At 30.8% G+C, this 57,671-nt stretch carries 57 protein-coding genes (2 of these 57 running past the window's edge); 33 read left to right on the top strand and 24 right to left on the bottom strand.

Going from position 1 to position 57,671, the window contains the following annotated elements; translation table 11 throughout:
- Positions 1-696, bottom strand: the 5' end (the start) of a protein-coding gene (locus tag EV195_RS07655; protein ID WP_132794344.1) for an ABC-F family ATP-binding cassette domain-containing protein. The gene continues 936 nt to the left of window position 1, outside the view; the window shows 696 of its 1,632 coding nt (coding positions 1-696); it begins with the start codon at positions 694-696; its stop codon lies off the left edge, out of view.
- Positions 697-763: 67 nt separating this feature from the next.
- Positions 764-925, bottom strand: coding sequence for a hypothetical protein (locus EV195_RS16665; RefSeq protein WP_165915703.1), 162 nt, complete (start codon positions 923-925; stop codon positions 764-766).
- A 316-nt stretch (positions 926-1,241) separates the two neighbouring features.
- Between EV195_RS16665 and hisG the strand changes: the two genes are divergently transcribed.
- From hisG to hisIE, 10 genes are all read left to right on the top strand, one after another.
- Complete coding sequence (hisG, locus tag EV195_RS07650; RefSeq protein WP_132794343.1) at positions 1,242-2,099, top strand: ATP phosphoribosyltransferase; 858 nt, start codon at positions 1,242-1,244, stop codon at positions 2,097-2,099.
- 101 nt (positions 2,100-2,200) lie between these two features.
- Positions 2,201-3,487: a histidinol dehydrogenase gene (gene hisD / locus EV195_RS07645; RefSeq protein ID WP_132794342.1), complete on the top strand. Its 1,287-nt coding sequence runs from the start codon at positions 2,201-2,203 to the stop codon at positions 3,485-3,487.
- 75 nt (positions 3,488-3,562) lie between these two features.
- Positions 3,563-4,591: a histidinol-phosphate transaminase gene (hisC, locus tag EV195_RS07640; RefSeq protein ID WP_132794341.1), complete on the top strand. Its 1,029-nt coding sequence runs from the start codon at positions 3,563-3,565 to the stop codon at positions 4,589-4,591.
- 113 nt (positions 4,592-4,704) lie between these two features.
- A complete protein-coding gene (gene hisB, locus EV195_RS07635; RefSeq protein ID WP_132794340.1) occupies positions 4,705-5,841 on the top strand; it encodes a bifunctional histidinol-phosphatase/imidazoleglycerol-phosphate dehydratase HisB in 1,137 nt (378 codons plus the stop codon).
- A 107-nt stretch (positions 5,842-5,948) separates the two neighbouring features.
- Entirely contained in the window at positions 5,949-6,536 is a 588-nt protein-coding gene (gene hisH, locus EV195_RS07630; RefSeq protein WP_132794339.1) for an imidazole glycerol phosphate synthase subunit HisH, read from the top strand.
- A gap of 27 nt (positions 6,537-6,563) precedes the next feature.
- Entirely contained in the window at positions 6,564-6,932 is a 369-nt protein-coding gene (locus EV195_RS07625) for a four helix bundle protein (protein WP_132794338.1), read from the top strand.
- 41 nt (positions 6,933-6,973) lie between these two features.
- A complete protein-coding gene (hisA, locus tag EV195_RS07620) occupies positions 6,974-7,696 on the top strand; it encodes a 1-(5-phosphoribosyl)-5-[(5-phosphoribosylamino)methylideneamino]imidazole-4-carboxamide isomerase (RefSeq protein ID WP_132794337.1) in 723 nt (240 codons plus the stop codon).
- A gap of 93 nt (positions 7,697-7,789) precedes the next feature.
- Positions 7,790-8,545, top strand: a complete 756-nt coding sequence (gene hisF / locus EV195_RS07615; protein ID WP_132794336.1) for an imidazole glycerol phosphate synthase subunit HisF — start codon at positions 7,790-7,792, stop codon at positions 8,543-8,545.
- Between the two features lie 185 nt (positions 8,546-8,730).
- Positions 8,731-9,069, top strand: coding sequence for a cyclic-phosphate processing receiver domain-containing protein (locus EV195_RS07610; RefSeq protein WP_132794335.1), 339 nt, complete (start codon positions 8,731-8,733; stop codon positions 9,067-9,069).
- Positions 9,066-9,653 (top strand): bifunctional phosphoribosyl-AMP cyclohydrolase/phosphoribosyl-ATP diphosphatase HisIE, encoded by a 588-nt coding sequence (hisIE, locus tag EV195_RS07605; protein ID WP_132794334.1) that lies wholly within the window; start codon positions 9,066-9,068, stop codon positions 9,651-9,653. The genes EV195_RS07610 and hisIE overlap by 4 nt, the downstream gene beginning before the upstream one ends.
- Before the next feature lie 214 nt (positions 9,654-9,867).
- Here the strand turns inward: hisIE and EV195_RS07600 are convergent, their stop codons facing one another.
- Positions 9,868-11,085 carry an NADH:flavin oxidoreductase/NADH oxidase family protein gene (locus tag EV195_RS07600; protein ID WP_132794333.1) on the bottom strand — a complete coding sequence of 406 codons (1,218 nt, stop codon included), beginning with the start codon at positions 11,083-11,085 and terminating at the stop codon, positions 9,868-9,870.
- A 144-nt stretch (positions 11,086-11,229) separates the two neighbouring features.
- Here EV195_RS07600 and EV195_RS07595 point away from each other — a divergent pair, with 144 nt between their 5' ends.
- The gene (locus tag EV195_RS07595; protein ID WP_132794332.1) at positions 11,230-12,459 is read left to right on the top strand and encodes a class I SAM-dependent rRNA methyltransferase; all 1,230 of its coding nucleotides are present in this window, start codon (positions 11,230-11,232) and stop codon (positions 12,457-12,459) included.
- 44 nt (positions 12,460-12,503) lie between these two features.
- Here EV195_RS07595 and EV195_RS07590 read toward each other — a convergent pair whose 3' ends face one another.
- On the bottom strand, positions 12,504-13,193 hold the full coding sequence (locus EV195_RS07590) for a pseudouridine synthase (RefSeq protein ID WP_132794331.1): 690 nt from the start codon (positions 13,191-13,193) through the stop codon (positions 12,504-12,506).
- 88 nt (positions 13,194-13,281) lie between these two features.
- Here EV195_RS07590 and EV195_RS07585 point away from each other — a divergent pair, with 88 nt between their 5' ends.
- Positions 13,282-14,202, top strand: a complete 921-nt coding sequence (locus EV195_RS07585; RefSeq protein ID WP_132794330.1) for an EamA family transporter — start codon at positions 13,282-13,284, stop codon at positions 14,200-14,202.
- A 209-nt stretch (positions 14,203-14,411) separates the two neighbouring features.
- Here the strand turns inward: EV195_RS07585 and EV195_RS07580 are convergent, their stop codons facing one another.
- Positions 14,412-15,233: a DUF1853 family protein gene (locus tag EV195_RS07580; protein WP_132794329.1), complete on the bottom strand. Its 822-nt coding sequence runs from the start codon at positions 15,231-15,233 to the stop codon at positions 14,412-14,414.
- 82 nt (positions 15,234-15,315) lie between these two features.
- Here EV195_RS07580 and EV195_RS07575 point away from each other — a divergent pair, with 82 nt between their 5' ends.
- Positions 15,316-16,455 (top strand): vWA domain-containing protein, encoded by a 1,140-nt coding sequence (locus EV195_RS07575; protein WP_132794328.1) that lies wholly within the window; start codon positions 15,316-15,318, stop codon positions 16,453-16,455.
- 3 nt (positions 16,456-16,458) lie between these two features.
- Complete coding sequence (locus EV195_RS07570) at positions 16,459-17,922, top strand: AAA family ATPase (RefSeq protein WP_132794327.1); 1,464 nt, start codon at positions 16,459-16,461, stop codon at positions 17,920-17,922.
- Between the two features lie 200 nt (positions 17,923-18,122).
- On the opposite strand, the gene EV195_RS07565 is transcribed toward EV195_RS07570, so the two are convergent.
- From EV195_RS07565 to EV195_RS07525, 9 genes are all read right to left on the bottom strand, one after another.
- The gene (locus EV195_RS07565) at positions 18,123-19,298 is read right to left on the bottom strand and encodes a vWA domain-containing protein (RefSeq protein ID WP_132794326.1); all 1,176 of its coding nucleotides are present in this window, start codon (positions 19,296-19,298) and stop codon (positions 18,123-18,125) included.
- Between the two features lie 146 nt (positions 19,299-19,444).
- Positions 19,445-20,350 carry a tRNA (adenosine(37)-N6)-dimethylallyltransferase MiaA gene (gene miaA, locus EV195_RS07560; RefSeq protein WP_132794325.1) on the bottom strand — a complete coding sequence of 302 codons (906 nt, stop codon included), beginning with the start codon at positions 20,348-20,350 and terminating at the stop codon, positions 19,445-19,447.
- 3 nt (positions 20,351-20,353) lie between these two features.
- Positions 20,354-21,178, bottom strand: coding sequence for an ion transporter (locus EV195_RS07555; protein ID WP_132794324.1), 825 nt, complete (start codon positions 21,176-21,178; stop codon positions 20,354-20,356).
- A gap of 23 nt (positions 21,179-21,201) precedes the next feature.
- Positions 21,202-22,299: an exonuclease domain-containing protein gene (locus EV195_RS07550; RefSeq protein ID WP_132794323.1), complete on the bottom strand. Its 1,098-nt coding sequence runs from the start codon at positions 22,297-22,299 to the stop codon at positions 21,202-21,204.
- Between the two features lie 74 nt (positions 22,300-22,373).
- Positions 22,374-23,042 carry a YggS family pyridoxal phosphate-dependent enzyme gene (locus EV195_RS07545; protein ID WP_132794322.1) on the bottom strand — a complete coding sequence of 223 codons (669 nt, stop codon included), beginning with the start codon at positions 23,040-23,042 and terminating at the stop codon, positions 22,374-22,376.
- Entirely contained in the window at positions 23,042-24,283 is a 1,242-nt protein-coding gene (locus EV195_RS07540) for a DUF1015 domain-containing protein (RefSeq protein ID WP_132794321.1), read from the bottom strand. The genes EV195_RS07545 and EV195_RS07540 overlap by 1 nt, the downstream gene beginning before the upstream one ends.
- A gap of 3 nt (positions 24,284-24,286) precedes the next feature.
- Complete coding sequence (locus EV195_RS07535) at positions 24,287-25,231, bottom strand: NAD(P)-dependent oxidoreductase (protein ID WP_132794320.1); 945 nt, start codon at positions 25,229-25,231, stop codon at positions 24,287-24,289.
- A 104-nt stretch (positions 25,232-25,335) separates the two neighbouring features.
- Positions 25,336-26,400 (bottom strand): 3-phosphoserine/phosphohydroxythreonine transaminase, encoded by a 1,065-nt coding sequence (serC, locus tag EV195_RS07530; RefSeq protein WP_132794319.1) that lies wholly within the window; start codon positions 26,398-26,400, stop codon positions 25,336-25,338.
- A gap of 10 nt (positions 26,401-26,410) precedes the next feature.
- Positions 26,411-27,472, bottom strand: a complete 1,062-nt coding sequence (locus EV195_RS07525) for an acyl-CoA reductase (RefSeq protein WP_132794318.1) — start codon at positions 27,470-27,472, stop codon at positions 26,411-26,413.
- A gap of 71 nt (positions 27,473-27,543) precedes the next feature.
- Here EV195_RS07525 and EV195_RS07520 point away from each other — a divergent pair, with 71 nt between their 5' ends.
- A complete protein-coding gene (locus EV195_RS07520) occupies positions 27,544-27,894 on the top strand; it encodes a 4Fe-4S dicluster domain-containing protein (protein ID WP_132794317.1) in 351 nt (116 codons plus the stop codon).
- Between the two features lie 49 nt (positions 27,895-27,943).
- Here the strand turns inward: EV195_RS07520 and EV195_RS07515 are convergent, their stop codons facing one another.
- The 5 genes from EV195_RS07515 to EV195_RS07495 form a co-directional block, all read right to left on the bottom strand.
- Positions 27,944-28,687 carry a class I SAM-dependent DNA methyltransferase gene (locus tag EV195_RS07515; RefSeq protein WP_165915702.1) on the bottom strand — a complete coding sequence of 248 codons (744 nt, stop codon included), beginning with the start codon at positions 28,685-28,687 and terminating at the stop codon, positions 27,944-27,946.
- Between the two features lie 68 nt (positions 28,688-28,755).
- Positions 28,756-31,572, bottom strand: coding sequence for a TonB-dependent receptor (locus tag EV195_RS07510; protein WP_132794315.1), 2,817 nt, complete (start codon positions 31,570-31,572; stop codon positions 28,756-28,758).
- A 120-nt stretch (positions 31,573-31,692) separates the two neighbouring features.
- Entirely contained in the window at positions 31,693-34,632 is a 2,940-nt protein-coding gene (locus EV195_RS07505) for a TonB-dependent receptor (protein ID WP_132794314.1), read from the bottom strand.
- 13 nt (positions 34,633-34,645) lie between these two features.
- Positions 34,646-35,659, bottom strand: coding sequence for a FecR family protein (locus EV195_RS07500; protein WP_132794313.1), 1,014 nt, complete (start codon positions 35,657-35,659; stop codon positions 34,646-34,648).
- 79 nt (positions 35,660-35,738) lie between these two features.
- Positions 35,739-36,305 carry an RNA polymerase sigma factor gene (locus EV195_RS07495; RefSeq protein ID WP_132794312.1) on the bottom strand — a complete coding sequence of 189 codons (567 nt, stop codon included), beginning with the start codon at positions 36,303-36,305 and terminating at the stop codon, positions 35,739-35,741.
- 139 nt (positions 36,306-36,444) lie between these two features.
- On the opposite strand from EV195_RS07495, the gene ychF reads away from it, so the two are divergent.
- Together ychF and EV195_RS07485 are read left to right on the top strand one after the other, a co-directional pair.
- The gene (gene ychF / locus EV195_RS07490) at positions 36,445-37,536 is read left to right on the top strand and encodes a redox-regulated ATPase YchF (protein WP_132794311.1); all 1,092 of its coding nucleotides are present in this window, start codon (positions 36,445-36,447) and stop codon (positions 37,534-37,536) included.
- An 87-nt stretch (positions 37,537-37,623) separates the two neighbouring features.
- Positions 37,624-38,298 carry a DUF2461 domain-containing protein gene (locus EV195_RS07485; RefSeq protein WP_132794310.1) on the top strand — a complete coding sequence of 225 codons (675 nt, stop codon included), beginning with the start codon at positions 37,624-37,626 and terminating at the stop codon, positions 38,296-38,298.
- Here the strand turns inward: EV195_RS07485 and EV195_RS07480 are convergent.
- Positions 38,264-39,625: an MATE family efflux transporter gene (locus EV195_RS07480; protein ID WP_132794309.1), complete on the bottom strand. Its 1,362-nt coding sequence runs from the start codon at positions 39,623-39,625 to the stop codon at positions 38,264-38,266. The genes EV195_RS07485 and EV195_RS07480 overlap by 35 nt on opposite strands.
- A 60-nt stretch (positions 39,626-39,685) precedes the next feature.
- Between EV195_RS07480 and EV195_RS07475 the strand changes: the two genes are divergently transcribed.
- The 4 genes from EV195_RS07475 to EV195_RS07460 all read left to right on the top strand — a co-directional run bounded on the left by EV195_RS07475 (position 39,686) and on the right by EV195_RS07460 (position 43,244).
- Complete coding sequence (locus tag EV195_RS07475; RefSeq protein WP_132794308.1) at positions 39,686-40,084, top strand: acyl-CoA thioesterase; 399 nt, start codon at positions 39,686-39,688, stop codon at positions 40,082-40,084.
- Between the two features lie 38 nt (positions 40,085-40,122).
- Entirely contained in the window at positions 40,123-41,235 is a 1,113-nt protein-coding gene (locus EV195_RS07470; RefSeq protein ID WP_132794307.1) for a DEAD/DEAH box helicase, read from the top strand.
- A 14-nt stretch (positions 41,236-41,249) separates the two neighbouring features.
- Positions 41,250-41,876, top strand: coding sequence for a trimeric intracellular cation channel family protein (locus EV195_RS07465; protein WP_132794306.1), 627 nt, complete (start codon positions 41,250-41,252; stop codon positions 41,874-41,876).
- 291 nt (positions 41,877-42,167) lie between these two features.
- Positions 42,168-43,244 (top strand): energy transducer TonB, encoded by a 1,077-nt coding sequence (locus tag EV195_RS07460; protein WP_165915701.1) that lies wholly within the window; start codon positions 42,168-42,170, stop codon positions 43,242-43,244.
- Positions 43,245-43,314: 70 nt separating this feature from the next.
- Here the strand turns inward: EV195_RS07460 and EV195_RS07455 are convergent, their stop codons facing one another.
- The 4 genes from EV195_RS07455 to EV195_RS07440 are packed head-to-tail and all read right to left on the bottom strand — an operon-like array spanning position 43,315 to position 48,400.
- Positions 43,315-44,715, bottom strand: a complete 1,401-nt coding sequence (locus EV195_RS07455) for a TolC family protein (protein WP_207899778.1) — start codon at positions 44,713-44,715, stop codon at positions 43,315-43,317.
- Entirely contained in the window at positions 44,715-46,073 is a 1,359-nt protein-coding gene (locus tag EV195_RS07450; protein ID WP_132794304.1) for an HlyD family secretion protein, read from the bottom strand. Before EV195_RS07450 ends, EV195_RS07455 begins: the two co-directional genes overlap by 1 nt.
- A 1-nt stretch (position 46,074) precedes the next feature.
- Positions 46,075-47,730 (bottom strand): peptidase domain-containing ABC transporter, encoded by a 1,656-nt coding sequence (locus EV195_RS07445; RefSeq protein WP_132794303.1) that lies wholly within the window; start codon positions 47,728-47,730, stop codon positions 46,075-46,077.
- Positions 47,723-48,400 carry a TetR/AcrR family transcriptional regulator gene (locus EV195_RS07440; RefSeq protein ID WP_132794302.1) on the bottom strand — a complete coding sequence of 226 codons (678 nt, stop codon included), beginning with the start codon at positions 48,398-48,400 and terminating at the stop codon, positions 47,723-47,725. Before EV195_RS07440 ends, EV195_RS07445 begins: the two co-directional genes overlap by 8 nt.
- 129 nt (positions 48,401-48,529) lie before the next feature.
- Here EV195_RS07440 and EV195_RS07435 point away from each other — a divergent pair, with 129 nt between their 5' ends.
- The 12 genes in view from EV195_RS07435 to EV195_RS07385 are tightly spaced (at most 6 nt apart) and all read left to right on the top strand, a layout consistent with a single transcriptional unit that may run on beyond the window.
- Complete coding sequence (locus tag EV195_RS07435) at positions 48,530-49,183, top strand: TetR family transcriptional regulator C-terminal domain-containing protein (RefSeq protein ID WP_132794301.1); 654 nt, start codon at positions 48,530-48,532, stop codon at positions 49,181-49,183.
- Positions 49,180-50,490 (top strand): ABC1 kinase family protein, encoded by a 1,311-nt coding sequence (locus EV195_RS07430; RefSeq protein WP_132794300.1) that lies wholly within the window; start codon positions 49,180-49,182, stop codon positions 50,488-50,490. Before EV195_RS07435 ends, EV195_RS07430 begins: the two co-directional genes overlap by 4 nt.
- Positions 50,490-51,119 carry a flavin reductase family protein gene (locus EV195_RS07425; protein ID WP_132794299.1) on the top strand — a complete coding sequence of 210 codons (630 nt, stop codon included), beginning with the start codon at positions 50,490-50,492 and terminating at the stop codon, positions 51,117-51,119. The genes EV195_RS07430 and EV195_RS07425 overlap by 1 nt, the downstream gene beginning before the upstream one ends.
- Positions 51,120-51,122: 3 nt before the next feature.
- Positions 51,123-52,544 (top strand): SDR family oxidoreductase, encoded by a 1,422-nt coding sequence (locus tag EV195_RS07420; RefSeq protein WP_132794298.1) that lies wholly within the window; start codon positions 51,123-51,125, stop codon positions 52,542-52,544.
- Complete coding sequence (locus EV195_RS07415; protein ID WP_132794297.1) at positions 52,541-52,684, top strand: DUF2256 domain-containing protein; 144 nt, start codon at positions 52,541-52,543, stop codon at positions 52,682-52,684. The genes EV195_RS07420 and EV195_RS07415 overlap by 4 nt, the downstream gene beginning before the upstream one ends.
- Positions 52,660-53,673, top strand: coding sequence for a deoxyribodipyrimidine photo-lyase (locus EV195_RS07410; protein WP_317128215.1), 1,014 nt, complete (start codon positions 52,660-52,662; stop codon positions 53,671-53,673). The genes EV195_RS07415 and EV195_RS07410 overlap by 25 nt, the downstream gene beginning before the upstream one ends.
- Positions 53,643-53,963, top strand: coding sequence for an FAD-binding domain-containing protein (locus EV195_RS16930; RefSeq protein ID WP_317128218.1), 321 nt, complete (start codon positions 53,643-53,645; stop codon positions 53,961-53,963). Before EV195_RS07410 ends, EV195_RS16930 begins: the two co-directional genes overlap by 31 nt.
- Positions 53,964-55,487 carry a cryptochrome/photolyase family protein gene (locus EV195_RS07405; protein ID WP_132794296.1) on the top strand — a complete coding sequence of 508 codons (1,524 nt, stop codon included), beginning with the start codon at positions 53,964-53,966 and terminating at the stop codon, positions 55,485-55,487.
- Positions 55,477-56,967, top strand: coding sequence for a cryptochrome/deoxyribodipyrimidine photo-lyase family protein (locus EV195_RS07400; RefSeq protein WP_132794295.1), 1,491 nt, complete (start codon positions 55,477-55,479; stop codon positions 56,965-56,967). Before EV195_RS07405 ends, EV195_RS07400 begins: the two co-directional genes overlap by 11 nt.
- Entirely contained in the window at positions 56,964-57,389 is a 426-nt protein-coding gene (locus EV195_RS07395) for a hypothetical protein (protein ID WP_132794294.1), read from the top strand. The genes EV195_RS07400 and EV195_RS07395 overlap by 4 nt, the downstream gene beginning before the upstream one ends.
- Entirely contained in the window at positions 57,379-57,645 is a 267-nt protein-coding gene (locus EV195_RS07390) for a TIGR03643 family protein (protein WP_132794293.1), read from the top strand. Before EV195_RS07395 ends, EV195_RS07390 begins: the two co-directional genes overlap by 11 nt.
- A 6-nt stretch (positions 57,646-57,651) precedes the next feature.
- A protein-coding gene (locus EV195_RS07385; RefSeq protein WP_132794292.1) for an SDR family NAD(P)-dependent oxidoreductase crosses the window boundary here: on the top strand, positions 57,652-57,671 show its beginning. It continues 661 nt past the right edge of the window; the window shows 20 of its 681 coding nt (coding positions 1-20); it begins with the start codon at positions 57,652-57,654; its stop codon lies beyond the right edge, outside the window.

The following is a 57,671-nucleotide window of genomic DNA, read 5'->3' as shown; positions in this document are numbered from 1 at the left end:
TTCGATAGTTCTATTGGTGATATTATCAATAAATGCTTTATCATGGGAAATTACAACAACAGCTTTAGCTTTGTTTAATAGGAAGTTTTCTAGCCAAATTACAGATTCAATATCTACGTGGTTAGTAGGCTCATCCAATAAAATTAAATCAGGTTTTTGTAGTAAAATTTTAGCTAATTCGATTCGCATACGCCAACCTCCACTAAATTCAGAAGTTGCTCTGTTAAAATCCTCTTGTATAAAACCTAACCCTTTTAATGCTTTTTCAACTTCAGCTTCATAATTTATTTCTTCTAAAGCATAATATTTTTCACCCAAATCAGAAACACGCTCTATGATTTTCATATACGCTTCCGATTCATAATCAGTTCTAGTTTCTAATTGCTTATTTAATTCATCCATTTCAGCCTTCATTTCAAACACAGCTTGAAACGCCTTGGATGCTTCTTCTTTTACAGTGCAATCGTCTTCTATTAATAAATGTTGTGGTAAATAAGCAATTACGGTGTCTTTTGGAGAGCGTACAGCACCTTTAGTAGGAGCAGTTAAACCAGCTATTATTTTCATCATAGTTGATTTTCCTGCTCCATTTTTTCCCATTAAAGCGATTTTATCATTTTCGTTTATAACGAATGATACATCGCTAAATAATGCGTTTCCATTAAATTCAACTGTTAACTGATCTACTGATATCATGACGATTTAATTATAAAACCGCGAAAATAATGATTTTGAGTATTCAGTTTAACTTAAAATGAAAAGTTTAGTAGAAAAAACAATAGTTGTTAATACATCTGTCTGTTCTATCTCCAGTGATAAGAAAGCAGTCTCTATGGCTAAAGCATCTTGGACGTGCTCCTCCGCTAATAGATTGTTGTTCTTTTTTGTTTAATGAAGTTCCTAGTGCTAAAATGTTTTTTTTCATTTTTAAATGGTTTGAGGTTAAGCAAACAAGTTAAGTAAAATAAACTAATTTTAAAATTGATAATATTTTTGAATAAAATTTGGAAATTAAAACTAATATCACTTAAATTTGCAATCGTAAAATTATTACAATGACATTTATTCAATTACATCATCATCATTTTCATATTTGCACTCAGGCGAATTGATAATGATATGTACGTAATAAAAAACATAAAATTTAAAATCCGTTTGAGTAAATCAAACGGATTTTTTAATTCTATATAACTCAGAATTAATTCCAAAGGTTTACTCAAACAACAACACAAATACTAAAAATGAGTAAACTAAGATTAGCAGTTCAAAAATCAGGAAGATTAAACGAAGATTCCTTACAACTTTTAAAAGCAATTGGAATTTCAATTGATAATGGAAAAGACCAGTTAAAAGCTTCTGCACGTAATTTTCCTCTTGAAGTTTTCTTTTTAAGAAATGGAGATATTCCACAATATTTAAGAGATGGAGTGGTTGATATTGCCATAATTGGTGAGAATTTAATCATCGAAAAAGGCAATAACATTGAAGTAGTAGAAAAATTAGGATTTTCTAAATGTAGAGTTTCTATAGCTGTTCCTAAAACCTCTAATGCTAAATGTTTAGCAGATTTAGCAGGAAAAAAAATTGCAACTTCTTATCCTAAAACAGTAGAAAAATTTTTAGAAAAAGCAGGTGTTGATGCCAATTTGCACATTATTAATGGTTCTGTAGAAATCGCTCCAAATATTGGTTTAGCAGATGCTATTTGTGATATTGTTTCAAGTGGAAGTACTTTGTTTAAAAACAATTTAAAAGAGATTGAAGTTTTATTAAAATCGGAAGCTGTTTTAGTAAAATCACCTCAAATCTCTGAAGCCAACCAAGCAATTTTAGATAAAATTCAATTCCGATTGCAATCAGTTTTAGCAGGTAGAATGAACAAGTATGTGCTACTTAATGCCCCAAACAATAAAGTAGATGATATCATTAGAATTTTACCAGGAATTAAAAGTCCAACTATTTTACCTTTAGCACAAGAAGGTTGGAGTTCAGTTCACTCGGTTATTAATAAAAATGATTTTTGGGATGTAATTGATGAACTTCGTGCAGCTGGTGCAGAAGGAATTTTGGTTTGTCCAATTGAAAACATGATTCAGTAAAAATTATAACGTCATTCCGAAAGAAGAATGAGTGAAGGAATCTAATTTTTGAGATCGAGATTGCTTCTTTTCAATCGCAATGACAAAAAAGGAATATTAGAATGAAAGTTTATACAAACCCGGATAAAAGTACCTGGAATGAGCTTTGTAGAAGAGCACAGTTTGATAAGTCAGAACTAAACGAAATAGTTACAGCTATTTTAGAAAATGTAAAGGGGAATAAAGACGAGGCTTTATATGCATTTGCTGAAAAGTTTGATAACGCTAAATTAGTAAGCCTTGAAGTTTCTAATGAAGAAATTGAAGAGGCAAAAACTCAAGTTTCAGAAGAGTTGAAGAAGGCTATTGAACAAGCTAGAAATAATATTGATGTTTTTCACACTTCTCAGAAAGAAGAGCCAAAAATAATTGAAACAACAAAAGGTGTTCAATGCTGGAGAAAATCTGTGGGAATTGAAAAAGTTGGTTTATACATTCCTGGAGGAACAGCGCCATTATTTTCAACAATTTTGATGTTAGCGGTTCCTGCAAAAGTTGCTAGTTGTAATGAGATTGTATTATGTACACCGCCTAATAAGGAAGGAAAAGTAAATCCTGTAATTTTATATACAGCAAATCTTGTTGGAGTTACTAAAATATTTAAAGTTGGAGGAGCGCAAGCAATTGGAGCTATGACTTTTGGAACAGAAACGATTCCTCAAGTGTATAAAATTTTCGGACCAGGAAATCAGTTTGTTACTAAGGCTAAGGAATTAGTTCAAGAATATGGAGTTGCTATTGATATGCCAGCTGGACCAAGTGAAGTTTTGGTGATTGCTGATGAAACTTCAAACCCAAGTTTTGTAGCTGCTGATTTATTATCGCAAGCAGAGCACGGAACAGATAGTCAGGTGATTTTAGTATCAAACAACAAGGGAATTATTGGGGAAATTGAAAATGAATTAGAAAAACAAGTAAATGAATTGCCAAGAAAAGATATCGCTCAAAAAGCATTAGAAAACAGTAGAACTGTCTATTTTGATTCGATTGAAGAAGGAATTGATTTTAGTAATGAGTATGCTCCGGAACACTTAATTATAGCTTCTGAAAAAGCTGACGATTTCATAGAAAAGATAACAAATGCCGGTTCTGTTTTCTTAGGAAACTATAGTTGTGAAAGTGCTGGAGATTATGCTTCAGGAACCAATCATACGTTACCAACCTATGGTTATGCTAAAAATTATAGTGGTGTATCTTTAGATAGTTTTGTAAAGAAAATTACATTCCAAAAATTATCAAAAGAAGGAATTCAAAATATCGGAAATACTATTGAGTTAATGGCGGAAGCTGAAGGTTTACAAGCTCACAAAAATGCAGTTACATTACGTTTAAAATCATTACAATTGTGATTTCGACTACGCTCAATCACCAAAAAGGTAGCTGAGCGGAGTCGAAGCTACAGTTCTAAAAAAATAAGTTTAGAAATGTTTAGTTTAGAAAAAATAGTTAGAAAAAATATATGGAATTTAACTCCGTATTCTTCTGCAAGAGATGAGTTTAAAGGAACTGCAGATGTGTTTTTAGATGCAAATGAAAATCCTTATGGAAACTTAAATCGTTATCCAGATCCGCAGCAAATCAAAATCAAAGAGAAATTAGCGAAGATTAAAAATGTAAGTACGGATCAAATTTTTATTGGAAATGGAAGTGATGAAGTTATCGATTTAGCATTTCGTATTTTTTGTGAACCTGGAGTTGATAAAGCTTTAACGTTTTCTCCAACCTACGGAATGTATGATGTTTCTGCTGATATCAATAATATTGAGTTGATTAAACAACCGTTAATCAACGATTTTCAGATTAATTTAAATCAATTACAACCATATTTAGATGATCCTTTAGTAAAGATAATCTTTGTATGTTCTCCTAATAATCCTACAGGAAATACTTTAAATACAGATGATGTTGAGTATATTATCGAGAATTTTGAAGGTGTTGTTATTATTGATGAAGCGTATATCGATTTTAGTTCTAAAAAATCCTTTATTGAAAAGATTAATGAGTATCCTAATTTAATTGTTAGTCAAACCTTCAGTAAAGCTTGGGGATTAGCAGGTGTTAGAGTAGGAGTAGCATATACAAACAATGCAATTTTAGATTTGTATAATAGAGTTAAACCTCCTTATAATGTGAGTGTTTTAAATCAAGATGCAGTTCTAGAATCATTACATAATTTCTCAGATGTACAAAAAAACATTGACATTATTTTAGAAGAAAGAAGCAGGTTAAAGCAACGCTTGGCAAGTATTAAAAAAGTAAATAAAATTTACCCTTCAGATGCCAATTTCTTATTGGTAAATGTAGATGATGCAGATAAAACGTATAATTACCTCATAGAAAGAAAGGTAATTATTAGAAACCGAAATAAGGTGATTAATAATTGTATCAGAATTACAGTTGGGACTCCTGAAGAAAATGAGAGATTAATTGAAGCACTAAAAAATATAAGTTAAATGTCAGGTCGAGCGAAGTCGAGACCTAATTTACTTCTCGACTACGCTCGAAGTGACAGTAATAATTAAAACAAAATCCTGAATCAAGTTCAGGAATGATTAACAAGTAAATCATGAAAAAAGTATTATTTATAGATAGAGATGGAACTTTAGTTTTAGAACCACCTGTAGATTATCAGTTAGATAGTTTAGAAAAGTTAGAATTTTATCCAAAAGTATTCCAATACATGGCTAAAATTGCCGAAGAATTAGATTTTGAGTTGGTTATGGTTACCAATCAAGATGGTTTAGGAACCGATTCTTTTCCAGAAGATACATTTTGGCCTGCTCAAAATAAAGTTATTGATGCTTTTGCTAAAGAAGGTGTTGTTTTTTCTGAAGTGTTTATTGATAGAACTTTTGCTGCTGAAAACGCACCAACTCGTAAGCCAAGAACAGGTTTGTTAACGCAATATTTTTCGGAGGAGTATGATTTAGAAAACTCTTTTGTACTAGGAGATCGCATTACAGATATGGAATTAGCAAAGAATTTAGGAGCAAAGGGGATTTATTTGTCTGAGAATCCAGAATTAGGCGCAGATGAAATAGAAGCTTCCAAACAAGAAATCATTGATTGTATTGCATTAACAAGTACAGATTGGAAAGAGATTTATGAGTTTTTAAAGTTAGAAGATCGTGTTGCTGAGATTACCAGAAATACTAATGAAACTAAGATTTATATTAAGTTGAATTTAGATGGTTCAGGTAAAAACGATATTAGTACTGGATTAAAATTCTTTGACCACATGTTAGACCAAATTGGTCGCCACGGAGCAATGGATTTAACCATAAAAGTTGATGGTGATTTAGAAGTTGATGAACACCACACTATTGAAGATACAATGATTGCTTTAGGAGAAGTTTTTTATAAAGCAGTAGGTAATAAGTTAGGTATTGAGCGATATGGATTCTGTTTACCAATGGATGATTGTTTAGCACAAGTTGCGGTTGATTTTGGTGGTAGAAATTGGTTAGAATGGGATGCAGAGTTTAAGAGAGAGAAAATTGGAGATATGCCAACAGAAATGTTCTTCCACTTATTCAAATCATTTACAGACGGGGCTAAATGTAACTTAAATGTAAAAGCAGAAGGAGTTAATGAGCACCACAAAATCGAAGGAATATTTAAAGCATTTGCTAAAGCTATAAAAATGGCTGTAAAACGTGATGCCAATAAAATGTTTTTACCATCAACTAAAGGTGTCCTTTAAATTATAGTCGTCATTCCGAGGAGCGAAAGAGACGAAGGAATCTTTTAAAAAGTAAGATTACTTCATTCCATAAGTTTCATTCGTAATGACGTTAAATTAAAACAAAAATGAAATTAGTCATTATAGATTACGGAGCGGGAAACATAAAAAGCATACAATTTGCCTTTAAAAGGCTAGGTGTAGATGCAGTGTTGACCAATAACGTAGAAGAAATACAAAATGCTGATAAAGTTATTTTTCCAGGTGTGGGAGAAGCAAGTTCAGCAATGAATAAATTAAGAGAAAGTGTCTTGGATAAAGTTATTCCAACATTAAAACAACCTGTGTTAGGTATTTGTTTGGGTATGCAATTAATGTGTACTTCATCAGAAGAAGGAAATACAGAGGGATTAGGAATTTTTGATGTAGAAATTAAACGTTTTTCTAAGGAGTTAAAAGTTCCTCAAATGGGATGGAACACAATTTCAAATTTAAAGTCAGATTTATTCAAAGGAATTAAAGAAAACGAATACATGTATTTGGTACATAGTTATTTTGCTGAGAATTGTAAATATGCAATCGCAACAACGGATTATGGAATAAACTATGCAACAGCTTTACATAAAGATAATTTTTATGGAACTCAGTTTCACCCAGAAAAAAGTGGTGTTGAAGGGGAGAAAATTCTTAGGAATTTTCTTGATATTAGAAGTTAAAAGTTATAATTTAAAAATACAATTGCTATGAAAAATCAAATTATTAATAGAACAAAGGTTTTTGCCTTGAATTGTTGGAAGTTTTGTTTTAAAATACCCAAGTCACGAGAATACAATGCTTATGTAAATCAATTGATAAGAAGCTCTAGTTCAGTTGGTGCAAATTACAGAGCTTCTCAACGAGCAAAATCAACAGCAGATTTTATTAATATATTAAAAATAGTAGAAGAAGAGATAGATGAGAGTATATATTGGTTAGAGATTTTTGAAGAAATACTTCCAGAATATAAAGAAGAAGTGGAAATATTAAAAAAGGAAGCTTCAGAATTATTAGCAATTATGGTTTCGTCAATAAATACAACTAAAAGAAATCAGCTAAAACAAAAAGTTAAATAATAGTTTTTCTAAAATTTAACTTCTAAAATTTAATATTGAATATGAGAATAATACCTGCAATTGACATTATTGAAGGAAAATGTGTTCGTTTAACAAAAGGGGATTACAACACAAAGAAAATTTACAACGAAAATCCGTTAGAAGTTGCTAAACAATTTGAAGATGCTGGTATTGAGTATTTACATGTAGTTGATTTAGATGGGGCAAAGTCTAAACACATTGTAAATCATAAAGTATTAGAGCAAATTGCTTCGAAAACCAATTTAAAAATAGATTTTGGAGGTGGTTTAAAATCTGATGAAGATGCTAAAATTGCATTTGAAAGTGGAGCAAACCAAATAACTGGAGGAAGTATTGCTGTAAAGAATCCAGATGTTTTTATCAATTGGTTGAAAAATTATGGTTCTGAGAGAATCATTTTGGGAGCAGATTGTAAAAACAGAAAAGTAGCTACTCATGGTTGGATGGAAACTTCTGTGGTTGATGTTGTTGAGTTTATTGTCGATTACGAAGAAATTGGAGCTGAGTATGTAATTTGTACAGATGTTGCTAAAGACGGAATGTTAGAAGGAACCTCAAATGAGTTGTATAAGGAAATTTTAGAAACAACTAAAGTTAAACTTATAGCGAGTGGTGGAGTTTCTAATTTACATGATTTATTTAAAGTACAAGAACTAGGTTGTGAAGGTGTTATTGTAGGGAAAGCTATTTACGAGAATAAAATCAGCTTAAAAGAACTTGAGCAATTTATTATTAATAAATAAAATATAATATGATGTCACCTCGAGCGCAGTCGAGAGGACATTTATCAAAGTTAAAAACAAGGTCTCGACTGCGCTCGACCTGACAAATAAGATATGTTAACAAAAAGAATCGTTCCTTGTTTGGATATTAAAAATGGAAGAACCGTAAAAGGAGTCAATTTTGTAAACTTAATAGATGCTGGTGATCCAGTGGTTTTAGCAAAGCAATATGCAGAATTGGGTGCAGATGAGCTAGTATTTTTAGATATAGCAGCTACATTAGAAAATAGAGGAACTACTTTAGATATGGTAGAAAAGGTTGCAGCACAAGTAAACATTCCGTTTACGGTTGGCGGCGGAATTTCTTCTGTAGAACACGTAGATGCTTTATTAAAATGTGGAGCAGATAAAGTTTCGATCAATTCATCAGCGGTTAAAAGACCAGAGTTAATAAATGAATTGTCACAAAAATTTGGAAGTCAATGTGTAGTTGTTGCCATTGATGCAAAACAAGTTGACGGAGAATGGAAAGTTCATTTGGCTGGAGGAACAATTCCAACTGAATTGAATTTATTTGATTGGGCTAAAGAAGTTGAACAAAGAGGAGCAGGGGAAATCCTATTCACATCAATGGATAATGATGGTACAAAAGCTGGATTTGCAAATAAAGCTTTGGCAAGACTATCGGATGAATTGAATATTCCAATTATTGCTTCTGGAGGAGCTGGATCTGTCCAACATTTCATTGATACATTCACAGAAGGAAAATCTGATGCTGCTCTAGCTGCAAGTGTTTTTCACTTCGGTGAAATTCCAATTCCAGAATTAAAACAAGCGTTAAAAGCGCAAAATATTCCAGTTAGGATTTAAAATAAATAAACGTCATTACGAAAATGGTGACTGAGCATTATTGAAAACAAAATAAATTTTGTTTGAAGATAGCTTACAGAGTAAGTCGAAGTTAGAATTTGAAGTAATCTAACTGTCGATTAACTGGTTGCTTCTCCCGATCCCGAAGCATCGGGACGGGATCGCAATGACAAATAAAAACAAAAATGAAAAAGAAATTGTTTTTAGATGATTTAAGAACCATAGATATGGTTTACGATGAATCTCAAGAAAAAGAATTTGATATTGTAAGAACGTATGAGGAATTTGTTTTATATGTTCAAAAAAACGGATTGCCTGATTTTATCAGTTTTGATAATGATTTGGGATTAGATAAAAACGGAGAAGTTGCTCTTGATGGTTATGCTGCTGCAAAATGGTTAGTATACGAATCAGGTTTAGATTTAAGAAGTTTACAATTCAAAGTACACTCTGCAAATCCAGTAGCTGCCGAACAAATAAAAGGATTATTAACGAATTATATTGATTTTTTAAATAAGTCATGAAAGTAGATTTCAACAAAAGTAACGACGGTTTAGTACCAGTTATTATTCAGAATAGTAAAACATTACAGGTTTTAATGTTAGGTTATATGAACGAAGAAGCGTTTGAAAAAACGCAAAAAGAACAAAAAGTAACCTTCTTTAGCAGAAGTAAAAATAGATTGTGGACAAAAGGTGAGGAGAGCCGTAATTTCTTGTTCGTAAAAGATATTCAAATTGATTGTGATAATGACACTATTCTAATAAAAGCTGAACCTAAAGGTCCAACCTGCCATAAAGGAACAACTTCTTGCTTTGCAGAAGAAACACCAAAAGGTTTTGTGTACGAATTAGAAAATATCATTCACGATAGAATCGATAATAATGTAGAGACTTCATATACCAATAAGTTGTTCAAGAGAGGAATAAATAAAGTTGCACAAAAAGTTGGAGAAGAAGCCGTAGAAGTCGTAATTGAAGCTAAAGACAATAACGACGACTTATTCACCAATGAAGCAGCTGATTTATTATATCACTACTTAATTTTGTTAAAAGCAAAAGGATTTACCTTTCAAGATATTGAAGCTGTTTTAAAAAGTAGACACTAATACTTTTTATTTATTTAATATTATATCAAAGAAAAAAGTAATGTAACCTCTAAAAATAAATGTTACAACAGCAAAAATAAATAATACAATATATCGGTGAATTCCTTTGTCTGTTTTTACTTGGATTATTTTTCTATAGATATTATCAATTATTGCAAAAACTATAGCAATGCAAGTAAAAGTTAAAAAAGTTAATAGTAACGTAATCATTGTTTTATTTCTTCGTCAACTTAAACTTCAATATTAAAAAGAGGTAGTTAAAAAATACAGACCAAGCGCTTAGTTTTAATTTAGGTAATTTACCTAAGCCTAGGCGCTTTATTTGTGCTTCATACCAAATAATATTCATCATTCCATCGATGCTTTTTACTCCAGATTTATTAATATCTGTTGGAAATGTATCACGACTTTCAGTGAGTATTTCATTAGCAATATTTGGAAATAAGCAAAACGGACGCGCAAGTCCAACAATATCTAATTTTTCAGAAGCAATAGCATTTTGCATTACTGAAACAGTTCTAAAACCTCCGGTTAGCATTAAAGGAGTTTTGGTTACTTTTCTAGCTTTTTCAATATAATCAATAAAATAAGCTTCTCGTTCTTTTGTGCTTTGTTTACGATTACCCATCATCATAGCAGGTGCTTCATAAGTTCCACCAGAAATTTCGATTAAATCAATTCCAGCTTCTGAAAGTAACTCAATAACTTTCATTGAATCTTCTTCGCTAAAACCTCCTTTTTGAAAATCTGCTGAGTTCAATTTAATTCCAATTGGAAAATCTGGTCCTACTTGTGCACGAATCTCCTTATAAATTTCTAAAACAAAACGAGCTCTTTTTTCAAAAGTACCTCCCCATTCATCTTTTCTTACATTCGTGTAAGGGGATAAAAACTGACTTACTAAATATCCATGTGCTCCATGAATTTGAACACCGTTAAAACCAGCTTCTTTTAAAATCTTTGCAGTATTACCAAATTGTTTGATAATGTCTTGAATTTCAAGGTCAGTTAATGCTTTTGGTATTTTTGTTGTAGCTTTTTTTCTACTTTTTGATTTTAAAGGTATAGCAGAAGGAGCTTTTAAAACGCTATTAATTTGATCCATTGCTTGTCGACCTGGATGATTAATTTGTACCCAAAGATGTGTATCAGTTCCTTTTACAGTAGCAGCCCATTCTTGTAATTTTTTAAAATGACGATGATCTTCAACTACCACATTCATTGGCTCCCCTAAAGCTTTGTTATCAATCATTACATTGCCAGTAATCAATAATCCAGCGCCACTTTTGGCCCATTCTTTATAAGAGTTTATCAAAACAGCTGTAGGTTCATGAGTTACATTTGATAAGTTTTCACTCATGGCAGATTTAGCAATTCTGTTGGCTAATACAGTTCCGTTTGGTAATGTAAGCGAGTCTTGTAGTTTAGTCATTCTAAAATTTGAAAGGGTTATGTTTTTGATAAGAGTTTAAAAGTACTCATAAGATTCAACTTTATAGAGTTTAAAATGAAAAAGTTTTGAGCATAGTTTTTATTGAATACGTACTTTTGTTGTTCATTTTAGTATAAATCATGTATGGAGTTTAGTGAACGAATTGTTTCAAGTTACACACCCAAAAACCTAGCAGTTAAACTTTCTAATAAAGGAGAACAGCATGTGATGAAAAATCATCCATGGGTTTTTTCTAATAGTATTGAAAAAGTTAGTAAAGATCCTAAAACGGGTGATTTAGCTATTGTTTTTGCTAAAAAGAACAATAAGGTTATTGGTATTGGTTTATATGATGTAGATTCACCGATTCGTATTAAAATGATTCATACTTCTACAGAAAAAGTAGTTGTAAATGAAGCGTTTTTTCATAAGAAAATAGAAAAAGCTTATCAAAAGAGGGCAGAATTATTAAGAACTAATACCAATAGTTATCGATTACTATTCGGCGAAAACGATGGTTTTCCATCTTTAATAGCTGATGTTTACGATAGCGTTTTGGTAGTAAAGTTGTATTCTGAAATTTGGCTACCTTTTTTGGAAGCTATTTTAAAGAGTTTACAAGAAGTTTCAAAAGCTGAAACCATAGTAATTCGTTTGAGTAGGAATGTCCAAAAATCTTCAAATCATAACTTGAAAGATGGAGATGTCGTTTTTGGAGTTTTAGAAAATGAAGTTGTTGAATTTGTTGAACATAACGTAAAATTCTCTGCAAATGTAATTAAAGGACATAAAACAGGATATTTTTTAGATCACAGAGCAAATAGAAAACGAGTAGGAGAGTTTAGTAAAAACAAAACTGTTTTAGATGTATTTTCTTATGCAGGTGGCTTTTCAGTACATGCCTTGTATAACGGAGCTAAAGAAGTTACAAGTTTAGATATTAGTAAGCAAGCTCTTGAAATTGCTATAGAAAACGGAAAGTTAAATGAGTATGTTGGTGTTCATAAAACAATAGCTGGAGATGCTTTTGAAGAGCTTAGAAAGTTAATTAGTAAAAAAGTTACGTTTGATGTGGTTGTTATAGATCCACCAAGTTTTGCGAAACAGGCTTCTGAAATTGAACTAGCTAAAAAGAAATATGCTCAATTGGCTAAACTTGGAGCGCAACTAACTAATAAAAAAGGATTATTGGTATTAGCTTCATGCTCGTCTAGAGTTGTTGCTGACGATTTTTTTGGTATAAATGAAGATGTTTTAGAAAGCGGAAAGCGTCGTTTTAAAACGGAATTACAAACATATCACGATATAGACCACCCAATTGGTTTTCCTGAAGGAGCTTATTTAAAATGTGGGTATTACAGATTTCTGGAATAAAATTAGTCATGCTGAACTTGTTTCAGCATCTCTTCAGATGTTTTTTACCATTCAAACTCCTTAAATAAAGCTTTCCAATTTTCAGGGAAATCTGATATTAGATTTAATTTCTCTTTTGTAAACGGATGAACAAACTCTAAAGATTTTGCGTGAAGAAATAAATTTGTCCAACCAAAGTTGGTTTCATACATCGCATTATGGTTCTTGTCTCCATATTTACCATCGCCTATTAAAGGATTACTAATTTTATTCATATGAATACGAAGTTGATGTAATCTACCTGTTTTTGGTGTTAGTTTTACCAAACTGTATCTAGAAGTATCGTATGGTTTTACAGGAATATTCTGTATAGTAGTTTTTACGCATTCAAGAAGTGTTTCAGCGTCTTTGTATACGTTGCTATCTTTTCCTTTAACAGGAGAATCAATTATTTTACTTTCAGGAGCGTGACCTCTTACTACGCCATAATACGTTTTCTGAATTTTATTATCGGTAAATAATTTTTGAAATTCTGATACGTATTGAGTTCCCTTTGTTAATAAAATAATCCCAGAAGTTCTTCTGTCTAATCGATGAACTGGATAAAATTTACTACCTAAATCTTCTTCTAATAACTGTAGTAACGATTTTTCATGAACTACATTTCTAGAATGATATGCATGATGTACAACGACATCGTTAGGCTTAGTTACACAAATACAATACGCATCTTCGTAAATTACATCCATATTCATTATTGTTATTTTAAGACCTCAAAAGTAGCTATATGTTATAAATAAGAAAAAACTTTAGTCAACTAAGTTTTTAAAGTAACTTCGTACAATGAACAAATCAAAACTACTTATCATTGTCTCATTTTTTTCAATTTATGTAATATGGGGCTCTACCTACTTACTTAATAAAATTGCAGTTGCTGAAATACCACCATTGTTATTAGCTTCAATTCGTTTTGGAGCAGCAGGAATAATTATTTTGCTAATAGCAAAATTGTTAAAAAAGTCGTTAAAGATAAGTAAACGTCAATTGTTAAATTTAACGATTGCTGGGTTTTTATTTCTAGTTTATGGAAACGGAGTTTTTGTATGGGCCTTAAAATATGTTGATAGTGGTTTTGCGGCATTATTAGCTTCTACACAGCCATTATTTGTACTTTTCTTATTGCGTTTAATTGATGGGAAGAAAATGCAACGAAAGTCCATCATTGGAGTTTGTTTAGGTGTTTTTGGTATGTATTTATTAGTTAGCCAAAAACAAATAGCTACTTCGGAGGGAATGATTATCGGAATTTTTATGATTTTATCCTGTGTGTTAAGTTGGAGTTATGGGAGTGTTTTTGTTTCTAAAGCAGAATTACCGAAAAACTTTTTTGTAAGTACCGGATATCAAATGACAATTGCTAGTGTTTTATTATTGTTTTGGAGTCAGGTTTTTAAAGAGGATATTACAACAGTTAAAACAATGAGTTATCAAACTCAGATGTCTATAGCAATGTTAATTGTTTTTGGAAGTATCGTTGCTTTTACGGCTTTTAATTATCTTCTAAAGGTAATCTCTCCTGAAAAAGTATCTACATCAGCTTATGTAAATCCAGTAATTGCACTATTTTTAGGATGGTATTTTTTAGATGAAAAATTAACGGCCCAATCCATAGTGGCTTCTGCTATTTTATTAACAGGTGTTTACTTTATTACCTCAAGAAAGAGAATATCTAAAAACAAAATTGCTCCATCACAAAAAACATAAATTCCAATTTTGTACGTTATGAGTTTCGACTATAATGGTAGGGTATTTTAAAACTAAACTGTCATTATACTATAATAACCCCTTTAATGTTTTTTACGTATGAAAAATACTAAACTATTAATCTACGCGAAATATCTTGTAGTGGCTTCAGTTGTAATCAGTGGATTGCTCTATTTTATGATTAGTCATTTTAAGAATATTCCTTTGATTTAGTGTTGCCACCAAACAACAAAAAATTTAGAAATGACTCCATTCGGCTTTTTCAACCAGCAGAGTGGAGCATTTTTTTGTTCTAAATATTCTGATAGACACGATGTGTAGCTCTCATAAGGTAACCATTCTACGTTTGCATGAGGTTTGACTAACCAATTAGGTTTAGATGGTATATAAAATTTACAATTTATAAACTGGTTTAATTCCTTTTCATAAATATAAAAACCTTCAATACATTTGTTATTTATCAGCGGGAACTTATTGTCAATTTCTGATATATGAGGAAACAATTGCGCTTTAAAATATACTCTTTGCTCAATATTTTTTACAGGAAGGTTATAAGTTTCTAGAATTTCTTTGGTTTTAGGATGATATAAAAGAGGAAGTTGTTTGTGTACAAGTTTTTCATATTTTTCATAAAAACTATCTCTACGATTAGGACCAATCCAGCGTTCCATTTCACTTTTCCCGGTAGAGGCGTCATAAAGATAAAACTTGTAAACAATTTCTAAATGAATGATTTTTTCATCTTTTGTTAGAATACAATCCAATTCCCCAACGGTAATTTTGTCATCTTGAATTTGTAAATTTTCTGTAATTATTTTTATTGAGCTGTCAAATAAAAGTTCATTAAAAACAAATTGCTCTACAAGTTTTCCTAAGCGTAATTTAGTATTAATTTTTAGTTTAAATAAATTAGTATAATTACTGTGATTATCAATTTGTTGTAATGATTTATTTAAAGTTTTAATCCAAAGTAAATTAGACTCACAGAATCCTTGATATTGTAGTTGTAACTCTTTTGTATTGTAATGCATCAAGTATTAAAATAATGCTAAAATAAACATATTACTAAACTACGAATTAGTTTAAAAAATCAAATAGCCGTATTTTTATAGTATGATTAATGAATTTAAAAAAGGCTTACGATTTGAAAAATACAAACCCGAAGATATTTCTCCGTTTGAAAAGTTGTTTGATATTTTTAAAGAACTAATAACCTACACTTCTGGTGATTTTGATGAAGCTTTTGAATGGCTAACTCAATTAGATAAAGAGTACAATTTAACTACTCCAGAATATACCTTAGATGATTTCCTCGAAGATTTAAAAAGAAAAGGATATATACGAGAGGAAATTGATACGACTAATCCTGACGGAAAAGGAGAAGGTAGTATTAAAATTACGGCAAAAACAGAGCAAGCAATTCGTCAAAATGCGTTAGACCAAATCTTTGGTAAACTCAAAAAAAGTCGACTAGGAAATCATAAAACAAAAGTTATTGGCCAGGGAGACGAACATACTGGTGAATTTAGAAACTTTCATTTTGGAGATGCATTAGATAGTATTTCAATGACTGAAAGCATCAAAAATGCTCAAATTAATAACGGAATTGGTAATTTCTCACTTACAGAACATGATTTGATCGTTGAGGAAACCAATTTTAAAGCGCAAATGAGCACGGTTTTAATGATTGATATTAGTCATAGTATGATATTGTATGGAGAAGATAGAATTACTCCAGCAAAAAAGGTAGCAATGGCTTTAGTCGAGCTTATTAAAACAAGATATCCAAAAGACACTATCGATATTTTAGTTTTTGGAAATGATGCGTGGCCAATATCAGTAAAAGAATTACCGTATTTAAAAGTAGGTCCTTACCACACAAACACTGTAGCTGGGTTACAACTAGCCATGGATATTTTGAGAAGAAAGCGAAACACTAACAAACAAATTTTCATGATTACCGATGGAAAACCTAGTTGTCTACGTTTATCTGACGGAAGTTATTATAAAAACAGTAATGGTTTAGATAGTTATATTGTTGAGAAATGTTACAACATGGCTTCACAGGCTAGAAAGTTGCATATTCCTATTACAACTTTTATGATTGCACAGGATCCGTATTTAATGCAATTTATCAGGCATTTTACACAAGCAAATCAAGGAAAAGCATTTTATACTGGTTTGAAAGGATTAGGAGAAATGATTTTTGAAGACTATGAACAAAATAGAAAAAAACGAATTAGAGGAAAATAGATTATGAATTATACAGATATAAAAACGTTAGGAGATTTAAAAAAATCTGGATACAAATCAGTTTCAATAAAAGAAGAGTTACGAAAGAATTTAATTCATAAACTAAAAAATCAAGAAACGGTTTTTGAAGGGGTTTGGGGGTATGAAAATTCTGTAATTCCTGAATTAGAAACGGCAATTTTATCTAAGCATAATATAAATTTACTAGGTTTAAGAGGACAAGCAAAGACACGTTTAGCTCGATTAATGGTTGGTTTACTAGATGAATATATTCCGGTAGTTGAAGGTTCTGAAATTAATGATGATCCGTTGCAACCTTTATCACGCTTTGCTAAAGAGTTAATCAAAGAAAAAGGAGATGATACACCTATAACATGGTTACATAGACGAGAGCGTTTCTTTGAAAAACTAGCAACTCCTGATGTTACGGTTGCAGATTTGATTGGAGATGTAGACCCGATTAAAGCAATGAACCTTAAGTTAAATTATGCAGATGATCGTGTAATTCATTTTGGAATGATTCCGAGAGCAAACAGGTGTATTTTCGTGATTAATGAAATCCCAGATTTACAAGCTAGAATTCAGGTTTCATTATTTAATATTCTTCAAGAAGGAGATATTCAAATTCGTGGATTTAAATTACGACTTCCGTTAGATATTCAATTTGTATTTACTGCTAATCCAGAAGATTATACCAATCGAGGAAGTATTGTTACTCCGTTAAAAGACAGAATTGGTTCTCAAATTTTAACACACTATCCGAAATCTATTGACATTGCTGAGAAAATTACTGCACAAGAAGCAAATGATCTTGAAAGTCAGAAAGAAACTGTTTATGTTCCGAAATTAGCGAAACGTTTGGTCGAGCAAATTAGTTTTGAAGCTAGAGATAGTGAATATGTTGACGTAAAAAGTGGTGTAAGTGCTCGTATGAGTATTTCTGTTTTGGAGAATTTAATTAGTACTGCAGAAAGAAGAAGTTTTCTTACTGAGGATGCTTCAACAACTGTTCGTTTGTTAGATTTTTTTGGTGCAATTCCGGCGATCACAGGTAAAATTGAATTGGTATACGAAGGAGAGCAGGAGGGTGCTGATTTTGTTGCTCAGAATTTGATAAATAACGCTGTAAAAACATTGTTTTTAGAGTTGTTTCCTGAGATAAAGAAGTTGAAAAAGGAAGACGAGAAAACACCTTATGATGAAATTGCTCAGTGGTTTTATTCAAGTGATGCAGTGGAATTATTGGATGATATGGATGATACGTATTTTAGGGCTCAATTAGATGTTATAAAGCCTTTAGATACATTAGTTGTAAAGTATCAACCAAATTGTGCTAAGGAGGATGTTTACTTTTTAAAAGAGTTTATTTTATGGGCTTTGTCAGAATTTAAAATTTTAAATAAGAAACGTTTTACAAAAGGATTTCAGTTTAATGATTCATTAGCAAATTATATTAGAGGGATTTAGTGTATATTTTATGTCTAAGGAAAATTTTAGAGCAATACTTTAATTATTGGTTTAATTTTATTTGTGTCTTTGTTTTTTTATATTGGTAATTTAAGAATCATTACTGATACGATACTACCTAAAAATTATTTATAAGATAAACAAAACCACCTCGAATCTTTAGATTTTTGGTGGTTCTTACTCAAAATCCCCGAGCAAACTTATTGTTTCTTTTCCGCTTGTTTTTTTAAGACATCTACAACTTTTTCACTAAAAGAAGCTTTGTCAGATGATAACTCTTTCTTTTTCTCTTTAATAAACTGTTTTCTTTTTTCAGACAATTCTATAAGCTGTTTTTCCTTTTTCTTACGCTCTTTTGTTAATTTTTCTAATTCTGTTTTTAGCACTGTTTTACTTTTTCCTTTCAATTCTTTTGGTAATTCATCTTCAGCTATTTCTTCTAAATCTATTTTTCCTTCTGCATAATCACTTATAATTTCTTTATCTCCCATCCATGATTTTCTACCAGATTTACTCATTTTATAATCGGCTCTAGCACTGTTAGATGTTTTTGTGCTTTTTTCATACACTTCCATAGATTTAGCCTTTTTATTGTAATTAACGGCTTGCTCAGTTTCATTACCATAGTACATTCTAGAGTTGTCTATAGATTGTGATACTTTGTATATTTCATCGTCATAAGGCGTAGCAATTACAATATCAGAAGCATTTTGGTCTAACTGCATAAACTCTCCGTTGGTACAATTTGCCATTTGTTTAAAGTGGTATATAGCACTTTTACAACTAGTTCCTAACTTAATAGTGTTAATGGTAATTCCTTTTTTTGCAGCTTGTTTACAGCTTTCAGTGTATTTAACATCGTCTTGATAATCCATATGAGGAGGGCAATCACCAACTACAAAAATGGTTCGGTAGGTGTTAGCCTTGGTAGACCATTTCATATCGCTTATTGCTTCATGTAAAGCCTGATTAACACTTTCTGGTGTATCACCACCACCTGCGGCATTTATCTTTAACAAATCAGAATATACCTGATCTAAATCGGTAGTTAAAGAAATTTGCTTGGTAACAAATCCATCACCACGATCTCTGTAAAAAACCATTCCTAATTTAAGATTGTCTACATCTCCGCTTTGAGCTAACTCAGAAACGATATCCCAGATTTTTTCTTTTGCAGTACCAATTAACCCACTCATGCTTCCGGTAGCATCTAAACAAAAAACAATTTCTACATCTTTTGTTTTCTTTTTCGAATTCTTAAGATCATTAGTAGCATAAGCTGTAATAATAACTTCGTTTTGATTTTCTTTTACATTGTTTTTACAGCTTACGGTTCCAAAGGTTAACAATGCAATACATATTAGTTTATTCATCATTTTTTTTCTTCAAATCTAATGACATGATAGTGTTAAAACAATGAATATTGAGTGATTGGGATGTTTAGTTGAGTGAATGAGACTAAATGAATGAATAAGTTCTTCAAACTCTTAATTTGAAGCTTTATTTTATAATTGTTAGACTTTTAAGCAGGTAATAAAAGTTCAATTTTTTGGATAATGGTTGATATATCTTCTTTAAAATCGAACCATAATGTAGATTCATCTCTCTTAAACCAAGTTAATTGACGTTTGGCAAAACGACGAGTATTTTTTTTAATTTCTGAAATGGCAAAATCCAACTCCCAATTTCCATCAAAATACTCGAATAGTTCTCTATAACCAACAGTTTGTAGTGCATTTAAATCTTTGTGAGGATACAATGCTTTCGCTTCTTCCAACAATCCGTTTTCGAGCATAATATCGACTCTGCGATTAATTCGATCGTAAATAATTTCACGATCTGCTTTTAATCCAGCTTTTATGGTCTTAAAAGTACGCTGCTTCTTTTCTTTATTGATAAAAGAAGAGTAGGGAAGTCCAGTTCCAATACAAATTTCTAAAGCCCTAATAACGCGATGAGGATTGTCAATAGCAATAGTTTGATAAGTAGTACTATCTAATTCTTTTAATTTACGTTGCAAAGAACCGATTCCATTAGAATTCAATTCATCAGTTAGGTTTTCTCTGATTTTTGGATCCACATCTGGGAAATAATCAAATCCTTTGATAACAGCATCCACATACAATCCACTTCCGCCAACCATAATTTGAATAGGATTTTGTTGAAAAAGTTCCTCTAGTTTTACTAGAACATCTTTTTCAAAAATACCTACATTATAATCTTCAAAAACACTTCTATTTTGAATAAAATGGTGTTGTGCAGCAGCTAATTCATCTGGTTCAGGAACAGCGGTTCCAATGCTCATTTCTTTGTAAAACTGCCTAGAATCGCAAGAAATGATATCTGAGTTGAAATGTTGTGCTAATTGAATACTTAGAGCAGTTTTTCCAATAGCAGTTGGTCCTACAATAGTTATAAGTGTATTCATTAGTTACTCATTCAGTTTATGTCCACAATGATGACAAAAAATAGCTCCATCAACATGTCTTTCTGTAGCACAGCTAGGACACGACTGTGTGTTTAAATTTAATTCGTGACTTTTTGCAATTTCAGAAGAAACAATTCCAGTAGGTATTGCAATAATAGCGTATCCTAAAATCATAATAACACTTGCTATAAACTGACCTAAAGGAGTCATTGGAGCGATATCTCCAAAACCTACAGTAGTTAAGGTAACTATAGCCCAATATACACTTCTTGGAATACTTGTGAAACCATTTTCAGCACCTTCAACCAAATACATGATAGAGCCTAGAATAATGCAAACTATCAAAACAAAAAACAAGAAAACAAATATTCTTGCTCTACTTGCTTTTAAGGCTTTTGCTAAGTGTTGTGATTCTTGTACAAATCTGGCTAATTTTAAAATTCTAAATACTCTTAATAGGCGAAGAGCTCTTAGGGCAATTAAACTGTGTGTTCCAGTAAAAATTATCGATAAATACTTAGGAATGGTTGATAGAAAATCAATTAAACCGTAAAAGCTAAAGATATATTTTGAAGGCTTACTAATGGAAATAATTCGTAAAATATATTCTATAGAAAATAAAACAGTTATAACCCATTCAGCAATATTTAATTCGTATGTGTATTTTTTACCGATAGTATCCACACTTTCAAGCATTACTAATGCAATACTAACAATTATAGCTACTAATAAAATAACATCAAATAATTTTCCCGCAGGAGTATCTGCTTCATAAATAATTTCATGAAGTCGTTTTTTCCAACTTAATTGTGATTGATTTTTAGCCAAACTTATTCGTTATAGAAGCAATATTACAAATTATTTTCTAGTTCGTAGCGTACAATTTGACCCACAGAATTGTTTAATAAATAATTTTTAATGATTGTTTTTGCTAACGATTTATTTTCTATAGTAGTTAAAAGTTTCTTTAACACATCTAGTTTATTTCGTTGATACGACAAATTGGTAAAAGCATAGCCAATAACATCGTTTTTTTCAATTAAAATAATTAAGTTTTCTTCTGGAATTCTTCCTTTTTCAACAATTAAAAAATGATCGTGATTAAAATCTAACTCGGTTAGTTTTCTTTTTCTGATTAAGTTGTATTTAGGTTTAATATTATCGAGTTCTAAATAATATTTCAACCTAGTAAATAACTGACTTCCTGATTCTTGATACGTTACTGTGTCGACCTTTGTTTTTATTTTTTGAGCTCGTTTATTATCTTTTAAAAAGAGCTTAGTAACTTCTAAACGAATGTTTTTTCCTCTACCAATAAAAATTACATTTCCGTTTTCATTGTGGATGTAAAAAACGCCTTCTTTTTCAGGAAGTTCTTCTAGAATTCCGTTAATTTTTAATTTGTGATTACGATTATCAACAAACTGTATAGTTCTTTGTAAAATTTTCTTGTCGTTATCCTTATCTAATAGTAGTTTAAATAACTTAACAGTTGCCATAGCATCTCCGCTAGCGCGATGACGATCGGTAACAGGAATTCCGAGAGATCTACATAACTTACCTAAACTATAAGAATCTTGATCCGGAATTAACTTCTTGCTCAACTGAACAGTACATAAACTGTCTCTAACATAATCGTAACCTAATCTGCTATATTCTGTTCGAAGAATTCTATAATCAAAAGAAGCATTGTGAGCAATAATAACGCATCCATCTGTAATTTCTATGATTCGCTTAGCTACTTCATGAAATTTTGGTGCATTACGAAGCATATTATTATTTATACCTGTAAGCTTTACAACAAATTCTTGTATTTCTTTTTCTGGATTTACTAAAGAAATAAATTGGTCTACTACAGTATGTCCATCGTATTTATAAATGGCAATTTCAGTAATTCCTTCTTCGTTAAATTTTCCCCCAGTAGTTTCAATATCAACTATAGCGTACATGCAATCCCCTCCTTTTTAAATTAGTAGCTATGAATTGGCAAATATAAGCAAATCAAACAGCTATAAAAAAAAAGTTAAGATAAGTAGTTACGAACACCAAAAATAGAACTTCCAATTCGTACCATTGTACTACCACATTCTATGGCTAGTTGGTAATCTCCACTCATTCCCATAGAAAGAATTTTAGGGTGCAAATTGTCTTTAGATGTTGATTTTATTGAGTTGAAGTAGTTTTGTAATGACGAAAATTCGTTTTTTATCTGATGTTCATTATCAGTAAAAGTAGCCATTCCCATTAAACCAACTACGTTGATATTTTGTAAGTTATTGAATTCTTCAGAATTTATTATTTCTGAAATTTCATCAAATGAAAGTCCAAATTTAGTCTCTTCTTCAGCAATATGTGCTTGTAATAAGCAGTTGATAACACGATTATGTTTTTGCGCTTGTTTATTAATTTCTTTAAGTGTTTTAAAACTATCTACACCATGGATTAAACTTACAAAGTGAGCCATATACTTCACTTTATTTCGCTGTAAATGGCCAATCATGTGCCATTCAATATCTTTTGGTAACGCATCATATTTAGTTACCATTTCTTGCACTTTATTTTCTCCAAAAACACGTTGTCCTGCATCGTATGCTTCTTGCAAGTCTGCAATTGGTTTAGTTTTAGAAACAGCAACTAGAGTTACGTGTTTTGGAATACTATTTTTAATTTCTTGTAAATTATCTTTTATCATTACAATATTTCATATATGGTTAAAGCACTTCGTAACTTAGGTTCTATGTAAGTGGTTTTTGGAGGCATTACCAAGCCTTTATCTACAATAGTCTCTAACTCACTAATAGTAGTTGGTAACATTCCAAAAGACACTTTAAAATCACCACTATCTACTTTTGTTTTTAACTCCAATCCATCTGATTTATCTTGAGAATAGATGATTTTAGAGTCATCACGAATATCATCAATCCCTAAAATAGGCTTTAGTACAGTTCTAAATAGAATTTCCGCATCCAATTCACTTAGTTCATCAGTAAACTCATAGCCCGATTTACGAAGGTATAATGCATAAAATTCACCTTTTAGGTACATGCTAAAATGATGCTTTTCCTTTGGCTTATACAATTCCTGACCTCTGTTTTCAATTCGGAAATACGTATCTAATTCTATTAAAAATTCATCAGGAGTTAAGCCATTTAAATCTTTTATAAAGCGATTAAACTCGTAAATACTTACTTGATTATCAGAAAGCAAGTAACTCATAAAGAAGTTATAATCTTCGTTTCCTGTATGGTTTGGGTTTTCACTTGCTAAGTTCTTCGCTAAAATACATGATGAAGTTGTTCGATGATGACCATCGGCGATGTACAATGTATTAATTTTATCGAAAGCATTGATTAAAGCATCGATGTCTTCTTGCTCATTAATCACCCAAAGTAGATGTAAATCTTTATCGGAACTAGTAAATTCGTACTCAGCACGTTGAGATTTATATTTTTCAATAATTTCGTTTACAACATCATTTTCACGATAGGTAAGGAGCACAGGTTCTGCGTTAAAGCCTGTATTTTTTAAGTAATTCTCAAACATCAATTCTCTCTGCTTGAGTGTTCTCTCGTGAATTTTAATCACATCATTATGATAATCTTCAGTAGAAGTTCCTGCAATTATTCCTGAGAAAGAATGCGTAGCAGATTTTTTTTGATATACATACAAAGCAGGTGTTTGCTCTTCAGTAAATATTTCATTTTCTTTAAACTCCAAATACCTATTATGAACCAATTTAAAGCGTTTTTCACCTGTTACATCTTGTTTATGATATTTATACCCTGGATTTACAACGTGTAAAAATGTAAAAGGATTGAAAGCTAATTTAGCAATCAATTCATCTTCTGGGTACGTTTCATAAGATTTAGATGAAACTAATGCTACTTTGTCTCTAGTTGGACGAACTGCTTTAAATGGTTTTATTTTTGCCATAGTTTACGAAAGTAATGCTGTAATTTGATTTGCTAATTCGATACTAACTCGTTGTTGTGCTTCGTTAGTAGCATTACTAATTTTTGGTGATAGTGAAAGACTAGGATTCATTAACAACTGAATTTCTGGAGTAGGCTCGTTTTCAAAACTATCAAGTGCTGCGAATTTTACTTGTCCAGTATCAATCGCTTCAACTAAAGCAACTTCATCTAGCAAACCGCCTTTTACACAATTGATAATTCCTACACCATCTTTCATTTTTTTAAACTCACTTTCAGTTAATTTAAAATCGTGAGTATGTAAATGCACAGAAATGAAATCAGATTCTGTTAAAACTTCATCAAAAGCCACAGAATTCAAAGTAAACTGAATGGTTTGTCCGTCGAAAAACTCCATTTCTACTGAAGCTTCAGTTTCTTCAGGATCAGTAAACAGAACATTCATTCCCAAACCAATTGCAATTTTCGCAGTTGCTAAGCTACTATTGTTAACTCCGATTAAGCCTAAAGTTTTACCTTTTAGTTCCGTTCCGTTATATAGTTTTTGAAGTCCTCTAAAGTTCATATCTCCTTCTAGAGGCATTTCTCTGTTAGACTGGTGTAGATTTCTCACCATTCCTAAAAGATGTGCAAAAACTAATTCTGCTACTGCATTTGCGCTACCTTCTTGACTATTTACAACATGTAATCCTTGGTCTATTGCATACTGTACATCAACATTTTCCATAGAGGAGCTTCCTGATGCAATAAGTTTTAAACTCGGACAAGCATCTATAAGTTCTTGTTGAATTTGAGTCTTATTTTTAATTAAAATTGCATCAATACCATTATCATTTATAAAGTTTTCTAATTGCTCTTGAGCAACTTTAGTAATTAGTACTTCAAAACCTTTATCTTCTAATATTACTACACCTTCTTGTGTAATTCCTTCGTTTACTAATATTTTCATTTTTTGTAATAAATCATTTTGTGCGTCAAACTGAATTTATTTCAGTTTCTCAAATAATGAGATCCAGAAACTAGCGATACTTCGAGACAGAATGACAAGTATTTTTATGCTTTTCTTTCCAATTCTTTCATTACATCTACCAATGCTTGCACACTGTACAAAGGTAATGCATTATACATGCTTGCTCGATATCCACCAACAGAACGATGTCCTTCTAGTCCATTAATTCTAGCATCTAGCCACATAGTATTAAAGCGTTCTTGTAATTGTTCGTTTTCTAACACAAAAGTAGCGTTCATATTGCTTCTATCTTCTTTGTTAACTAACCCTCTAAAAAGTGGGTTTCTGTCAATTTCAGTATATAATAAATCAGCTTTCTTTTGATTAAGCTCTTCTATAAAATTAATACCTCCTAATTCTTTTAACCATTCTAAAGTTAGCATAGAAACATATACCGAAAAAACTGGCGGTGTATTATACATGCTGTCTTTATCTGCATGCATTTTATAATTTAACATTGATGGAACAACTCTACAAATTTTATCTAAGAAATCGTTTTTAATAACCACTAATGTTGCACCTGCAGGTCCCATATTCTTTTGAGCACCAGCATAAATTAAATCGAACTTAGAAAAATCTAACTGACGAGAAAATATATCCGAACTCATATCACATATCATAGGAACTTCAGATTCTGGAAAACTTTTCATTTGTGTTCCGTAGATAGTATTGTTACTAGTACAATGGAAATAATCTACATCAGTAGGAATAGTGAACTCTTTTGGAATGTAATTAAAGTTTTTGTCTTTTGAAGAAGCTACTTCAACTAAATCACCAAACAATTTTGCTTCTTCGATAGCTTTAGAACTCCATGTCCCAGTATTTAAATAAGCAGCTTTTTTATCAAGAAAATTATAAGCTGTCATTAAAAATTGAGAACTAGCTCCACCTTGTAAAAACAATGCAGTGTAACCTTTATCTTGAAGATTTAGATGTTCTAGAGCTAAGGCTCTTGCTTTTTCAATTACATCAACAAAAGGCTGACTTCTGTGTGAAATTTCAATTAATGATAAGTCGTCGTTATTAAAATTAATTACAGCTTCTGAAGCTTTTTTCAGAACACTTTCAGGTAAAATGCAAGGACCTGCACTAAAATTATGTTTCTTCATTACAATTTTATTAAATGGTTGATAAAAATTTTAAAGTGTTTACGCCGTCTGCGTAATCCCATAAATTTGGTTGTTGTGTTTGTCCAAATTTAACTTCGTTTTCAATAAAATCTTTGGCTACGATACATTGTATTTTATCTCGATCTTCGTAAAGTTTTATTTTTAGATCGTCAGTATTAGTATAATATTCATAAAAAACAGAGGCGATAGGAGAGGCGTAACTTTCATCTTCTTTAATCATTAGAAAACCATTTTCAAGAATATCAAATTCACTCATTAAATACACAGCCTTGTTATAATCGTAGTTATTAGCATATTTGGTATTGTTGATAATATCTTGTTTTTGAAACATTCCTCTAAAGAAAGCATCAAAATCAAAACCTTCAGGAACAAATAATTTAGATACAGAGCGACAACCTAAACCAAAATATTTAAACACATCTTCACTCAATGCTTCAAAATCACTTTCTGTTTCGTTACCTGTTATAACAGCAACAGAATTTCTATTCTTACGAATTATGTTTGGCTTGTTTTTGAAATAATATTCAAAATATCTGGAAGTATTATTACTCCCAGTAGCAATTACCGCATCAAAGCCTTCAAGTTTTTCACTTGTAAATTCTATTTTTCCTTTAAAATCTTCGTTTGATAACTCTAAATATTTAGCAAGAAACGGAAGTAAATGTTTATCGTTGCTAGATAATTTAGCTAAAACAGAATGACCAGAAATTAACACAGATAAAAAGTCATGAAATCCTACCAAAGGGATGTTTCCTGCCATGATAATGGCAACTTTCTTGCTAGAATTATCATTTAGATGCTCGTTAGCAATCCATTTTTGTATATTCTCAATAGTTAATGCATTCGACCAATTTTCACAAGCAAACAACAAATTTTCCTTAGTAAACCAAGTATTTGTTTCTTCCGCTAATTTTAATTGATGTTTAAAACCATCAAAAAATAAATCATTTAAGGCTACAGCTTCATTTCTTTGAATTTCTTTTCTAGAAAACTGACTTAAAAACTGCCCTAATTGTACAAACGAATCTATTCGTTTTTCGATTTTATCCATTTAAATTGTTTATAAATTAAATTGGCTTTATTTTTGCAACTGCAAAGTTACAAAACTGAAATAGATTAGCTATGGCGATTATTATAACAGATGAGTGTATAAATTGTGGTGCTTGCGAACCAGAATGTCCTAATACAGCAATATATGAAGGAGCAGAAGAATGGAAATATTCTGATGGTACTGATTTAGCTGGAAATATAGTTTTACCTAATGGAAATAGTGCTAATGCAGATGAAGATCAAGAGCCTATTTCTGATGAAATTTATTACATTGTTGCTGATAAGTGTACAGAATGTAAAGGTTTTCATGAAGAGCCACAATGTGCGGCAGTTTGCCCGGTAGATTGTTGTGTGCCAGATGAAGATAATGTTGAAACAGAGGAAGAGTTGTTAGCTAAACAACGATTTATGCATAACGATTAAATTCGATACGAATTATAAAAAAATCCCAAACACTTCGTTTGGGATTTTTTTATTTCTTTTGAGCCACAACTACATAGGTGTCAAAAGCATAGCTTTTTCTATCTATACTATTTAGTATTTCAAAATCATTTAATTCTAAAAATAATTGCCATTCATTTTTAGTAAATGCTCTAACTTCAGATTGATCTTCAGTAAGTAATATCTTTTTTTCTTCTTCGATTTTATAATAAGTAGCATTCCATTGAAACATGAAATTTTCTTTTTCAATAGTTGGTTTCATATAACTAGTTCTAGAATATAGTTTGTTTTGTATTTCTGCTTCATGAATTATTGTTTTTCCATCTTTTATAATAGGAAAAAAGCGATTGGCATCGATAAAATCAAAACAAAAAACTCCTTTTTCATTTAGATGATTCTTAATGTTTTGTATGGAGTTATGAATAGCCTTATTGCTTAGCAAATAGCTTGTAGTTCTAGCAGTGATAATAATAGCGTCAAAAGTTTGGTTTAAAGTAAAGTTGGTCATATCTCCTTTGTAAAAGGTACCACTTGGATTTCTTTTTTTAGAAAGTTGCACCATATCATCACTTAAATCCATACCATAATAACTTACTGAAGAATTGATAAAGTGTTTTGCTAAATGTCCAGAGCCACAACCAATCTCTAAAACATCTTTCTTTTGGTGTTCTTTGATAATAGTTGAGTAAAACTCAAATTCATCTTTATAATCAATAAACGTTTGATACATATCATCGTAGATATTTTCAAAACCATTAGAATATAGACTTTGCATAATAGGTACTTTAAAATAAAAAATGCTACTTTTTAAAAGTAGCATTTTTAAGAATACGAAGATTCTGGCTAAAACTTATAATTCAATGATAAATTAAACAATGTTCCCAACTGACTAAAATGGTAACCATCATACGTCATTTGAGAATAACGTTGGTTAAACGTTATTAAGTTTGATTGCTCCTTTACTAGAGCAGGATCAGCTAAAATAGCATCTCCAGCAGCGTTTTGAGAAACAAAACTCCACTCTGGTAATACATTAAAGATGTTATTAATGTTAGCAGCTATCGTTATGTTTTTTGTAGCGTTATAATTGATTCCTAAGTCGGTAACAACTTTTGGAGTAAATTCAGTTCCTAAGTTAAAATTACCATTAGCATCTGTACTTAATCCTTGTTGGAAAAATTCTGTTTTTCCAAAATAAGTGTTATTTAAAGAGAAACTAAACTTATCAATGTCGTAAGTAGTTCCTAAAATCCATTTAGTTCTTGGTCTAGAAGTGAAAAATAAAGCTTCTTGAGTTTGGTTTACAACAGATTGTCCAGCATTTGCAACAATAGTTGGATTTTTAACAGCTCCTTCTCTTTCATTCTGAATAGTATAGTTTCCTGATAAGTTAAATCCTAATTTACCAGTTCCTACTTCAAGATTAGAGTATCCTATTACAACATCAATACCAGAAGTTCTTGTATCTATTGCATTTACAAAAAAGCTTAAATCACTTAAATTATTAGTATCTAAAACTTGATCTAGTGTAGTGTTTCCTGCAGCAGTTCTACCAATCTCAGTACTTAATACAATTCTGTCTTCTACTTGAATGTTATAGTAATCTACAGTAAAAGAGAAGTTTTTAAAAGGTTTACCACCAATTCCTACCGTAAAGTTTGTTGATTCTTCAGCTGTTAATTTAGGAATTCCTAAGAAACGAGCCTGAGGAGAAATATTATTCACCAAACCACCCACTTGTATTCCTTGTCCTGGAATAAAGCTATACTGAGCTTTTTGCGTATAAATTTGATGTAAAGTTGGCGCTCTAAACCCAGTAGAAACAGAAGCTCGTAACGTATATTTATCTTCCATAAACTTATAACGAGAACTAGCTTTCCATACAAATGTACTTCCGAAATCAGAGAAGTTTTCGGCTCTTACGGTACCATTTAAAAGGAAATCCTCATTAATATCCCACGCAACATCAAAGTAACCTCCTAAGTTGTATCTATTGAAGTTACCAGAGTTTTCTGGTCTGTTTCCTGCAAAAGAATCAGCACCACCACCATCATATGAAGCTAAACCACCCTCAATTACTTCAAAGTTTTCGGTTCTAAACTCAGCACCAACAGCAATTGCTACTTGATCTGAAAGTACTTTAGAAATATCAATATTTCCAACGATATGGCTAAAAGAAGTTCCTCCTGGATCAAAACTTAAAGGACTATTTTCTCTGTATAACTGCGTACTTTCAGTAGTTTCACCTGGATCAACAACACCATTATTATTAGCATCTACCCAAGTTGCAGGAGATAAAACTACATTTCTGTTATGTGAGTTACTAACTGTGTAGGTTTGAGTGTTGCCTCCAAAAGTTGCACTGGCATCAACATTCCAACCATTAATTTTAGATTTGAATCCTAATGTAGCGTTGAAATCATTCAAATCACCTTCAAAAGTAGGAACATATCCGTCGTAACCACCTGGATTTGTTGGATTAGAACCAGGAAAGAAATTTTCTAAATAAGGAAAATCTTGAATATCTCTCCAATATGGAGTTCTGTAGTTAGCAAAACTGTTTACCTTTTTATAAACATAAGCTGCATTAAAATACATATCTGTTTTATCACTAACATCAACACTACCATTTATTAAAAATTTTGCAGCAGTAGTTTCTGGAGAACCATTAATATTTCCTGCATCTGGACGTCTAGATAAGAATTCTTGAATATCAGCTAGAGTTTCACCAGGTCTTGTTCCTCCGAAATCAGCAAACTCTCCTTCAGCATCAACAGTTCCTGGTCTATTAGCCAACGCAGTTTTTGAGAAATCTACCGTATAATTAACAAAACCACGATCACCAATTTTACTACCATTATTTACGTTAACACCTAACATTTCTCCGTCACCTTCACCAGTTATTCCTGATCTAAACGTAGCAGAACCATCTTTGTAGCTATCTTTTAAAATAATGTTCATTACACCTGCAATAGCATCTGAACCGTACTGAGCAGAAGCTCCATCTCTTAAAATTTGAATTGTTTTAATAGCATCAGTTGGAATTCCAGAAATATCTGCACCTGTTTCACCACGACCTGGAGAGGTTTGTGTGTATAATAATGCACTTAAATTTTTTCTTTTCCCGTTGATTAATATTAAAGTTCTACTAGGTCCCATATTTCTAATTTCATAAGGGTCTAATAAAGATGTCGCATCATTAACAGGAGTGTTAACAGTATTAAAAGATGGTATTTTATACTGTAATGCTTTGTCAAATGTAGTTTGACCTGTAGCTTGTAACTCTTTTACACCAACGATATCTACTGGTAAAGGACTAGAAGTGTTACTTCTTGCTGGTGTTCTAGTACCAGTTACTACTACTTCTTCTAATTGCTGACCTTCACTTAACACTATGGTTAAATTTGTTTGTCCATTAACAGCTACTTCTTTAGTTTCATATCCAGTAAAGGTTACAACTAAAACTGCATTTTCAGCTACTGTTAATTCAAAAGCACCATCAAAATTTGTTGATGTTCCATTTTTAGTTCCTTTTTCCACAATGTTAGCTCCAGGCAAAGGTTCATTGTTGGTGTCAACAACTTTACCAGAAATCTTTGTTTGTGCATACATTAACCCACAAAATAACGTGAGTATAAAACATAACTTCGTTTTTAGCATAATTAAATTGAATTAGATTATTTTAAGATTTTTATTGAAAATTAATCACTTAATTAACAATATGATTATACTATGTATAAGACGATGTGTTTTCTTTTATACTCTAAATTTTTAATTTTTTTAGAAGTTGGCAAAGATTTTACTGTAGTAGAAAGCACCATTACTTCCCATTTGAACCGCATCCCAAAGTCCACCACTATCAGTGTTGCCGCCTTGTTTGGTAGGATAGGTGTTGAATAAATTATTAGCTCCTAATTGAATAGAAAAATTTTTATTTAAAGCGTAAGAAATATGAGTATCTAAGGTATATTTTGATTTATAAGTGTCTGTAGCTGCTTGGAATCTCTCTTCTTCCGAGTTATTATAATTGCTTACAGGATTGAAAATTTGCCAGTCTAATAATTCAACACGACTAAACTTGGTAAGTGTATTACTTATAGAAAATTTACCTTGACTATATAGGGTATTTAAAATAATTTTGTAATCTGGAGCAGAGGCTTTCAAAAAGTATTGTTCTCTAGCACCAAAAAATATCTCAGAATCTAAATCTTTATAATTAATTCTTGTAATACGCATATTATTTAAATTACCTGTAAGATTTATTTTAAGGTCTGAAATATTCCACTTTTTAAGCCAGTTAAATTTAAAGTCAGTTCCGAAAGTCCTTGTGTTAACTCCGTTGGCAAAAAATTGAACATTTTCTGCATTTGTATTTAAAACCGTTGCATCAAAATTTCCGCTTAAAATTATTCTGTCTTTAATATATATATAATAACTATCGATTGAAAATGACATGGAATTTGAGATTCTATAATTGTAACCTAAACTATAATTTAGCGCTTTTTCTTCTCTTAATTTTTGGATTCCAAACTGTCTTGTAATTGGATTGTTATTTGCGATTAAGAAAGATTCTGTAGGAACATTATCAATATAATTAGTAAACTTTAAGTTATAGTAAATTTGAGCTAGAGAAGGAGCTCTAAAGCCTGTGCTAAATGAGAATCGCAGGTTTTGATTTGGCGCTACTTTAAAATTAGTTGCGATTTTGGTATTTAATGAGTTACCAAAATCACTATAGTTTTCATATCGAATAGCAGTAGCAAGAATCCATTTTTTTGTTACATCAATTTCAGTATCCAAATAGAAGCTAAAACTAGTTCGAGTTCTATCAACTTCGTTATTAGGAGCATATCCAGGAAAACCTTGAGACCCACCAGGTCTTATTATTCCGTTATAGACAGGAAGTTCGTTTGATGGAGTAGAAGCATTCACTGGATTACCATTTAGATCATAAGATAAATAGGAACTTTCTTCTCCAGCAAAAATTTTGTAATTCTCTATTTTGTTTTCTAAGCCTAAAGCTAAATGTAAGCCATTTAGGACGCCACTAAACTGTTTCGTTAAATCAATATTTGTTATATTCTGATTTAAACTATGACCACCAGCATCAAATTCATTTGGAGAATTTTCTAGAAGTGTAGCATTTAACGTTTCTTTTATATAATAATGAAAATAATTACTTCCATAGCTATTACTAAAATCAATATTCCATCGATTAAACTTCCCTTTAACTCCAACAGTAAACGATTTATCAGAAATATTAGAGGTGATTAGTGGATTAAAACCATTGGGATAAATACTTTGCACATTTCGTTCACTATCAAAAGGTCTTGAAAAAGCATAGGCTCGTGTATTTTTAAAATTGTAACCCCCATTAAAATATGCTTTAACCTTTGTAGATATAGGTGTTTCGGCATTTAAAAAGATACTGCTATTACTAACTGCAGCATCACCATAGTTTTTTCTAGTAATCGTACCTTCTCTAAAGGTATGTCCTTTAGTTAAAAACTCGGCAGATAAATTGATAAAACCATTTTTATTAAGAGGAGCTCCATAATTTACTTCTGTCTTGAAAGTTAAACCATCAATTACTTTTCTTTTAGAGTCTGAATTCATGTTTGCATTATAAAAACCCAAAGTTGAATTGCTACTTGTTATATTTGGATTGTCTTTTAAAACAATATTGATAACTCCTGCGATGGCATCTGATCCATATTGTGCAGAAGCTCCGTCTTTTAAAATTTCAATTCTTTTTATTGCAGAAGTTGGAATAGCATTCAAATCTGTACCGGAATTTCCACGACCTCTAGTTCCATATAGATTTATTAAAGAAGATTGATGTCTTCTTTTACCATTAATTAATACTAATGTTTGGTCTGGACCTAAACCTCTATATGTAGCAGGCACTATATGATCTGCACCGTCTGAACCAGATTGCTTGGTAGCGTTGAAAGAGGGAATTTCAGTTTGAATTAACTGATTTACTTCTAATAAGTCACTTTTTTTAGCAACGTTTTTTACTTCAATAATATCAGTAGAAACAGGAGAGTTTATAATTTTTCGTTTAGAATTTCTTGATCCCACAACCAATACTTCATCTAACTGAACTCCTGATTTTAAAATAATTTTTAAATACGATTGATTTGGAATTACTATTTCACTTGAAAAACCAACATGTGAAATTGTAAGTGAATTATTTTTTACTAGTTCTAGTTCAAAGGTACCATCTGTCCGAGAAATTGTTCCGTTTGCGGTATTATTTTCTATAACATTTGCTTTGTGAATTGGTTGATAATATCTGTCAAGAACCACACCTCGCACAATTTTTTTATTTGAAGTCGTATAATTTAGAATACTGTCTTTTTTCTTTGTTTGATGATTTGTAGCTGATGAGGAATCATTATTATAACCTATATGCTCTTTGGGCTTAAATACTACATAATAATTGTTCCCTAAATATTCTAACTCAAAAGGAGTTAGTTTTTTTAGAAGGAAAATAGCTTGTTGTAATGAAAGATCTTCAAAAGGTGTAATATCTATTGTGGCAGACTTAATAGTAAGAGGGTTGTAGGTAAAGTAAACATTATGCTTAACACTTATACTCTCTAAAGCATCAGCTAAAGGTATATAACTTGGCTCTTGACTGATTACATGAGTTGGTTTGAAAAAAAGAAATAGGAATACTACTGAAATCAAATAGTATGTATTTCTGTAAATCATTTTTAGGGTTTGGTTAATTTTTATAAACCACTAGTATACCATTTTCTTTTTGAATTTTGACATTTGCAGATTTTTTTATTGCATTTAAACAAATGGTTAAATCTGTAGTAGGTACTTTTCCTGTTATAAGAGAGCTTTTAGTTTCAGGGTTATTATACTTAAAAGTAACTCCGTAGTTATCCGATACTTTAGCTAATGCTTCAGCCAAAGTAGTATTATTAAATATAAGATTTCCTGATTTCCAAGAAACGTATTCTTCAGATATAAAGTTACTTTTGTTAACAAGTACTTTTTGTTTTTCAGACGAGTATTCGATGTAATTACCAGGAGACATATTTTCTTTATTCCCATTATTTAGGTTTAAAAGAATTGAACCTTCTTGTAAATAAACATTTGTTTTATTTTTAGATGTTTTTACATTAAACTGAGTTCCAAAGACTTCAACAGTTAAGTCATTGGTTGAAACACTAAATTTAGCTTTTGTAGCTAACTCTTTTTTTACGTTAAAAAAGGCTTCACCTTTTAATTCTATATGTCTAGGATTGTAATTTGAGTACGTTATAGAAGAGTTAGAGTTTAGAATTACAGTAGAACCATCATCTAAAACAACATTTAACATTTCTCCATAATTTGTTTTATGAGTAACTTTTGAAAATAAAGAAAATGTAAAAACACTTATAGAGACAAGTAACAACAAAGAAGCAGCTACCGAAATATACTTTACATTAGTAAGTCTGGTTTTAGTTTTTATTTGATTCTCTAATTTTTGATTCTGAATTGATTGTAGCTTTTTTTCTAGTTTTTCCCACTCAGAATCCACTTTTTCTTTTAGTACCTTTTCTTTTTTAAAATTGATACCAATAATAATATCTTTAGCTTCATCTACTAAAACTTGATTAGTAGGATGCTCATTCAACCAACTTGTCCATTTAGCTCCATTAACAGAACGAGGATTTCGCACCCATTCATTAAAAGAAGGGTCTTCAAGTAAATCTTGAATTGTAGTGTATGTTTTATTCTCAGTCAAAACAGATAACGGGTACTTTTATACATTTAACTATATAAAGAGCTTATTTTATGAAATATACTCTTTTATAATCGCAAATTTATGAATTTAATAATTTAATAATTGCCTTTTCATCTCTAAGGTTCTTAATGGCTTTATGTAATGAATTAATTACACTCTGATAATTAATACCCATAGTTTCGGCAATCTCATTTGGCTTAAAATTGCAATTGAATTTTAAATAAATGACTTCTTTTTGTCTCTTAGGTAGTTGGTTTATTAGTTTGGCGAGGTTTTTATTGCGAAATGTTAGCGATTCTTGCTTTGTAATAAATTCTTCCGGGGTGAAGCTTATGTCTACAATATTAGTGTCTATGTTTCTAACAAAAGTATATTTTTGCGATTTATGTATTTTTTTTATTATAAATCGTCTAAAAGAAGAAAATAAATAAGGAGCAATAGATTGTAAGTCGCTCAAATTTTCTTTGTGTTCAAAAATATACACAAAGAAATCTTGAAGCGCATCTTCAGTTAAAGATTCATCTCTTGAAATCTTTAATCCGTAACTATGTAGCGATGGGTAAAATCGTTTAAAAAGGATAGAGTACGAGCTTACATCTCCTTTTTTTATTGATTTCCATAAAATTTCATCTGATAAATCACCCATTAAATAAAACTTCTTTCTGGTCTAAAATAACAAAAAGACTTAATTAAATGAAAATAGCAATAGCTTTTTAAACAGAAAGAGCGTTAAAGTAAAGTAATGTGCTATATTTGCAAACGCAAAAAATATCAATTTATATTAAATGAAAGCTGGAATTGTAGGATTACCAAATGTTGGAAAATCAACTTTATTTAATTGTTTGTCTAATGCAAAAGCACAGAGCGCAAACTTTCCATTTTGTACTATTGAGCCTAACTTAGGTGTTGTTAATGTACCAGATCCGAGATTGGAAAAATTAGAAGAATTGGTAAACCCAGAAAAGGTAATTCCTGCTACTGTAGAGATAGTTGATATTGCTGGTTTAGTAAGAGGAGCTAGTAAAGGAGAAGGGTTAGGGAATCAGTTCTTAGCAAACATCAGAGAAACGGATGCTATTTTACACGTATTACGTTGTTTTGATAATGATAATATTGTTCATGTTGATGGTTCTGTAGATCCTATTAGAGATAAAGAAACTATTGATATAGAACTACAATTAAAGGATTTAGAAGCCGTTGAAAAGCGATTAGAAAAAGTAAAGAGAGCGGCTAAAACTGGAAATAAGGAAGCGCAAGCAGAGTTAGCTTTGTTAGAGAAGGTTCAAGCTGTTTTATTAGAGGGTAAATCAGTTAGAACTATTGAGTTTACTGAAAAAGAAGAAGAGCTAGTAAAATCTATGCAATTTATTACCGCTAAGCCAGTAATGTATGTGTGTAATGTAGATGAATCTTCTGCTAAAGATGGGAATGAATATGTTGATAAAGTAAAAGAAGCAGTAAAAGATGAAGATGCAGAAATCATTGTGTTAGCTGTAGCTACTGAAGCTGATATTGCTGAGTTAGAAGATTATGAAGAGCGTCAAATGTTTTTATCTGACATAGGATTAGAAGAACCAGGAGTGTCTCGTTTAATTCGTTCTGCTTACAAATTGTTAAACTTACAAACGTATTTTACAGCAGGAGTTAAAGAAGTAAGAGCTTGGACAATTCCTGTGGGAGCAACTGCACCTCAAGCTGCAGGAGTTATTCATACAGATTTTGAAAAAGGTTTCATTAGAGCAGAAACAATAAGTTATAATGATTATGAAACTTATGGAAGTGAAGCTAAAGTAAAAGAAGCAGGTAAAGTTAGAGTAGAAGGTAAGGAATATATTGTAGCTGATGGTGATGTAATGCACTTTAGATTTAATGTTTAAAAATAATTTTCACTAAAATATTTAAAAAGCTCAAAGTCGTTAGATTTTGAGCTTTTTTGTATTTTGTACTCATATTAAAAAACAACCATGCAGATAGAAAAATCAACCTTTCAATTCTTACAAAAATTAGCAAGTAATAATAACCGCGATTGGTTTACAGAGCATAAAGATGAATTTGATCAGGTGCAAAAGCACGTAAAATTGTTTTATAAAGTAATTCAAGAAACGTTACAAATGCACGATGAAATAGAAAAGCATAAGTTTTTTAGAATATATAGAGACGTTCGTTTTTCAAAAGATAAAACACCTTATAAAGCACATTTTGCAGGCTCATTTTCTAGAAGTGGTACACATTTAAGAGGTGGTTACTATTTGCGTTTAAAGCCTGGAGAAAGTTTTTTAGCAGGTGGTTTTTGGGAACCAAATAAAGAAGATTTATATCGAATCAGAAAAGAAATAGAAATCGATGCTTCTGAATTTAGAGAAATTTTAGCCGATAAAGAATTTCAGAAATACTTTGGAGGTAAATTTGAAGGAGAAGAATTAAAAACAGCTCCAAAAGGATTTGATAAAACACATCCTGATATCGATTTAATTAGAAAGAAAGGATATATAGCTATTAGAAATTTTACTGATGAAGAAGTTCTATCAAATAATTTTTTATCTGAAATAGATGCCTCATACAAAGCTTTGCGTCCTTTTTTCGATTTAATGAGTTCTGTATTAACTACAAATCTGAATGGTGAGAGCTTGTTAAGCTAAGTTTTTGTATTTCTTTTCTAACATAAATATATGTTACTATAGTAGCTAATAAATCAGCTATTGGGAAAGAAAACCAAATTCCTTCTAAACCAAAAAACATTGGTAAAACAATAAGAAAAGGAATTAAAAATATAGACTGTCTCAGTAACGTTAATACTAACGCTGGTTTAGCTTTACCCACAGCTTGAAAATAAGAAGCCCCCACTAATTGAAAAGCAATGAAAGGAGTTGCTAATAAAGTGGTTAAAATAGCATTAGGAGTTTGATTTAATAAATTAGCATCATTAGTAAATACGCTAGTCATTTCGTAATTAAAGAAATAAACAGCCAAGAAGATAAACACACAAATAATTGTACCATACTTATTGGCAGTATATAAAACTTCTTTTACTCTGCCATATAAATTTGCGCCATAATTATAACCAGCTATAGGCAAGAAACCTTGTACAATTCCAAAAACAGGGAAGAAAATAAACATCATTAAACGGTTGATGATTCCAAATACAGCAACAGATGATTCATTCCCATATTTAAACAAAGAGTAGTTGAGAATGATTGTTAATATACTAACAGTTCCTTGACGTACAAGTGTTATACTACCTAATGAGCTAATTTCTGAAACAATACTTTTTTCTAATTTTAAGTAGCTAATTCCTATTTTTAAATTACTCTTTTTAGATAATAAAAAACCTAAAATAAAAAGTCCACAAACAGCATAAGCTATAGAGGTTGCTAATCCAGCACCAAACATTCCCCAATCAAAAATCTTAATGAATACGATATCCAATAGTATGTTAGCAATTGCAGGTAGAATTAGTGCTATCATTGCATATGTTGGCTTCCCTAAGGCTCTAATAATAGGATTTCCCATCATGGCAAACGCTAAAAAAGGAGCACCAATAATTATAATTCTAAAGTAAGGAATAGCAGGAGCTAATATATTTCCATTGGCTCCAAATAGTTTTAGAACATGTTCTTCAAAAAGCAAACAAATTGTAACCAAAAAAATAGAAGATAACGTTGTTAAACTAAACTGATTTCCAAAAACTTTCTTAGCTTTTTCAACATTATCAGCACCTAGAGCAAGTGAGATAACCGAGCTACCTCCAATTCCTATAGCCATTCCTATAGAGGATATTAAAAAACCGATAGGAAGAACAACCGTTATGGCTGCTATAGCTAAAACTCCAATCCACTGACCAACAAAAATTGTGTCGACAATCATGTTGATAGACATTACCAGTATACCAATGGCAGCAGGAATTGATTGTTTAAGTAATAACTTACTTACTTTCTCTGTAGAAAGCTCATTGGCTATTTGGTTCATAATTGAAATTTAAAAAGCAAATTAACAAAATAATAGACTTAGTTATGTATGTTTGTTAGTATGAATTCAAATAAAGTTTTTAGCACTACTAGGAAAGTAATATCAGAAGAGATTGATGAGCTAAATCATGTAAATAACGTTGTTTATGTACAATGGGTGCAGGATATTGCTAAACTACATTGGGCAGAACTAGTTAAAGATAGCCCTCAAGAGAATGATTTAATTTGGGTAGTCTTTCGACATGAAATTGATTATAAAAATCAGGCGATGTTGGATGATGTAGTAACGTTAAAAACGTGGGTTGGAGAAACTGCAGGAGTAAAATCGGTTAGACATGTAGAAATATATAAAGATGATAAAATCTTAGTTAAAGCGAAAACTACATGGTGTTTGTTAGATGCAAAAACATTTCGTCCTACCAGAATTACAGAAAACATTTATAATCTGCTTTTACCATAGAAATAAGCGTACCTTTGCGGCATTAAAATACTATAATCATGTCGTCATTTGCAGCACTCGGTGTCCGTAAAGAATTTATTAAAGGGTTAAATGAATTAGGGATAAAGCAACCTACCGAAATTCAAGAGAAAACAATACCTTATTTATTACAAGAGAAAGCCGATTTTATTGGTTTAGCTCAAACAGGTACTGGTAAAACAGCTGCATTTGGACTGCCTATTTTACATCAAATAAATCCAAAGTCAGAAACTATTCAAGCGTTGATTTTATCGCCAACAAGAGAATTAGTTCAACAAATTAAGAAGCAACTTTTTAAGTTCACTAAATATGTTGATGATAAAATATTTTTAGAAGGAGTTTATGGAGGTGAAAAAATTGAAAGACAAATTAAAAACTTAAAAAGAACCACGCATATTGTTGTGGCTACTCCTGGTAGATTAATTGATTTAATTGAACGTGGAGAAATCGATTTAAAAAACATAAAAACGCTTGTACTAGATGAAGCAGATGAAATGCTAAGCATGGGTTTCAAGCAAGAAATCAACAGGATTTTAAAATACACATCTGGAGATAGAAAAACATGGTTATTTTCTGCAACAATGCCAGAAGAAATTAAACGTATTGTTAAAAGTTATATGAATATCAATGCAAAGCGAGTTGAAATTAATCCGTTATCAATAGTAAATGAAAATATTACTCACTTTTATTCTTTAACTACACTTCCTACAAAAAATGAAGCAATTATTTCTTTCTTAGAAACGAGACCAAACGATAGAGGTATTCTTTTTACTAGAACAAAAGCAGGTGCTAGAAAACTTACTAAAGAATTATTAGATGAAGGTTTTACAGTAGGAGTTTTAGAAGGTGATATGAAGCAAATAGAAAGAGATAAAGTAATGAGAGCTTTTAAAAATCAAAGTTTACAATACTTGATTTCTACAGATGTTGCAGCCAGAGGAATAGATGTTCAAAATCTAAACTTTGTAATTCATTATCAGCTCCCAGAGAAAATGGAATATTATACGCACAGAAGTGGTAGAACCGCTAGAGCAGGAGATAAGGGTATTTCTATTGCTTTTATTTTATCGAATGAGTTAGAGCAAATTCATCAATTACAAAGTAAACTAAACATCCAATTTATTGAAAGATAATATTTAGCTTTAGAATGGACGTAATCTATGTTATTGATATTTTAGGAACTTTTGCTTTCGCAATTAGTGGAGCTCTTGTAGCTTCAAAAAAGGAATTTGATCTTTTTGGAGTAATCATTTTGGCTTTTGTTACTGCTGTTGGAGGAGGTATGCTAAGAGATATTTTAATCAATTCGCATCCAATTAATTGGATTGGTGATTTAAATTACATTTATACAATACTTACTGCAGTAGTTTGTACTTTTTTATTTAAAAGTAAAATAGCTCCACTTAGAAAAACCTTTTTCTTATTTGATACCATTGGTATTAGTGTTTTTACTTTACTAGGATTACAAAAAGGGTTAAGCTTAAATTTACCTGCCATAGTTGCTATTATCATGGGAATGGTTTCGGCTGTATTTGGTGGTGTAATAAGAGATGTCTTGTCTAGAGAAGTTCCTTTAATATTTAAAAAAGAAATTTATGCTTCTGCATGTTTAACTGGTGGATTAATTTATTTACTAATGAAGCAAATTGGAGTTAATGAGAATGTTAACTTCATTATATCTGCGATTGTTATTATTACTATAAGAACAGTTTCGGTAATATATAAACTACAGCTACCAAAAATCAAAGACGATATTTTTACTAGAAACCAATAACTTCTTCACTTACCAATTCTATATACAATATCTATATAGATTATCAATTCTTTTTTACGGATATTATATTATTTAGATTGATTTAGTTGTGAATATATATTCAATAAACGTTTTTATTAAATGTTTATCATATTTAAGCTTATTTCTTTATAAATTTAATAATTACAAATACCATTCGTCTAAAAAATAATGCTATTTACCGAAACTATTTAGCTAATTGAGTATTATACAATGTTGATTTTGTATCAGTTGATTACTTTTATAACTGTAAAACAAACACCCTTAGAAATTATGGTTAAAAAAGCATTACTTACAATTTTGATTATCTGTACTACTCAGGTTATTGCACAATCAAACAAGACATGTGATAAGCAAGAAGAAGTTGCATTAGATTTAAACAGTATAACTAAATGTTCTATTGAAAAGGATGATGCTGAAAACAAAGAAGCTAAAGTAGCTGTTCAAGTAACTTCTAGAAGAAGAGTGGTTAGAAAAAGAGATGAAGCAACTGGAATTATGACGAATGATTATTCTCACAAATTAAATAAAATTAAAGAGAAGGCTGAAGTTGTAAATTTAAGTATTGATAAATCTGCGGGGATGAAAGTTATTCCTTTTGACTATGTAGATGAAATTCCACTATTTAAAGATTGTGAAAGTGTTGCTACCTATAGACAAGAGAAATGTTTTAAAGAAGAATTATCAAATCATATTAGAAAAAATTTAAAATATCCTGAGAGTTCTTATGATAGAGGGATACAGGGAAGAGTTCTTGTACATTTTATAATCGACAAAGAAGGAAATGTTGATAAGATGAAAATTGTTTCTCCATATAAAGGAGAGGAGCTAGGTAAAGAAGCTGAAAGAATTATGAAGAAGTTACCAAAGTTTATACCTGGAAAGCATTCAGGGACACCAGTAACAGTAAAATACGGATTACCAATTACTTTTAGAATTCCAGGAGTTAAGCCTTCAAATATTAGAAAAGAACCTAAAAAAGAAGTTGTTACTACAATATATGACTTTAAAGATGTTGAGAGAATTCCTCAATTCAAGTCTTGTAGTTCTTCTGGAGATAGCTCTTTAGATTGTTTTAACAAGAACTTAGTAGAGCATATACAAGATAACTTTGCGTACCCTACAGAAGCTATCGATAAAAACATAGAAGGTAAAGTTTATGTGAAATTCGTAGTGAATACTGATGGAGAAGTAGTTAACATTGAGGCTAAAGGTCCTGCTGACGGAGCTTCATTAGAAAAAGCAGCAAAAGAATTAGTAGAAAAATTACCAGAGTTCAAAGCTGCTGAAAAGAATGGAAAGAAAGTAAACACTAGCTATTCGTTCCCAGTAGTATTTAAATTAAACTAGAGAGACTATATACTTTTTAACTTTAACCATATGTAAAAAAACTGTCCTAAATTTTAGGACAGTTTTTATTTTATTCGGTAAATTGATTGTTTACGATTTGGTATAAGGAAGCTTTCGCTCCAAAATACTTATTGTAATTATCAATTACTTTTAACTCTGTTTCAATTAGCTTGGCTTCTCTGTAATTAATTCTAAATAAAGAGCCTTCTCCTAAGAGAAACATTTTTTCTTCAGATTTTACCAATACTCTGTAATCTTCTATAAGATTATTTAATATTTGATTTTGACTTAGATAAGAGCTAATTTCATTTTGTACAGCATTAATTTTATTGGATATGTTTGTTTTATTAGCTGAGATTACAAAATCAATATCCTGCAACTTTAATCTGGCTAACTTTAAATCTGAACGTTCTTTTCTCAGAAATAAAGGGATACTTACATTCAATCCTGCCTTGTAATTATCGGTGTCTAAGTTAGATAAATCTCCAAATTTTGAGGTTAAAAAATTATATTCTACATCAACCTTAGGTAATAAATTATTCAACTTTAAACGCTTGTCAATAATTAAATTAGCTTTCTTATACTCTAAAGACCTAACTTTAACATGATTATCTACAATAGTTTGATTATTATTTAATGTAGTAGTATCTAAAGTATTATCAATATCATTTAAAGTATTTGTGTCAGGAATAATATCATTTTCAAGCTCTAAAGGTATATTATCTTCCAACCATAAATAATTTGCTAGTTTAAGTTTAGACTTTATATAATTTAGTTTTGCTTTTTCTAAATCTAATATTCTATTGTTAAGATTGATGTTAGCTTCTAAGGTATCTATGGCTGGTTTATCACCTTCATCATAACTTCTTTTAACATTATTAAGTCGTTGTTCTGCATTCTTTAAAAAAGAGGTATAAGTGTTTTGTTTTTCATACTCTTTTAACCAATCAAAATAAGTGATAATTGCCTCGTATAAAATATCATTTACCAACATTTGCTGATCAGCTCTAGCTTGCGAATTATAAATTTTAGCTTTTTTTAGTGTTGCCATTCGTTCATTGGTTAATAAACCACGAGCTAACGAAGCAGAAACACCTGCGCTATATAATCCGTCTTCAGGAACCGTTAATTCAGGATTTAAATACACTCCAGAGTTTTTCTCGTAATTACCTTTAAATTCAAGTCCATACCAAGTAGGTATTTTAAACGTAGCATTTAATTTGTTAAAGTAGTCAGTACTTTTAAACTTCTTACGATTATAATCAACATCGATTTTAGGATCGAAAGCTCCACGAGCTTTCAATAATTTAATTTCTCCTTCTGTAGTTTTTAACTGAGCTTGTTTTACAATTGGATGAAACTTTTTCACATATCCAATATACTCTTTTAAAGATAGTACATTGTCTATATCTGATTGAGAAAAAGCTACATAGCTAGTTAATATTAATAAATAACTAAAGACTTTATTCATTACTTTTCCTTTTTAGTCTTATTATCAGCTTTATTTTCTGGTTGGTAAAAGTTAGGAGGGAAGCTGTTAATTTGTCTCCAAAGCTCAAACCAAATAGGAACATTTTCTAACAGAGCAATAGTTTTGGCTCCAGATCCCACACGAATAGCTTCTGGCCAAGGCTCTGTATTCTTATTCGGAGCTAATAGTACTCGATACATTCCATTATCACTGATAAAATTTTCAATAGCTACTACTTTTGCTCCATAGGTACCATAAGAAACGTTTGGCCATCCGCTAAATACAATAGCAGGCCACCCATCAAATTGTACACGTACGTCCTCATCTATATGTATTAAAGGTAAATCGATAGGTCTCACAAACATTTCAACAGCTAATTCATAATTAGCAGGCATAATTCCAACTAATTGTTCACCTTCTTTAAAGGTTTCTCCAATACCTGACTTTATAGCTTTATTAATATAACCATCTTGAGGTGCTGTAATGTACAGTAAGCTATTTCTCCTTGTATAATTCGCAACATTAGTTTCTAGCTTAGAAACTTGTGCTCTTGTGTCTAAAGCAGCAGATTTTGCAGTAAATAAATCACTATTAGCCTTAGCTATTTTATCATCGTAACTAGCATTTATTGTAGAAATATCTATTGTAGCATTGATCACATTATTTTGTGATGCTAGGTATTTATTTTGCTGAGATATTAATTTTGCATTAGCTTCTTGAAATTTTGATCGCTTTTCTTCAACATCTTTTACAGCTTTTAAGCCTTCTTTTTGCAAATTAACAGCACGTTCAAATTGTGTTTTTGCAATTGCAATATTGGTTTCAACAGCTTTTAAATCAATACTATCGCTCTTAACCTTTAAATGAGCTTGTAATAGTTTATTGTTTGCATGTTGTAACTTTAACTTTTTCTCACGCTGTAAGGCATTTATCTGTCTTTCTAAAGCAGCAACTTTACTATTATAAGCATCAACAGAAAGATTTTTTACATCTAATTGTTGTTGAGTTCTTTCAGTTAATCTGCTATCAAAATAATCACTCTTAATTTCAGATATTCTTAGAATGGTATCTCCTTTTTTCACAAAATCACCTTCTCTTACAAACCACTCTTCAATTCTACCAGGTATTTGAGATTGTAAAGTTTGAGGTCTTTGATTAGGCTTTAACGTTGTAACATTGCCTTTACTAGAAATATTCTGTGTCCATGGTAAGAATAGTATTATCAGTAAAATAAATGAAAAAGCTAATAAAAACTTTCTAAATGTCTTATAGTATTCTTTCGTAAAGATGCTTTTCCCTGATTTGTACTTTGTCAAATCAACATTTTTTGAAACGGGATTGTTAGATATATTTAGCATTTTATTTCTGTTTAATTTGACCTTTTTCTAAAGTTATTAATTTGTTACATTGTTTTTTCCAATTAGGATTACTACTCACAACAATTAAACTCCACGGTCTTTCTTTACTTGTCAAATAGTTGATGATTTCTTTCGTTTCTTCCTGTTGGAACTGATCTAATGGATCTTCAAGAATTAACAATTTTGGTTTTTTTACGATTGCTCTTGCTAAGATTAATTTCTTAGCAATTGTATAGGCTATTTGTTTCCCCTCAGGATAAATAATAGTATTTAATCCATTTGGCTGAATTTTTAAGAAATCATTAAGTCCTACAATTTTTAAAGCTTCATAAATCTCTTGATCACTAATTTCATTATTACCAAAAGTAATATTCTCTCTAATGGTAGCTTCAAAAGGCGTTTCTTCTGATAACGATAACCCTAAATTAGATCGATATGAGTTTAGATGTAAACTTTGAACTGATAAATTGTTAATGTAAATGTGTCCAGAAGTTGGCTCGTTTACTGCAGCTATAAGTTGTAAAAGACTAGACTTTCCTGAACCACTCTCACCTTGTACCAATATTCTATCTGTACTATTTATTTCTAATGAAATATTATTTAATATTGGTAGTTTTCTATTGGATACTTCGTAAGATGCATCCTGTAAATGAATGTGTAGGTCTCCCTCAACGGTCTCTCCACTTTGTAACTCTATTGGTTTATCTACTACTTGACCTAACTTTTCTATAGAGGTTAATACATCATAAAAAGATTCAAGTCCAAGTATTAATTTTTCAACTGAGTTGATGACTAAAAGAACAATAATTTCAGCAGCCACAAACTGTCCGATATTCATTTTCTGATCTAGCACTAAAAACCCTCCAATCAATAACAACCCAGCTGTAACCAATACTTTAAAGCTAATCATCTGTATAAATTGAATGATCAAAATTTTGAAGTGGCTTTCCCTTGAATCTAAATATTTATACACTAAACTGTCATTTTTATCAAGTGCTAAACTGGTTTTTCCTGAAAGTTTAAAGCTAACTACCGATCGAGCTACCTCTTGTAACCAATGTGCTACTTTATATTTATTCTTAGATTCATCTAAACTTGTTTCAATTCCTTTTTGTGCTGTAAGTTTAAACAAGCTGTAAATCAACACCATTAAAAGCAAGCCAAAAATGATAAAGAACGGGTGGTAAAACGATAATAATAGCATTGCAAAAATAATCTGCAAAAATGCAGAAGGAACGTCTATTAAGATTTTTGATAATCCTTTTTGAATTGTTAGAGTATCAAAAAAACGATTAGCTAGTTCAGGTAGATAATAGTTTCTTAATTCCTTCATTTTAATTTTAGGAAATCTATAGCTTAATTCAAAAGAAGCTCTTGTAAAGATTCGTTGTTGAATTGTTTCTATTATTCTTAGCTGCATTAATTTTAAAACTCCAGAAAATACAACACCTAATGTTACTAAAACCACTAGAACAATCCAAGAAACAGAAACTTGTGCTCCTTGTAATAAATTAATAATTGCCTGTATTCCTAGGGGAAGGGATAATGAAACTAACCCTTCGAAAATAGCATAATATGATATTTGAAAAATATCTTTTCTTTCTAATTTTAGTAATCCTAAAAAACGCTTCCAGGGAGTTAAGTTTGAATTAGTCATTAGTTAAAGTTTTTAGAATTAAGTCAGTGTAAAAATTTGTTGGTGTAATATCATCATTACAATTAGTAATAGTTGTAAAATGAAGTTTTATAAATTGTTGATGTAAAGCTCCTTCTGTAATAGAACTTGCTAAACTAAGAGGATAAGGATACTTATTGTTGAGTTCTGAAATCATATCAGCCAATCTTCTAACTACTCTTTTATAAGAAAGAAAATATCCTTGTTTATTTTCTGAATCCACACTTTTCGTTAAGTACGATTTTGAATTTTCATTTATAATAATGCGATTCAAAATAACCTCGTTAATGTGTGAAAAGTTATTATCCTCTTCTGTTGTTCTTGTAACCACATCAATTGCTTGGATAAGTTTTTCTTGTGAATCTTTAATACTAAAAGTTTCTACAACTAGTTGATATTCAATCCAAGTCCAATACCATGCACTTAGATATATTAACAGCATGTGTTTACTCTCAAAATATCTATATATTGAACTTTCATTAGAATTTATTAACTGTCCTAATTTTTTAAAGGTAAAATCCTCAAAGCCTATTTCATCAATTAATAGGATACTATTTTCAATAATTTTTTTTCCTAATTCAGACGACTCAGGGTTCTTAATATAAATACCTTCAGGAACTTCTATTTTAATATTTGGAAGTAAACTATCCATTTTTGATTGTTTTTTTTGCAAATATAATAGTATTACTATTAAAATAAAGTTAAATTTTTATTTTGTTTATTTTATTTAATTATTTCTTAAACAAAAAGTGGTATCTTTGAAGATGTAAAAATTACACAGATGGCTAAAAAAAAGAATATCAATAAAGACTTTATTATCAGTAAGTACATGGATTATGTATTGACTCATAATGAAGACCCTAAATCGGTATATTTGTTTACGAAAGAAAATGATTTTGATGAACAAACATTTTATACCTACTTTACATCGTTTGATTCAATTCAATCATCAATATTCGAAGCTTTTCATCAGAATACGATTTCTTTATTAGAAAAAAGCGAAGATTTTTCAACATACAATGCTCAAAATAAATTATTAAGTTATTACTATACCTTATTTGAGATTTTAACAGCTAATAGAAGTTATGTAGCTCATGTTCTTAAAGATAAAAATGACGTGTTAAAAAAAATAAAAGCACTTAAAAGCTTCAAAGAACACTTTACAGTATTTATCAAGAGTTTAGAGATTCCAACGTTAGATTTTAAGCAAGAGCGAATTGAAAAGATTCAAAATAGAGCGATAGAGGAAAGTGCATGGATGCAATTTATTTTTACACTAAAATTTTGGTTAGAAGATACTTCTACTTCATTTGAAAAAACAGATGTTTTCATAGAAAAATCAGTAAAAACAAGTTTTGACCTTATGAATATTGAACCAGTAAAAAGTGTAATTGATTTAGGTAAATTTTTATATAAAGAAGCTGTTGGAAAATGAAAACTATAGATAACATACCTACTTCCAAAATACAACGTGCATCCAAATTAGTTCAAACTGGAGCAAAAGTTGGTGTTAACTATATTAAATACTACGGTAATAAAATAGTAAACGGAGAAGATGAAGCTAAAGAGCAATTAAATAAAGATAATGCTGAGGATATTTATAACGGATTAAAGAAATTAAAAGGAAGTGCTCTTAAAGTTGCGCAAATGCTAAGCATGGAAAAAGGTATTTTGCCGCAAGCTTATGTAGAACAATTTTCGTTATCACAATTTTCCGTTCCACCATTATCAGCTCCTTTAGTTAAAAAAACATTTAAAAAGTATTTTGGTAAATACCCAAATGATTTATTTGATGAGTTTAATCTTGATGCGGTTAGCGGAGCAAGTATTGGTCAGGTTCATCTAGCAGTTAAAGACGACAAAAAATACGCAGTAAAAATTCAGTATCCTGGAGTAGCAGAAAGTATTTCAACTGATTTAGCATTGGTAAAACCAATTGCCATTAAAATGTTTAATATCAAAGGAAAAGACAGTGATAAATATTTTAAAGAAGTTGAAGACAAGCTAATTGAGGAAACCGATTATGTGTTAGAAGTATCTCAAAGTCAGGCTATAGTTGATGCCTGTATGCATATCGAAAACCTAAAGTTTCCTAATTATTATACTGAATATTCTTCAGATAGAATTATTACCATGGATTGGATGGAAGGGGTTCATCTTTCAGAATTTACTGCAACAAATACAAATCAACAAACAGCAACTAAATTGGGGCAGGCATTGTGGGATTTTTATATGTTTCAAATGCATAAGTTAAGAAAAGTACATGCTGATCCGCATCCGGGTAATTTTCTTGTTTCAAAAGATAATGAACTGATTGTACTTGATTTTGGTTGTATGAAAGAAGTGCCTGAAGAGTTTTATGTTCCTTATTTCGAATTGGCTAAGAAAGAAAATATTTCCAATCCAGCTTTTTTTGAACAAAAACTTTACGAATTAGAAATTCTTAGAAGAGATGATTCGCCTGAAGAAATTGCCTTTTTCAAAGATATGTTTCATGAAATGTTGAGCCTTTTTACACAACCATTTCACAAAGAGGAATTTGATTTTTCTGATGAAGATTTCTTTGGAAGAATTACAGAGTTAGGAACTAAATATGCAAAAAGTACTGAGTTAAAAAACATGAATGGGAATCGTGGTTCAAAGCACTTTATTTATATAAATCGCACGTTTTTTGGTTTATATAATTTAATGCACGATTTAAAAGCAACGAACATTAAAATCAACAATTTCAATAAGTATTAATGAAGTTATTCGAAAAACAACATATTGACCAGTTCGATAGAATTCATAGAATTAATTTAATGAACAGTTTATCTGGTTATAAATCTGCTAACTTGTTAGGAACTGTTTCTAATGAAGGAGAAGAGAACGTAGCGGTTTTTAGTTCCATAGTGCATTTAGGTTCAAATCCGCCTTTATTAGGATTTGTGCTAAGACCCACTACGGTTCCTAGAAATACCTATGAAAATATCATAAATACCGGTTATTATACCGTCAATCATATTGCCAAAGAGTTTACAGAAGATGCACATCATACTTCTGCGAAATATGACAAAGAGGTTTCTGAATTTGAAATGACTAATTTGACTCCAGAGTATAAAAATGATTTTCATGCGCCATTTGTGAAAGAATCACCAGTTCAAATTGCATTAAAATTTGTTGAAGAACACTATATCAGTGCAAATGATACTTTGTTGGTTGTTGGAGAAATTCAGTTTTTCTACGTAAAAGAAGAAATGTACAATCCAAAAGATGGTTTTTTAGATTTAAGCAAAGGAAATATTGCTACCATTAATGGTTTAGATTCCTATGCAGTACCTGAGTCTAATACGAGATACGAATATCAGCGACCAAAAAAAACAATTTCTTAGGCTATGAAAATTCTAATCACAGGTACAACAGGTTATATAGCAAAGCGCTTAGTTCTTCAATTGTTAGAAAACAATTATGAACTGGTTTGTTGTGTCCGTGATTTAAACAGAATACCTGATGAGATTGAGAATAAAGAAAATATTGAATTTTTAAAAATTGATTTTTTAGAAGATACGCTTCCAGATTTACCAAAAGATATTGATGCGGCATACTATCTTATTCATTCTATGTCGACAAATTCTGGGGATTTTGAAGATTTAGAAAGAAAATGTGCTTCAAATTTTAAAACTTTAGTTGAAAAGACCAATTGCAAACAAGTAATTTATTTAAGCGGAATTGTAAATGATAATTCATTATCAAAACATTTACAGTCTCGTTTACAAGTAGAGCAAACATTAGCATCTAATAAATATTCGTTAACAACATTTAGAGCTGGAATTATAGTAGGAAGTGGAAGTGCATCTTTCGAAATCATTAGAGATATTGTTGAAAAGCTTCCTGTAATGATTACTCCGAAATGGTTGAATACTAAAACACAGCCAATAGCTATTAGAGATGTGTTAAGCTTTCTGGTTAATGGACTTGGAAATGAAAAAGTATTCAATAAATCATTTGATATTTGTGGTCCCGAAATTCTAACGTACAAACAAATGCTCTTAGAGTTTGGTAAAGTTAGAGGTTTAAAACGATACATTTTTACCTTACCCGTTTTAACGCCAAGATTATCCTCATACTGGTTATATTTTGTAACCTCTACTTCGTTCAATTTGGCAAAAGCATTAGTAGATAGTATGAAGGTTGAAGTGATTGCTAAGCCTAGTAATATAAATGAGATTTTAAATGTAACTCCTATAACATACTCAGAAGCTGTAGACGTAGCTTTTCAAAAAATTGAACAAAATGCTGTGATTTCTAGCTGGAAAGATGCTATCAGCAGCGGTGTTTTTAAAGATCAATTAAGTAAACATGTTCAAATACCGCAATTTGGTTGTTTTAAAGATGTAAGATCTAGAAATATAGTTAATGAAGAAGTAACTATCAATAAAATCTGGTCAATTGGCGGTGAAAATGGTTGGTACAGTTTCACCTGGCTGTGGAAAATTCGTGGGTATATGGATAAACTAGTTGGAGGTGTAGGATTACGTAGAGGAAGAACCCACAGTTCTTATTTAGAGCCAGGAGATCCATTAGATTTTTGGCGTGTATTGCTCGCTGATAAAGAGGAAAAAAGATTATTGCTTTTTGCAGAAATGAAATTACCAGGAGAAGCTTGGTTAGAGTTTAAGATAGTTAAAAATCAATTATTTCAAAGAGCTGTGTTTAGGCCAAAAGGAATTTGGGGAAGATTGTATTGGTATGCAGTGTTACCTTTTCACGCCTTTGTTTTTAATGGAATGATTGACGCTTTAGTTTCCGAAAAGTGAGAGGAGTAAAGAAAGAACATTTACCTTCAAAAATATGTCTCTGTTGTAACAGACCTTTTACTTGGAGGAAAAAATGGGAAAGAGATTGGAATAATGTTAAATATTGTAGTAAAAAATGCAAAACTCAAAAACAGCCATAGTTTGGTTTACCAACAATTTAAGAGTACGAAATAATAAGGTGCTTTTTAAGGCTTGTAATGAGTATGAACATGTAATTGCAGTTTACTGTTTCAATCCAAATGTATATAAGATTAATGAATATGGTTTTAAAAAGACCGAAAAATATAGAGCAAAATTTATCATAGAATCGGTTAACGATTTACATAATAATTTAAAAAAATTAAACATTTCTCTCTTCTTATGTTATGAGCATCCGCATCGTTTTTTGCCACAATTTTGTCTAAAGTATAAAGCGGATGCTCTTTTTTTTCAGAGAGAGTTTACAAGTGAAGAAACACTTGAAATAAAGCATTTAAGATCATCAATTCCAGAGCAAGTTGAGGTGTTTGAGTATTACGATCAATTCTTAGTTGAACCAAGTAACATTTCTTTTGAGACCCACCAAACACCTCACATTTTTACAGAGTTTCGTAAAAAAGTAGAAAAATATGGAGTAATAGAGAAGGAAGTCTTTCCTTCAAAAAAAAGTCCATCAAATTTAATTGAAAACGAAACAGAGTTGATTACGCTTGAAAAACTAGGTTTTTCTGATTTTACAGTACCTAATTACTCAGCATTTCCTTTTTCAGGAGGAGAAACACAAGCTTTTAAACGTTTACAAGAGTATTTTTTCAACTCAAAGAAGCTTTCATATTATAAGAAAACTCGAAACGGATTGTTAGGTGTTGATTACAGTTCTAAGTTTTCTCCTTGGCTAGCTAATGGATGTATCTCTGCAAAGTCAATTTACTGGGAACTAAAAAAATACGAAGCGACAATCGAAAAAAATGAATCTACGTATTGGTTAGTTTTTGAGTTAATTTGGAGAGATTATTTTAAATATATAGCGTTAAAACACGGTAATAAACTGTTTAAACTCGGAGGAATAAAAAAACGAATTACTCTTGGAAAAATGATGAGAAACTACTCCATCAATGGATTAATGGAGAAACCAATGAACCATTTGTAAACGCCAATATGATTGAATTGAAGGAAACAGGTTGGATGAGTAATCGAGGACGACAAAATGTGGCTTCCTATTTTGCTAAAGAACTTCAGTTAGATTGGAGAATTGGTGCTTCCTATTTTGAAAGTATGTTGATTGATTATGATGTACATAGCAATTATGGTAATTGGAAGTACGTCTCTGGAGTAGGTAATGATCCCAGAGATCGAAAGTTTAACATACAACTACAGGCAGATAGGTACGATAAAAATGGTAATTATCAACGCACGTGGTTACAAACAACATTATTCTAAATGAGTAAAATTAGTATCATATTTCCGCATCAATTATTCAAAAACATAACAGATTATCTTACTAAAGATACTCATGTGTATTTGATAGAGGAATTATTGTACTTCAATCAATATAATTTTCACAAACAAAAGTTAGCTTTTCATAGAGCTACGTTACAGTTTTATGAAAATTACTTACACACAAAAGGCTTTAAAACAACTTACATTGAAGCTAAAGATGATTTATCTGATATTAGAAAATTAATACCAGAAATCGAAAGTAAAGGTTATAGCGAATTATTTTTATTTGATCCTACAGATAATTGGTTATCAAAGAGAATTAAAGAATCTACATCAAAAGCTAAGATTAAATGGTTTGATAATCCTCTATTCATCAATTCAAAAGAAGAACTAGCTTCTTTTTTCAAGGAAAGTAAGAAGAAATTTTATCAAACTTCTTTTTACAAAGAAGAGCGAATCAAAAGAAATATATTAGTTCAAAATGGAGACCCAGTAGGAGGAAAGTGGACGTTTGATACAGAGAACAGAAAGAAATATCCAAAAAATAAAATGACACCAGTTGTTTTATTTCCTGATATCAATGAGAATTACAAAGAAGCTAGAACTTATATTAATGAACACTTTCAAGATAATTTAGGTGAACTGCATCAATTCCAAATTTATCCTACAACATTTAAGGAAGCAGAAAAATGGTTACAGGAGTTTTTTGAAGTGCGTTTTCATGAGTTTGGAGATTATGAAGACGCTATTGTAAAAGATAGAAATTTCTTACATCATAGTGTTTTATCTCCCTTAATTAACGTCGGATTATTATCTCCTTTATACGTTATTGAATCAGCTATTTCGTATGCAGCAAAGAACGAAATTCCAATAAATTCCCTAGAAGGATTTGTACGTCAGATTTTAGGTTGGAGAGAGTTTATAAGAGGAGTTTATGAAGTAAAAGGTTCAGAAGAAAGAACACGAAATTATTGGAATCATTCAAGAAATATCCCTGAGTCTTTTTATACTGGTAACACAGGTGTTTTACCAATAGATACTACCATAAAAAGAATTCTAAAAACGGGTTATACACATCATATCGAGCGTTTAATGGTTCTGGGGAATTTCATGTTGTTGTGTGAGTTTGATCCAAATCAGGTGTATCAATGGTTTATGGAGTTTTTTATTGATGCGTATGATTGGGTAATGGTTCCTAATGTGTATGGAATGACATTGTTTTCAGATGGTGGTTTAATGTCTACAAAACCGTATATAAGTAGTAGTAATTACATCAAAAAAATGAGTGATTATACTTCTGGAGAGTGGGAAGAAGTTTGGGATGGTTTGTTTTGGAGATTTATGGATGTTAATCGTGATCAATTAGCTAAAAATCCAAGGTTAAAAATGTTGATTTCTAACCTTGATAAAATGTCTTTAGAAAAAAGAAATTCATTATTTGGTAAGGCAGAAGAGTTTTTAAATTTTTTAGAGAATTCAGAAGAGAAGGAAAGCAGTTATACGTTAAAATTTCATGATGAATAAAGAAAGAATATCCGTTGTTTGGTTAAAGAGAGATTTACGTTTACATGATAATGAGGCAATTTACAATGCATTACAGTCAGGTAAAAGAGTGTTGTTTTTATATGTTTTTGAAAATCTTTTATTAAATGATGCGCATTATAGTAAACGTCATTGGGATTTTATCAAAGAATCTATTTCTGATATAAACGAAGATTTAACGAAATACAATACCAAAGTTTTAAGTGTAACTGGAGACATTGCTGCAGTTTTTAATCAACTACAGTCAAAATATATAATAAGTGAGGTGTTTTCGCACCAAGAAACAGGATTATTAGTCACTTTTAATAGAGATAAGGAATTTGCTCGTTATTGTAGAAATAATTCTATAGAATGGACGGAAAACATTAATAATGGTGTTTTAAGAGGACTATTAAATCGTGAAGATTGGTTTGAAAAGTGGGAAGATTACATGTATCAAACTCAAATTAAGTTTCAAGCTAATTCGGAAAACTTTATTACGATATCTGAAATTCATTCACTTTCTGAATATTTTCATACAACTAATTTAAAAACTGATGAGGATAAGAATTTTCAGTATGGAGGTACAAAAATGGCTTGGAAATATGCCGATTCATTTTTTAATGAACGCTATGAAAAGTATATGTTCCACATTTCTAAACCAGAAGATTCAAGAACAAGTTGTAGTAGATTATCACCTTACATAGCTTGGGGAAATGTATCTATCAGAGAAATTTTTCAAAAAGCTAAAGAGGTAAAACAAAGTTCGGAAGGAAAAAGACATTTAGGAGCATTTATATCAAGATTGCGATGGCAAGCTCATTTTATTCAAAAGTTTGAAATGGAATGTACTATGGAAAATGCGAGTGTAAACAAAGGCTATCATAAACTTAAAAAATCAATCTCTAAAGGATATATAGAAGCTTGGGAAAATGGACAAACTGGTTTTCCTTTAGTTGATGCGTCTATGCGTTGCTTAAACACAACAGGGTATATAAATTTTAGAATGAGAGCCATGCTAGTGTCTTTTTTTACACACATTTTATGGCAGCCTTGGCAAGAAGCAACACATCATTTATCAAGATGTTTTCTAGATTTTGAACCGGGAATTCATTTTCCACAATTGCAAATGCAAGCTGGTGAAACTGGTATTAATAACCTAAGAATCTACAATCCTATTAAAAACGGACAAGAACATGATCCTGATGCTACGTTTATTAAAAAGTGGGTTCCAGAATTAGCAGATTTACCTACTCCATTTATTCATGAGCCGTATTTAATGACTCCTTTAGATCAACAATTTAATAACTGTCAACTTGGTAAAGATTATCCTTATCCGATTGTTAATATTAAAGAAAATAGAAAAAGAGCTAGTGATATTTTATGGAATATGAAAAAGGATAAAGAAGTACTTAGAGAAAGTGTGCGAATATTGAAAAAGCATACTATTACTAATAGAAGCAGAATGTTACGAGACGAATGATTTTTAATACAACATATAATAACGAAGATTTTAAAATCCATAGCAAAGAACTATTGGGTAAACCATTTTCTTTCTTAGAACGACTTAAAATGAACGGAAATGGCTCTGGTAGGTTTATGATTTATGAGTTAAGTGAAAAACTGTATCCTAAGCAAAAGCAATTTTCTGAACTCAATTATGGAAATCTAGAGTTACGACCAAACGGAATTTTAGTTCACTTTACTAATCGTTTAGAACGTTATTCTTGGTGTATTCCATACTACAAGTTAGTGGTTTATAATTCTAGTTATTTCAGTATTCATGCAGAAGGAAACTTTATTAAGTTTCTTAAGAATAAAAACTATACAGAAAACAAGAAATTCATTGCTAAAATGCTGGATTATAAAAATGAATTTTTAAAGCTTGATTATTATGACGGATAGAGAAATTGATAGAATTATAGAAATGGCTTGGGAAGATCGGACAACCTTTGATGCCATTCAATTTCAGTTTGGCTTAAAAGAGCAGGAGGTTATAGATTTAATGCGAAGAGAAATGAAACCTTCAAGCTTTAGGTTATGGAGACAAAGAGTTACAGGAAGAGCTACAAAACACCAAGCTAAACGTGAATTTGAAAAAGGTAGGTTTAAGTGTACGAGACAGCGAAATATATCAAACAACAAAATATCAAAAAGATAATATAATATGAAAACCATTCTTGTAGT

Origin of the sequence: Tenacibaculum skagerrakense (genome assembly GCF_004345825.1) — a bacterium.
Lineage (GTDB): Bacteria > Bacteroidota > Bacteroidia > Flavobacteriales > Flavobacteriaceae > Polaribacter > Polaribacter skagerrakensis.
Note: the sequence above shows the minus strand (reverse complement) of the source record. Positions and strands in the feature narration are given on the sequence as shown.

What these genes read in the sequence shown, in the direction of transcription:
- EV195_RS07565 (WP_132794326.1), bottom strand. Translation starts at nt 19,298, where the DNA reads ATGATGAATAAACTAATATGTATTGCATTGTTAACCTTTGGAACCGTA.
- EV195_RS07520 (WP_132794317.1), top strand. Translation starts at nt 27,544, where the DNA reads ATGGCGATTATTATAACAGATGAGTGTATAAATTGTGGTGCTTGCGAA.
- EV195_RS07435 (WP_132794301.1), top strand. Translation starts at nt 48,530, where the DNA reads ATGGCTAAAAAAAAGAATATCAATAAAGACTTTATTATCAGTAAGTAC.
- EV195_RS07525 (WP_132794318.1), bottom strand. Translation starts at nt 27,472, where the DNA reads ATGGATAAAATCGAAAAACGAATAGATTCGTTTGTACAATTAGGGCAG.
- EV195_RS07460 (WP_165915701.1), top strand. Translation starts at nt 42,168, where the DNA reads ATGGTTAAAAAAGCATTACTTACAATTTTGATTATCTGTACTACTCAG.
- EV195_RS07405 (WP_132794296.1), top strand. Translation starts at nt 53,964, where the DNA reads ATGAGTAAAATTAGTATCATATTTCCGCATCAATTATTCAAAAACATA.
- EV195_RS07445 (WP_132794303.1), bottom strand. Translation starts at nt 47,730, where the DNA reads ATGACTAATTCAAACTTAACTCCCTGGAAGCGTTTTTTAGGATTACTA.
- EV195_RS07495 (WP_132794312.1), bottom strand. Translation starts at nt 36,305, where the DNA reads ATGGGTGATTTATCAGATGAAATTTTATGGAAATCAATAAAAAAAGGA.
- EV195_RS07545 (WP_132794322.1), bottom strand. Translation starts at nt 23,042, where the DNA reads ATGATAAAAGATAATTTACAAGAAATTAAAAATAGTATTCCAAAACAC.
- hisG (WP_132794343.1), top strand. Translation starts at nt 1,242, where the DNA reads ATGAGTAAACTAAGATTAGCAGTTCAAAAATCAGGAAGATTAAACGAA.
- EV195_RS07430 (WP_132794300.1), top strand. Translation starts at nt 49,180, where the DNA reads ATGAAAACTATAGATAACATACCTACTTCCAAAATACAACGTGCATCC.
- EV195_RS16665 (WP_165915703.1), bottom strand. Translation starts at nt 925, where the DNA reads ATGAAAAAAAACATTTTAGCACTAGGAACTTCATTAAACAAAAAAGAA.
- EV195_RS07625 (WP_132794338.1), top strand. Translation starts at nt 6,564, where the DNA reads ATGAAAAATCAAATTATTAATAGAACAAAGGTTTTTGCCTTGAATTGT.
- miaA (WP_132794325.1), bottom strand. Translation starts at nt 20,350, where the DNA reads ATGAATACACTTATAACTATTGTAGGACCAACTGCTATTGGAAAAACT.
- EV195_RS07395 (WP_132794294.1), top strand. Translation starts at nt 56,964, where the DNA reads ATGATTTTTAATACAACATATAATAACGAAGATTTTAAAATCCATAGC.
- serC (WP_132794319.1), bottom strand. Translation starts at nt 26,400, where the DNA reads ATGAAGAAACATAATTTTAGTGCAGGTCCTTGCATTTTACCTGAAAGT.
- EV195_RS07575 (WP_132794328.1), top strand. Translation starts at nt 15,316, where the DNA reads ATGATTAATGAATTTAAAAAAGGCTTACGATTTGAAAAATACAAACCC.
- EV195_RS07400 (WP_132794295.1), top strand. Translation starts at nt 55,477, where the DNA reads ATGATGAATAAAGAAAGAATATCCGTTGTTTGGTTAAAGAGAGATTTA.
- EV195_RS07440 (WP_132794302.1), bottom strand. Translation starts at nt 48,400, where the DNA reads ATGGATAGTTTACTTCCAAATATTAAAATAGAAGTTCCTGAAGGTATT.
- EV195_RS07465 (WP_132794306.1), top strand. Translation starts at nt 41,250, where the DNA reads ATGGACGTAATCTATGTTATTGATATTTTAGGAACTTTTGCTTTCGCA.
- EV195_RS07390 (WP_132794293.1), top strand. Translation starts at nt 57,379, where the DNA reads ATGACGGATAGAGAAATTGATAGAATTATAGAAATGGCTTGGGAAGAT.
- EV195_RS07505 (WP_132794314.1), bottom strand. Translation starts at nt 34,632, where the DNA reads ATGATTTACAGAAATACATACTATTTGATTTCAGTAGTATTCCTATTT.
- hisH (WP_132794339.1), top strand. Translation starts at nt 5,949, where the DNA reads ATGAAATTAGTCATTATAGATTACGGAGCGGGAAACATAAAAAGCATA.
- EV195_RS07580 (WP_132794329.1), bottom strand. Translation starts at nt 15,233, where the DNA reads ATGCATTACAATACAAAAGAGTTACAACTACAATATCAAGGATTCTGT.
- EV195_RS07600 (WP_132794333.1), bottom strand. Translation starts at nt 11,085, where the DNA reads ATGACTAAACTACAAGACTCGCTTACATTACCAAACGGAACTGTATTA.
- EV195_RS07480 (WP_132794309.1), bottom strand. Translation starts at nt 39,625, where the DNA reads ATGAACCAAATAGCCAATGAGCTTTCTACAGAGAAAGTAAGTAAGTTA.
- hisD (WP_132794342.1), top strand. Translation starts at nt 2,201, where the DNA reads ATGAAAGTTTATACAAACCCGGATAAAAGTACCTGGAATGAGCTTTGT.
- EV195_RS07590 (WP_132794331.1), bottom strand. Translation starts at nt 13,193, where the DNA reads ATGAATATGGATGTAATTTACGAAGATGCGTATTGTATTTGTGTAACT.
- EV195_RS07515 (WP_165915702.1), bottom strand. Translation starts at nt 28,687, where the DNA reads ATGCAAAGTCTATATTCTAATGGTTTTGAAAATATCTACGATGATATG.
- EV195_RS07470 (WP_132794307.1), top strand. Translation starts at nt 40,123, where the DNA reads ATGTCGTCATTTGCAGCACTCGGTGTCCGTAAAGAATTTATTAAAGGG.
- hisA (WP_132794337.1), top strand. Translation starts at nt 6,974, where the DNA reads ATGAGAATAATACCTGCAATTGACATTATTGAAGGAAAATGTGTTCGT.
- hisB (WP_132794340.1), top strand. Translation starts at nt 4,705, where the DNA reads ATGAAAAAAGTATTATTTATAGATAGAGATGGAACTTTAGTTTTAGAA.
- EV195_RS07510 (WP_132794315.1), bottom strand. Translation starts at nt 31,572, where the DNA reads ATGCTAAAAACGAAGTTATGTTTTATACTCACGTTATTTTGTGGGTTA.
- EV195_RS07610 (WP_132794335.1), top strand. Translation starts at nt 8,731, where the DNA reads ATGAAAAAGAAATTGTTTTTAGATGATTTAAGAACCATAGATATGGTT.
- EV195_RS07455 (WP_207899778.1), bottom strand. Translation starts at nt 44,715, where the DNA reads ATGAATAAAGTCTTTAGTTATTTATTAATATTAACTAGCTATGTAGCT.
- EV195_RS07475 (WP_132794308.1), top strand. Translation starts at nt 39,686, where the DNA reads ATGAATTCAAATAAAGTTTTTAGCACTACTAGGAAAGTAATATCAGAA.
- hisIE (WP_132794334.1), top strand. Translation starts at nt 9,066, where the DNA reads ATGAAAGTAGATTTCAACAAAAGTAACGACGGTTTAGTACCAGTTATT.
- hisF (WP_132794336.1), top strand. Translation starts at nt 7,790, where the DNA reads ATGTTAACAAAAAGAATCGTTCCTTGTTTGGATATTAAAAATGGAAGA.
- EV195_RS07535 (WP_132794320.1), bottom strand. Translation starts at nt 25,231, where the DNA reads ATGAAAATATTAGTAAACGAAGGAATTACACAAGAAGGTGTAGTAATA.
- EV195_RS07540 (WP_132794321.1), bottom strand. Translation starts at nt 24,283, where the DNA reads ATGGCAAAAATAAAACCATTTAAAGCAGTTCGTCCAACTAGAGACAAA.
- EV195_RS07420 (WP_132794298.1), top strand. Translation starts at nt 51,123, where the DNA reads ATGAAAATTCTAATCACAGGTACAACAGGTTATATAGCAAAGCGCTTA.
- EV195_RS07450 (WP_132794304.1), bottom strand. Translation starts at nt 46,073, where the DNA reads ATGCTAAATATATCTAACAATCCCGTTTCAAAAAATGTTGATTTGACA.
- EV195_RS07585 (WP_132794330.1), top strand. Translation starts at nt 13,282, where the DNA reads ATGAACAAATCAAAACTACTTATCATTGTCTCATTTTTTTCAATTTAT.
- EV195_RS07485 (WP_132794310.1), top strand. Translation starts at nt 37,624, where the DNA reads ATGCAGATAGAAAAATCAACCTTTCAATTCTTACAAAAATTAGCAAGT.
- EV195_RS07570 (WP_132794327.1), top strand. Translation starts at nt 16,459, where the DNA reads ATGAATTATACAGATATAAAAACGTTAGGAGATTTAAAAAAATCTGGA.
- EV195_RS07595 (WP_132794332.1), top strand. Translation starts at nt 11,230, where the DNA reads ATGGAGTTTAGTGAACGAATTGTTTCAAGTTACACACCCAAAAACCTA.
- EV195_RS07410 (WP_317128215.1), top strand. Translation starts at nt 52,660, where the DNA reads ATGCAAAACTCAAAAACAGCCATAGTTTGGTTTACCAACAATTTAAGA.
- EV195_RS07550 (WP_132794323.1), bottom strand. Translation starts at nt 22,299, where the DNA reads ATGTACGCTATAGTTGATATTGAAACTACTGGGGGAAAATTTAACGAA.
- hisC (WP_132794341.1), top strand. Translation starts at nt 3,563, where the DNA reads ATGTTTAGTTTAGAAAAAATAGTTAGAAAAAATATATGGAATTTAACT.
- EV195_RS07425 (WP_132794299.1), top strand. Translation starts at nt 50,490, where the DNA reads ATGAAGTTATTCGAAAAACAACATATTGACCAGTTCGATAGAATTCAT.
- ychF (WP_132794311.1), top strand. Translation starts at nt 36,445, where the DNA reads ATGAAAGCTGGAATTGTAGGATTACCAAATGTTGGAAAATCAACTTTA.